We start from the raw sequence: 57,671 nt of genomic DNA, 5'->3' as shown, positions 1-57,671 counted from the left end.
GAAACGAATAATTTACGGAAGATCCCTCTTTACCAAGTTACATTGTGCGTAGAAGTGAATAGCTTTTTTCAGAGCATGATTGCGCAGAAGGGAACGGTTTCTAACGGTTTTCTACGTTCTTCAACATTTGCACCGGCTCGGGCGAAATAGTTTTTAAAGTGTAATTTCGGCTCGATAAGTCACTTATCTTATATACTGCACCAAGATTAGGCATATTGTCCTAGTATGGTGCAGTTTCTTTATGGTAACTTAGCACCGGAAAATGCTTTATTGTTGCCGATTTGTTAAGGAAATTTCTGATAATTTCTCGTCGATACCAAAAAATTTGAGCTGAAAAACGCAATAGTATTCAAATAAAGGAAAAGTTATGTTATTGGATTTAAGTGAAATTCGACAGCAGATTACCCAAATTGACCGCAGTTTATTAAAGTTACTTTCCGAGCGTCATCGTCTTGCGTTTGATGTGGCGCGTAGTAAAGAAATAACACAGAAGCCATTACGTGATGTGGTGCGTGAAGAACAGCTGTTACAAGAGTTAGTGCAATTTTCTGAAAATGAAAATTATCAACTTGAGCCACAATATATTACTGCAATTTTCCAAAAAATTATTGAAGATTCGGTGCTGACGCAACAAGTTTATTTACAGAAAAAGTTGAATTCACAACGCGAGGAGAACATTCACATTGCCTTTCTCGGCAAGCGAGGATCTTATTCTCATTTGGCGGCACGAAATTATGCCACTCGATACCAAGAAGAATTGGTGGAAATAAGTTGTGCTAGTTTTGATCAGGTTTTTGCTAAAGTGCAAAACGGTGAAGCAGATTATGGTGTTCTTCCATTGGAAAATACCACATCCGGCACGATTAACGAAGTTTATGATCTGTTGCAACACACTGATTTGTCTTTGATGGGGGAATTGGCTTATCCTATTCAGCACTGCGTTTTAGTCAATGGGCAGCATGAGTTAAGTCAAATTGATACCCTATATAGCCATCCTCAGGTGATTCAGCAATGTAGTCAATTTATCCATGGTTTAGATCGCGTACATATTGAATATTGTGAAAGCAGTTCTCATGCTATGCAATTGGTTGCCAGATTGAACAAACCCAATATTGCCGCCTTGGGCAGCGAAGAGGGAGGGAAGTTATACGGTTTGACTGTGCTGAAACGCAATATTGCCAACCAAGAAAACAATATCACTCGCTTTATTGTTATCGCGAAAGAATCGCATAATGTTTCGCCACAAATTCATACAAAAACACTCTTGTTAATGAGTACGGGGCAACAGGCCGGTGCTTTGGTGGAGGCGTTGTGGGTGTTTAAAAAACACAATATCAACATGACAAAATTAGCTTCCCGTCCGATTTATGGGAAACCATGGCAGGAAATGTTTTATTTGGAAATTGAGGCGAATATTCATCATCCTGACACGCAGGCTGCATTGGAAGAATTAAAACAAGTTAGCCACCAGTTGAAAATTTTAGGATGTTATCCAAGTGAAATTGTCACACCCACTAAAATTTTACCTGACTCCCAATAATGTGATAGGCATAACACAATCAAAAGTGCGGTCGAAATTTTAACTGTTTATATGGATTAAGCTGAATTGTTCAAAGCCAAGCGCATGAAGGCATTCTGATAAGTCGTCTTCAATGATAAATGGCTTTGTATAAAACACTTGAGAAATCATATGATTTTTTGACCGCACTTTGACTTCATTTAGTAAGAAGGCTATTCGTTTAGCGATTGCTTCCCCTGAATCAATGAAATGGCTCACTTGTGGTAAGCATTGCTGAATTTCCGATTTTATGAGCGGAAAATGTGTACAGCCCAGCACAATCGCATCTAAGTCAGGCATCATTATCCATTCGCTTAACTCCGTTCTTATGTCATTTAAATCAACAGGATAACCACGTAATTTACGTTCTGCCAGTTCGACAAGTTTGGTGCTGCCGATTTTTTCAACTCGACAAGATTGTGCATATTTTTCAATTAAATGATCGATATATTCTCGTTTAACAGTTCCTTTTGTGGCTAATAAACCAATATGCTTTGTCGAAGAGTATTCTGCCGCAGGCTTAATGGCGGGAACCGTGCCAACAATGGGAATAGAGAAATGTTGGCGTAATGAGGGTAATACAATGGTACTGGCCGTATTACAAGCAATAACAATGAGATCTAAGGCATATAAGCGATCAAGGTGCGTGCAAATTTTATTCACACGCTCAATAATGAGTGCTTCCGATTTTTCAGAATAGGGGAAAAATGCATTATCAAAACAATAGAGATAATGACAATCCGGGAGTTGTTTTTGGACTTCTTGGTAAACGCTTAACCCTCCGACGCCGGAATCAAAAAAGAGGATTCTAGGTTTGGATAACGCTGTCATAATTCACCTGTCAAATCAGCTTTTGTCTCTTAATATGTTGTTTCAAAATATGTCCATCATCTCAGCATTAAACATTACCGTAAATCTCTCGATTATTCAGCCAGCGGCGAATGAGAAATTCTGCCTGTTGCGGATATTTTTGGCTGAGCTGCTTAGCATAAAATTGGACGGTTGGGAGCATTTTACGATCACGCATAAGGTTTGCCACTTTGAATTCGGTTATGCCGGTTTGTTTCGTACCAAGCATTTCACCCGGGCCACGAATTTCTAAATCTTTTTCCGAAATCACAAAGCCATCTTGCGTATCACGCATGACCTGCAGGCGTTTCTGCGAAATTTTGCCTAATGGCGGTTTATACATTAATACACAAAAAGAAGCTGTGGTGCCACGCCCAACCCGACCGCGTAATTGGTGAAGTTGCGATAACCCTAGGCGTTCGGCATTTTCAATGATCATTAAACTGGCATTTGGCACATCCACGCCCACTTCAATCACTGTCGTCGCGACCAGTAAATCCAAATTAGCATCCTTAAACTCTTGCATAATTTCTTGTTTTTCAGCAGGTTTCATTCGCCCATGTACTAAGCCAATACGCAAGTGCGGTAAGATTTTATGAAGATCTTCTGCTACTGCCTCCGCAGCCTGAGCTTCCAGCACTTCCGATTCATCAATCAGGGTACAAACCCAATAAGCCTGCCGTTTTTCTTGCGTGCAGGCCACATTGACCCGCTCGATAATTTCTGCACGACGCTCTTCAGAAATGGCAATGGTTGTAATCGGTGTACGTCCCGGCGGCAGTTCGTCAATAATTGAGGTGTCCAAATCGGCATATACCGTCATGGCCAATGTGCGTGGAATCGGTGTGGCAGTCATAATAAGTTGGTGAGGATAAACGCCTGCTTGGTTGCCTTTTTCACGCAACATTAAACGTTGGTGTACGCCAAAACGATGTTGCTCATCCACAATCACCAAACTCAGATGATGAAATTCGACTTCATCTTGGAATAGGGCGTGTGTCCCGACCACCATTTGAACTTCACCGTTTTTTATTTTTTCCAGCTCAGCAAGACGTTGTTTCCCTTTGACTTTGCCGGCTAACCAACCGACATCTATGCCAAGCGGGTCAAACCAACGGCGGAAATTCGTGGCATGCTGTTCCGCCAGAATTTCTGTTGGTGCCATTAACGCCACTTGTTTTCCATTATCAATGGCCGTCAACGCTGCCAGTGCTGCCACCAAGGTTTTACCGGAGCCTACATCACCTTGTACCAAGCGCATCATGGGATAATTTTGTTGTAAATCCTGTTCAATCTCTTGGGTAACACGTAATTGCGCATGGGTCGGTGTGAAAGGTAATTGTGCTAAAAAGCGTTGTTTTAAATCCGATTGTGCACACAAGGGTTCCGCAAAATTCTCCTGAATTCCTGACCGCACTTTTTGCATCGCGAGATTGTATGCCAGCAATTCTTCAAAAATGAGGCGCTGTTGTGCAGGGTGTTTACCTTCTTCTAATATCGCCAAAGAAACATCCGGTGGCGGATTGTGCAAAAATTGAATCGCTGATTTTAAATCAAAGGGATGTGGATTAAATTCAGCAGGCAACAATTCAGCCAAAGGCGTTTTCTCTAAGACCAACAAAGCTTGCGCAATTAATTTACGCAATGATGTTTGTTTTAACCCTTCTGTAGCCGGATAAATGGGCGTTAGCGTTTCCGCCAAAACGAGGGGTTTATTGTCATGAATAATTTGATATTCCGGATGATGAATCTCCGCCATAAAACGCCCACGGCGTACTTCACCGAAGGCTTTCACTCGAGCGCCCGGCTGTAAGCTATTTTTCATGCCGGCATTAAAATTGAAAAAACGTAATGCGAGTTTGGATGTGCCATCGGAGAGGTAAACCATCAACATGGGGCGACGCCCAAATTGTACTTCTGCGCTTTGGACTACGCCTTCAATCGTGGCGTACTGGTCAGCCTGTAAATCGGCTATGGGAGTAATTCGGGTACGATCTTCGTAACGAAGAGGAAGATGAAATAGCAAGTCCTGCAAATTAAAAATACCCAATTTGCCTAACTTTTCCGCTACGGCAGCACCGACACCGGAAATTGCTGTTAGCGGAATCGCATCTAATAATTGGGTATTCATTTATTGATTAATATTACGTTCAATGCTGATTAATTCAGGTATTGATTTAATTTTACGAATAATTTGCTCGAGATGTTTTTTGTCTTTGACCGTCAAAAGCACAACAATTTGATACAAACGCCCCTCTTGCTCTTCTGTCCAAATGCTTTGAATATTGCTGTCCATGGAGGAGATCGTGGACATCAAATGCGGTAAAGTGCCTTGCTGATTGATCATCTCAATACGCAATTCTGTCTCAAATTCAATTTGAGTATCACTTTTCTCCCAATCCACAGGCATATAATGTTTAGGGTTGTCTTTACGATCTTTGAGATTTGAGCAAGCTTCATGATGAATCACTAAACCTTTACCCGGACTTGCATAAGCAATAATCGGATCACCCGGGACCGGATGGCAACACTGCGCAAAAGTAGTCAATAAACCACCATTGGCAGTAATTTCTAATGGCGTCGCATTATTATCCGGATTACCATCTGTATCAATTTCGATCGATTCTCCCAACAAACGATGGGCAATCACCGTGCTCATTTGATTGCCCAAACCGATTTCCATAAAGACATCGTTCAGGCTGGTGAGTTTGAGATCCGCTAATACCTGTTGAATAAATCCTGGATTAAGTTCTTCCAGTTTTAACGGACTTAAGGCGTGTGCCAATTGACGCTTGCCAGACTCAATTGCTTCATCACGGCGTAAATCTTTTAAGGCATGGCGGATACTGGAACGGGCTTTAGCGGTAACGACAAAATTTAACCAAGCTACATTTGGACGTGCATTTGGTGAGGTTAAAATATCAATGGTTTGTCCGGACTCTAAAGGTTGGGATAATGGATACGGCTTGCGATCCACGTTTGCAGCTACACAATTTTTACCTATATCTGTGTGTACTGCGTAGGCAAAATCGACCGGTGTTGCGCCTTTCGGCAATTCAACAATGCGTCCTTTCGGTGTAAAAACATAAATTTCTTTCGGGAAGAATTCGGATTTTACACTTTCAATAAATTCAAACGAGTTCCCCGCACTTTGTTGCAGCTCCACCAAACTTTGCAGCCAACGTTGTGCGCGAATTTGCGCTGGCGTACTGTCATTTCTTCCGCCTTGTTTATACGCCCAATGTGCTGCCACGCCCATTTCTGCCATTTGATCCATTTCTTCCGTGCGAATCTGCACTTCAACAGGCACACCATGTGGACCGATCATCGATGTATGCAAAGACTGATAGCCATTGGCTTTTGGCACGGCAATATAATCTTTAACCCGCCCCGGGCGCGGTTTATAAAGGCTGTGCATTTGTCCCAATACGCGATAGCAGGTATCCACGTTCTCTACAACGGTGCGGAATGCATAAATATCCATAATGGAATGAAACTGCTGATCTTTTAAGCGCATTTTTTGGTAGATGGCATAGAGATGTTTCTCACGTCCAAATACGCGCGCTTGAATGCCCACATCGTCTAATCGACCTTTAATTTCGGCAGAAATACGCTCAATCATATCTTTACGATTGCCGCGTGCGATTTGCACAACCTTTTGCAGCACGGCATAACGTTGCGGATGCATGGCTTCAAAGCCAAGATCTTCCAGTTCATTTTTAATATGTTCAATGCCTAAACGATGAGCAAGCGGGGCGTAAATTTCAAGGGTTTCTTTGGCGATACGACGACGTTTATCAGGACGTAATGCGCTAAGTGTGCGCATATTATGGGTACGGTCGGCAAGTTTAATAAGAACAACGCGAATGTCCTTGGTCATTGCCAAGATCATTTTACGGAAGTTCGCCACTTCCGCTTCTTGACGTGTTCTGAATTTGAGTTTGTCTAATTTAGAGACGCCTTCCACGATTTCCGCGACACTGGCGCCGAATTCCTCTTTCAACTGTTCTTCGGTATAAGGCGTATCTTCAATGACATCATGTAATAAAGCCGCCATAACCGCCTCATGATCCAAACGCATTTCGGCAATAATAGAGGCGACAGCAACAGGGTGGGTGATATAAGGTTCGCCGCTTGAGCGAGACTGTCCTTCGTGCGCATCGCGAGCAATCACAAATGCACGTTTAACTAATTCAATTTGTTCAGGCGGTAAGTATTCCTGAATAATATGATTTAACCCTTCGAATAGATACAAAACACACCCAACCGATGAAAAACGTTGTAAATATTAACCGCACTTTATTCAGATAACAAAGACACAGCGCTCACTTCAACACGTTCATGTGCCAAATGATCTTGGCGTTCCTGCGCGTCTAAAATTTCATTGTTAATGAGACCTTTTTCAATTTCACGCAAGGCGATAACTGTCGGCTTATCGTTATCTTCCGGCACCAAGGGTTCGCGGGTATGTAACTGCAATTGTCTTGCACGACGAGCCGCAGTTAAAATCAAATCAAAACGGTTACCAATTTTTTCTACTGCATCTTGCACGGTGACACGAGCCATAAATTACTCCAGTTTGCTAAATCTAATGAATCTAAAGGGGCAATATGATACTAAAACTGCCTTTAGTTTGCCAGTAATTGTTCAATTAAGCCTTTGTTTTCTTGTTGTTGATGACGTGTTGTTAAACGCTCTGCGCGCAAAATAGCTTGTAAATCAACAAGTGCTTGTTCGAAATCATCGTTTACAATGACATAGTCATATTCGTCATAATGAGAGATTTCGCTCATGGCTTTTTCCATGCGGCCGGCAATGACTTCGGCAGAGTCTTGGCCACGTCCGATTAAGCGTTTTTCGAGTTCGCTTAATGAGGGCGGCAAAATAAAAATGCTTTTTACGTGAGGAACTTTTTCACGGATTTGTTGTGCCCCTTGCCAATCAATATCGAGAAACACATCAATGCCTTTCGCTAAATTTTCTTCAATGGCAAACAAAGAGGTGCCGTAATAATTGCCCCCAAACACTTTGGCATATTCTAAGAATGCGTTTTGTTCGATTAAATTTTCGAACTCATTATGGGAAACAAAATAATAATGCACGCCTTCTTGCTCACCCGGGCGGGGGAGTCGAGTAGTATGTGATACGGAAACCATCATTTTATGGCTGTTGACACGTTTCAATAATGCACTAATTAATGAAGATTTGCCGGCACCACTCGGTGCAGAAATAATGTATAAATTGCCTTGTAACATATTATTCTCTCATCGATAATTTAGCTTATTATGCCTCTAACCCAATAAAAAATCAGCAAAAGTGCGGTCGTTTTTAACAAAATTTTAGAGACGGCAGTCTTGTGTGTTTTTGAGAGGCGCATTCTCAAATTCAAGAAAGTATGTTATAATCCCCCTCAAAATTGGTAGAGAGAAAACAAACCTCCATGCCTATTTAACCTTTTTGTTTAACTTAAAAATATAAGGTGAAAACTTATGGCTATTAAAATTGGTATCAATGGTTTCGGTCGTATCGGCCGCATCGTGTTCCGTGCAGCACAACATCGTGATGACATTGAAGTGGTGGGTATCAACGACTTAATCGACGTTGAATACATGGCTTACATGTTAAAATATGATTCAACTCACGGTCGCTTTGATGGCACTGTTGAAGTGAAAGACGGCAACCTTGTGGTCAACGGCAAAACTATCCGTGTGACATCTGAACGTGATCCTGCAAATCTTAACTGGGGCGCTATCGGTGTTGATGTTGCTGTTGAAGCTACCGGTTTATTCTTGACCGATGAGACTGCTCGTAAACACATCACTGCCGGTGCGAAAAAAGTGGTTTTAACCGGTCCATCTAAAGACAGCACACCAATGTTTGTACGTGGTGTAAACTTTGATGCGTATAAAGGTCAAGACATCGTTTCTAACGCGTCTTGTACAACGAACTGTTTAGCACCATTAGCCAAAGTGATCAACGATAAATTCGGTATCAAAGATGGTTTAATGACCACTGTTCACGCAACCACAGCAACACAAAAAACCGTTGATGGTCCATCTGCAAAAGACTGGCGCGGTGGTCGTGGTGCTTCCCAAAATATCATCCCATCTTCTACCGGTGCAGCAAAAGCCGTAGGTAAAGTTATCCCTGCATTAAACGGCAAATTAACAGGTATGGCGTTCCGTGTGCCTACACCAAACGTGTCTGTTGTTGACTTAACTGTTAACCTTGAAAAACCGGCAACTTACGCAGAAATCTGTGCAGAATTAAAACGTGCTTCAGAGAACGAAATGAAAGGCGTTTTAGGCTATACTGAAGATGCTGTAGTTTCCACTGACTTCAATGGTTGTTCACTCACTTCTGTGTTTGACGCTGCTGCAGGTATCGCATTAACCGACACCTTCGTGAAACTTGTTTCTTGGTATGACAACGAAACCGGTTATTCTCACAAAGTATTAGACTTAGTTGCGCACGTTCACAACTACAAAGGCTAATTCTTTATCCTCAACATAAAAATAGCTCCCAATGGGAGCTATTTTTTTATGAATCATGCTAAAAGTGCGGTCGTTTTTCTATGTGTTTTTTGCAAAACCAAATACGCGAGAGAAAACCACTCCAACGCTTAATGAACCGTCATCGTTAAGCGTGGTTGCAACAATGAATCTGAGAATCTGATTTACGACTGCGTTGCCGATAATCTTATTTGTAAACTCGCTTGCCAAAAATCGCCGTGCCGACGCGCACCATCGTAGAACCGCATTTAATCGCAGCTTGCATATCGTCGGTCATGCCCATGGATAAAGTATCAATTTGGGCATGAGGTAAAGCCTGCTGCAATCCTTCAAACAAGGTACGCATTTGACGAAACGTTTGTTCCTGTTGCGCCACATCATCAGTAGGTTCAGGAATCGCCATTAACCCACGCAGACGTAAGTGCGGTAGATTTTCTACGTGTTTTGCTAAAGGCAAAATATCATCGGGTTGTACGCCGGATTTACTGGCTTCATTGCTGATATTTACTTGAATTAACACATTTAATGGTGCCTTGTGCGGTGGGCGTTGTTCATTTAAACGGTCAGCGATTTTGGCACGCTCAAGGGTTTGCATCCAGTCAAAATATTCCGCCACTAAGCGGGTTTTGTTCGATTGTAACGGCCCGATAAAATGCCATTCCAATTCAATTTGATGTTGTTGGCAAAATTGAATTTTTTCAACGCCCTCTTGCACATAGTTTTCGCCGAATGCCATTTGACCCGCTTCGTATGCGGTTAAAATATCTTCAATCGGTTTGGTTTTAGAAACGGCAAGTAATTTGACCGCACTTTGAGTCTCAGAATGACATTCGCATTGTTTAATTTGTTCCCGAATATGAGCAAGATTTTGCGCAATCATAAGGCGTCCTTGTAATAAAAATGGTGATTTATTTTACACCAACTAAAAAAGTTAGAAAATAATGCAAAATTCTCCGATTTTCGTTTGACAAGGATATGAAATTTCGGTATTTCTATATCCAATTTTTCACCATGTAAAATAAATTATGCGTCAACTTAACCGCACTATTATTATGTCAACCACCATGATTACCATTACGATGATTAATGGGGCGGGCTAGTGCGTTAAGAATAAGATTCATAAACCCGCTTCCTCTATAAAGCGGGTTTTTTTATGCAAACATTTTTATATATCATACTCAGGAGAATATCATGCGCGTATTAAAATTTGGCGGCACATCACTCGCCAATCCGGAACGGTTTTTGCAGGCTGCCGAGCTTATTGAGAAAGCCCATTTAGAGGAGCAGGCGGCAGGCGTGCTATCGGCACCGGCCAAAATCACCAATCATCTTGTTGCCCTTTCCGAAAAAGCCAGCTTAAATCAACCTACCGATTCCCATTTCAACGAAGCATTAGATATTTTCTATACCATCATTAACGGCTTACATGCCAAAAACAATAAGTTTGACCTTGCCGGCACCAAACAACTGATCGATCAAGAATTCCAACAAATTGCCTCTTTATTAGAACAAATTCGTGAAGCCGGTAAAGTGGAAGATGCGGTAAAGGCGACCATTGATTGCCGCGGCGAAAAACTCTCTATTGCAATGATGAAAGCTTGGTTTGAAGCCAATGGATATAGCGTACACGTTGTTGACCCGGTTAAACAATTATTGGCTCAAGGCAGTTATTTGGAATCGTCAGTTGATATTGAAGAATCCACCAAACGTGTGAATGCCAAAGCCATTGAAAAAGATTGTGTAGTGTTAATGGCAGGCTTTACTGCCGGCAATGATAAAGGTGAGTTGGTCTTGTTAGGCCGTAATGGTTCCGACTATTCCGCTGCCTGTTTGGCGGCCTGTTTAGGTGCTAGCGTCTGTGAAATTTGGACCGATGTTGACGGCGTTTATACTTGCGACCCACGTTTAGTATTGGATGCGCGTTTGTTGCCAAGCCTGTCTTATCGCGAAGCCATGGAGCTTTCCTACTTTGGTGCAAAAGTGATTCATCCACGCACTATCGGTCCGTTGGTACGTCCGAATATTCCATGTTTAATTAAAAATACCGGCAATCCAAGCGCACCCGGTTCTGTTATCGCCGGTGATATTAAATCTGAAGGCTTGCAGGTCAAAGGTATTACGAACTTAGATAACGTTGCCATGTTCAACGTTTCCGGTCCGGGAATGCAAGGCATGGTCGGTATGGCATCACGCGTATTCTCTGCCATGTCTAACGCCAATGTATCGGTGATTTTAATCACTCAATCTTCTTCTGAATACAGCATCAGTTTCTGTGTGCCGGTAAAATCTTTGGAGGTTGCACTCAAAGCATTAGAAACGGAATTTGAGCAAGAATTAAAAGCCCATCAATTAGATCCTATCGAAACGATTAAAGACCTTTCTATCATTTCGGTGGTGGGTGATGGAATGCGCCAAGCCAAAGGCATTGCTGCACGTTTCTTCTCTGCCTTAGCCCAAGCCAATATCAGTATTAATGCCATTGCACAAGGATCTTCCGAGCGTTCTATTTCCGCTGTGGTTGCTCAAAATAAAGCGATTGAAGCGGTAAAAGCAACACATCAAGCCTTATTTAATAACAAAAAAATCGTGGAAGTTTTTCTCGTGGGCGTTGGCGGTGTCGGCGGTGAATTAATCGAGCAAATCAAACATCAGAAAGAGTATTTAGCCAAAAAAGACATTGAAATCCGTGTCTGCGCCTTAGCCAACTCCAATAAAATGCTATTAAACGAAAATGGCTTAAACTTAGACCATTGGCAAAAAGACTTGGAAAATGCCACCCAACCGTCTGATTTTGACGTGTTGTTGTCTTTCATTAAGTTACATCACGTTGTGAATCCGGTCTTTGTGGATTGTACATCGGCTGAATCCTTAGCGAGTTTGTATGAACGTGCCTTGGCGGAAGGTTTCCATGTGGTTACGCCAAACAAAAAAGCGAATACCCGCGCCTTGGATTATTATCACAAACTGCGCGATTTAGCCCATAAAAACCAACGTAAATTCTTATACGAAACCAACGTAGGGGCAGGCTTACCGGTCATTGAGAACTTACAAAACTTATTAGCCGCCGGCGATGAAGTAGAACGTTTTGACGGGATTTTATCCGGTTCACTTTCTTTTATTTTCGGTAAATTGGAAGAAGATTTAAGCCTTTCCCAAGCGACCGCACTTGCCCGCGAAAAAGGCTTCACCGAACCGGATCCGCGCGATGACTTATCCGGTCAGGACGTTGCTCGCAAATTGTTAATTCTTGCTCGTGAAAGCGGCTTAGAACTGGAATTGTCAGATGTCGAAGTCGAAGGCGTTCTTCCAAAAGGTTTTGCCGAGGGTAAATCGACTGAAGAATTTATGGCGATGTTGCCGCAATTAGATACCGAATTTGCTGCACGTGTCGAAAAAGCCGAAGCGGAAGAAAAAGTTTTACGTTATGTTGGACAAATTGAAAACGGTAAATGCAAAGTGTCTATCGTTGCCGTAGGCAAAGATGACCCGCTATACAAGGTGAAAAACGGTGAGAATGCGTTGGCATTTTACACTCGTTATTACCAACCGATTCCGCTATTATTACGCGGTTACGGTGCGGGCAATGCCGTCACTGCCGCCGGCATTTTTGCCGATATTTTAAGAACCTTAAAGCCCTAAACGGAGAATGTTATGCTAAGAGTCTATGCGCCGGCCTCCAGTGCCAATATCAGCGTCGGTTTCGATACCTTAGGTGCGGCAATTTCCCCGATTAACGGTTCATTATTAGGCGATGTGGTGCAAATCGAACCTATCGCCGCCGGCTTTGAGTTAGAAAGTGCGGGTTATTTTGTGCGTAAATTGCCAAAAGAGCCGCAAAAAAACATCGTTTATCAAGCCTATGTGTTATTCAGCGAACAGCTCAAACTACGTAACACAAAAGTCAAACCGCTGCGCTTAACCTTAGAGAAAAATATGCCTATCGGTTCAGGATTAGGATCCAGCGCCTGCTCTATCGTTGCCGCCTTGGTTGCGCTGAATAAATTCCATGACGAACCGTTTTCTAAAATGGAATTGTTAGAAATGATGGGCGAGTTGGAAGGACGCATTTCCGGCTCCATTCATTACGACAATGTAGCGCCTTGCTACTTGGGTGGCGTGCAGTTTATGGTGCAATCACTCGGCAACATTTGCCAAACCTTGCCGTTTTTTGACCATTGGTATTGGGTCTTGGCGTATCCGGGAATTGAGGTGTCTACCGCGGAAGCCCGAGCAATTTTACCGAAAAGCTATACGCGTCAAGATGTTATCGCACATGGTCGTCATCTGGGTGGTTTCGTGCATGCTTGCCACACGCAACAGGAAAATTTAGCCGCCATGATGATGAAAGATGTCATTGCCGAACCTTATCGCGAAGCCTTGTTGCCTAACTTTGCCGAAGTGAAACAAGCAACGCGTGATTTAGGGGCATTAGCCACCGGAATTTCAGGCTCCGGCCCGACGATCTTTTCCATCGCACCGGACTTGCATATTGCCGGCAAACTTGCCACTTACCTTGAAAATCATTATTTACAAAACAACGAAGGCTTTGTGCACATTTGCAAAGTCGATAATGCCGGCGCAAGAGAACTTGATTAAAACACCGGAAAAAATCACCGCACTTTTGTCTTAAAGGTGCCAAACAAAAGAACAGGTTTCACATGAATTTATACAATATCAAACACCCCGAAGAACAGGTCAATTTTGCCCAAGCGGTACGCCAAGGGTTAGGCAAAGATCAGGGCTTGTTTTTCCCTGAAAACATACCCCACTTAAGCAATATCGATGAGCTATTGGCATTGCCGCTAGTTGAGCGCAGTCAAAAAATCCTTGGTGCCTTAATCGGTGAGGAAATCCCTCAAGCGCAGCTTGAACAAATGGTGCGCAACGCCTTCACTTTCCCAGCACCGGTTGCCAACGTGGAAGACAATATTTATGCATTGGAATTGTTCCATGGTCCGACCCTTGCTTTTAAAGACTTCGGCGGACGCTTTATGGCACAAGCCCTTGCGACTGTACGCGGTGACGGCAAAATCACGATTTTAACGGCAACCTCCGGTGACACCGGTGCGGCGGTCGCCCATGCATTCTATGGTTTAGAAAATATCGATGTGGTGATTTTATACCCGAAAGGTAAAATCAGCCCGTTACAAGAAAAACTCTTCTGTACCCTCGGCGGCAATATTCGCACCATCGCAATCAATGCCGATTTCGATGCCTGCCAAGCTTTAGTCAAACAAGCCTTTGATGATGCGGAACTACGCCAAGCCATCGGCTTAAACTCGGCGAACTCCATCAATATCAGCCGTTTATTGGCGCAAGTGTGCTATTACTTTGAAGCGGCAGCACAATTACCAAAAGAACAACGTGAAAACTTGGTGGTTTCCGTGCCAAGCGGCAACTTCGGCAACCTCACAGCCGGATTAATCGCCAAAACCCTCGGCTTACCGATTAAACGTTTTATCGCTGCCACCAACGCCAACGACACCGTGCCGCGTTATTTACACAGCGGAAACTGGTCACCAAATGCGACTGTTGCTACGCTTTCTAATGCGATGGACGTTTCTCGTCCGAACAACTGGCCTCGCGTGGAAGAATTGTTCAAACGTAACGGTTGGGCATTGACTGAGTTACATTCTGCGGCGATTTCCGATGCACAAACAGAAGACACTTTACGCGCCATGCACCAACTGGGTTATTTGTGCGAACCACACGGTGCAGTGGCTTATGAAGTGTTAAAACAGGATTTACAACCAGGCGAAACCGGCTTATTCTTGTGCACTGCGCATCCGGCAAAATTTAAAGAATCCGTCGAACGTATTTTGGATTTGACGCTGCCGTTACCGGAAGCGTTGGATAAACACAACAAACTGCCGTTGTTATCCGATGAAATGGAAAACGATTTTGCGCAGTTAAGAGCTTATTTATTGAAATAAGGCGACAAAGTGCGGTGACAAAATTCAACGAATTTTAACCGCACTTTTCTTATCACGATGACAACGCTAATCGCTTGGGGAAATATTCACACGCCCTTCCCCTTTCATGACATTCCAGCCGACCTTGTTCCGGCAAATTTGCTGACGTTAAGCCACAACAACCCGCGTATGCAACAACGTTGGCAATGTCGTCGTTTAGCGCATTTCTTGCTGTGGCAATTACTCAAAACAGCAGAAAAACCGACCGCACTTTTAGCGCAAATTTCGCGTACAGAAACTGACCGACCGCAATTTCCCTTTTCTGATTTCGATTTCAATATCAGCCATTCCGGTGATTGGGTGGCAGTGATTTTGCATATCAGCCAATCAGGTGAAAAAAGTGCGGTTGGAATCGACATTGAATCGCCTAGCAAAGAACGCCCTTATTTAGCCCTATTGGAACATTTTGCAAGCACGGAAGAAATCGACTGGTTTCAGCAACAAACTAACCCCAAATCCGCCTTTTACCGCATTTGGTGCCTGCGCGAAGCCGTGTTGAAATCCCAAGGCGTAGGTATCGCCAAATTATCAGAAGTTACACATCAGCCGGAAACCTTACACATTTTCTCGGCCCATTGCCCCCGTGGACAGCTGTGTTTTACCGATGAACTGCCTTTTTATCTCGCCTTTTTTGTGAATCAAGAAAGCTCGATATTGCCTCAATATTTTGTTTGGTCTGAGCATGGGTTTGTTTCTCAGCAGATGCCAGATAGCGTTTGCTATAAGGTAAATTCATCAAACAAAATAGAAAAAATCCGATCGAGATCGCATATTTCAAAGGTATAACTAGCAACAGCCTTGCATTTCTTTAACGATGTCATTTTTTGTCACAGGATCAAAAAATGACAACACCTTCGGCATTATTATTACGTTTATTACAGATCCCAAAATTCGGCCCGTCGGCGGTGAATAAAATCATTAGTCAAATCGATATAACGGATTTACTGGATTACGATGAAGTCGCTTTCACACAAATTGGCTGGTCGCCCGCACAAATTCGCGCTTGGTTTCAACCGCAACAACGCTATATTGAACCTGCATTACAATGGGCGGAAGATGAGGGCAACAGACTGTTAACCTGCCTCGAGCCGGATTATCCTTATCTCCTAAAACAAATCGAAAGCGCGCCACCGATATTATTTGTCAAAGGAAATGTCGATAGCCTTGCCCAATCCCAAATTGCCATGGTCGGTAGTCGCCAATGTTCGCACTATGGCGAGTATTGGGCCAACTATTTTGCAACGGAATTAACCCTCAACGGTTTAACTATCACCAGTGGTTTAGCACTCGGGATTGACGGCATCTGCCATCAAGCGGCAGTAACCTTAAAACGCCCGACCGTTGCCGTATTAGGTAGCGGATTAGATAAAATTTACCCGACCCGACATCGAACACTGGCGCAACAAATTTTGGAATATCAGGGCGCATTAGTCTCCGAATTTCTACCATCACAACCGCCGATTGCGGAAAATTTTCCACGAAGAAACCGCATTATTAGCGGATTATCGATTGCCACATTAATTATTGAAGCCACGGAAAAAAGCGGTTCCTTAATTACCGCCCGTTATGCCTTGGAACAAAATAGAGAGATTTTTGCGCTCCCCGGCAATATTCAAAATGAATTTAGTCATGGTTGCCACAAGCTCATCAAACAAGGCGCCATGCTGGTAGAAAACATCCACGATATTTTAGATAATTTGTCTTTGCATTCCCCGACACCGTATCAGCAGGCGCCGCTATTCAGTCATGAAATAGACAAGCCAAAAGTGACGCTTGACACATACGCGCCTCCAGCTGAACCTCCTGCACACCCTGCGTTGTACCAAGCGATTGGACATACACCGATAAGCGTCGATGATCTCGCCACAAACTTAAAGATGCCGATAGAACAGGTGTTGATTCAGCTGATGGAACTGGAATTACAGGATTTAATTTCTCAAAACAACGGATTATATCAGCGTAATTAAAAGAGAAGATCACGGTTCGGATTAGGATATTCGTTAAAAATAGCATCATTTTCCACCGCACTTTTCTTTTTTATAGCTCTTGAAATTTTACCTTCCGCACTTATATCCATAATGTTTTTAATTAATTCAACATAGGTAGGAAGAATATGAGTACAAATCAAGAAACCCGTGGCTTCCAATCGGAAGTCAAACAACTTCTCCAATTAATGATTCATTCTTTATATTCTAATAAAGAAATTTTCTTGCGCGAGCTGATTTCAAATGCCTCCGATGCGGCGGATAAACTGCGTTTCAAAGCCCTGTCTAATCCGGCTTTATATGAAGGTGACGGCGAATTGCGTGTGCGCGTCAGTTTTGATGCGGATAAAGGTACACTCACCATCAGCGATAACGGGATTGGGATGACTCGTGAACAAGTGATCGATCATTTGGGCACGATTGCTAAGTCCGGAACAAAAGAATTTTTGACCGCACTTGGGCAAGATCAAGCGAAAGACAGTCAGCTTATCGGTCAATTCGGTGTGGGCTTTTATTCTGCTTTTATCGTTGCCGATAAAGTCACCGTGAAAACTCGTGCAGCAGGCGAGCCGGCTGATAAAGGCGTGCTTTGGGAATCTGCCGGGGAAGGCGAGTATTCCGTGGCGGATATTGAGAAAAAATCTCGTGGCACTGACGTGATTTTACATTTACGTGAGGACGAAAAAGAATTCTTAAACGATTGGCGTTTGCGTGAAATTATCGGTAAATATTCCGATCATATTGGTTTGCCGGTGGAAATGCTCACCAAAGAATATGATGACGAAGGCAAAGAAATCGGTGAAAAATGGGAAAAAATCAATAAATCTGATGCTCTTTGGACACGTTCTAAAAACGACATTTCCGATGAGGAATACAAAGAGTTTTATAAACATTTAAGCCATGATTTTGCGGATCCGTTATTGTGGGCGCACAACAAAGTGGAAGGCAACCAAGAGTATACCAGTTTGCTTTATGTGCCGTCGAAAGCGCCTTGGGACTTATTTAACCGTGAACATAAACACGGCTTGAAACTTTATGTACAACGCGTGTTTATCATGGATGATGCGGAGCAATTCATGCCGAATTATCTGCGGTTCATGCGTGGTTTAATCGACAGCAATGACTTGCCGTTAAATGTATCCCGTGAAATTTTGCAAGACAACAAAACCACGGCGGCGTTACGTAAGGCCTTAACCAAACGTTCGTTGCAAATGTTAGAAAAATTAGCGAAAGAGGATGCCGATAAATATCAGCAGTTCTGGAAAGAATTTGGCTTAGTGCTAAAAGAAGGCCCTGCGGAAGATTTTGGCAATAAAGAGACCATTGCGAAATTATTGCGTTTTGCCTCTACCCACAACGACAGCAGTGAACAAACCGTGTCATTAGAAGACTACGTTGCCCGCATGAAAGAAGGGCAAAAAGCCATCTATTACATTACGGCAGACAGCTATGTGGCGGCGAAAAATAGCCCTCACTTGGAGTTGTTCAACAAAAAAGGCATTGAAGTCTTATTGCTTTCCGATCGTATTGATGAATGGATGTTAAGCTACTTAACGGAATTTGATGGCAAACCGCTCCAAACCATCACAAAAGCGGATTTGGATTTAGGCGATTTGGCAGATAAAGAAGAAACCGAAGCGCAAAAAGAACAAGATAAAGCCTTTGATAGTTTTATTGAGCGTGTAAAAATCTTGCTGGGCGAACGCGTGAAAGAGGTCCGTTTAACTCATCGCTTAACGGATACACCGGCAGTGGTTTCTACCGGTAATGACCAAATGACCACGCAAATGGCAAAACTTTTTTCCGCCGCTGGCCAACCGGTGCCGGAAGTGAAATACACATTTGAACTCAATCCGGAACATCACTTGGTGAAAAAAGTGGCTGACATTGCCGATGAAGCGGAATTTGCCGATTGGGTGGAATTGTTGCTAGAGCAAGCCATGCTTGCGGAGCGCGGTTCATTAGAAAATCCGGCGGCGTTTATTAAGCGCGTTAATAAGTTGTTAGTTTAATAATGAAAAAATGCCTTAGCGTAATTGCTAAGGCATTTCCATAAGTGGGTTTACAATATTCTTAGTTAATTGTAAGTAAGAAAAATGTAAACGGTTCCTTTGTTTATCTTCCACCTGGACGGCGATCAGCGGCGCGATCTCCACAGGCAGAACCATCTTTGGCGTACTGCCAACTATGATCACATCTTCCTGCGTTAGCAAAAGAAGAAAATGTGCCTAAAGCAAAAGTTGCTAATAAAATCATTGCAATTTTTTTCATATATACTCCAAGAATTAATTAACCTAAATGTATGAATAATGCACGACATAAGTCAGTGTTTCGGTTAAAATCACTCTAGGCATTATTCGTAAAAAATTATAAGTAACTGAGTTTTATAGGAAAGATTGTGATTGTTGTAGCATTCTATACAATTTGTTACTTGACAAAATGATAGGAGAGAAATATGGGCGTTAATGAAAAAGTAAGATTATTTCGAGAATTAAATCAATGGTCTCAAGAGGAAATGGCTGAAAGAATGAATATGTCTGTAACAGGATATGCAAAGATTGAACGAGGAGAAACTAATTTAAGTTTACATAAATTGAAACAGATTGCCGCAGTTCTTCAAATTGATTTAATTGATTTGGTCTCTCCTAATGATAATGGAGTTATTTTGGTTGGTGGTGAGAATAACCAAAATCATTTTCGTAATAATTACTACGGTAGTCAGTCTGCTGAGTTTGAAATTGAAAAGTTAAAACTAGAATTGAAGCATAAAGATGATCTGTTAAAGCAAAAAGAAAATGAATTGGATAGCTTAAAAGAATTAATAACCTTGTTAAAACAAAATATTAAGTAGAGAAAAACATGATTACCGTTTACGGCATTAAAAACTGCGATACCGTGAAGAAAGCATTGAAATGGCTCGCGGATCACAACATCGAACACAAACTCCATGATTATCGAGTGGAGGGTTTAGATACGGCTTTTTTACAGCAAGCGGAAGCGCAATTCGGTTGGGAAAATTTGGTGAATAAACGTAGCACAACTTGGCGCAATCTTGACGAGGACGTGAAAAAAACGTTGTCAAAAGCCACCGCACTTTCCGTGCTTGCCGAGAATCCTACACTGATTAAACGCCCGATTATTTTGCAAGAGGGGAAGGCATTGATTGGTTTTAATGAAAAAGAATATCAAGCTGTTTTTGCCTAAAGTGCGGTGATTTTTTCAGGAGTTTTTATGAACGAAAAAGTGATTTCTCTTGCGCAGGCGTTAATCCGCCGTCCCTCTATCAGCCCGAATGACGAAGGTTGTCAGCAACTGATTGCCGAACGTTTAAAAAAATTAGGTTTCCACATTGAATGGATGCCTTTCAACGACACCTTAAATTTATGGGCAAAGCATGGTGCTGGTGAGCCAGTGATTGCCTTTGCCGGACATACGGATGTGGTGCCAAAAGGGGATGAAAGCCAATGGACGTATCCGCCGTTTTCTGCAGAAATTGTAGATGATATGCTTTACGGACGTGGTGCTGCTGATATGAAAGGCTCATTAGCCGCGATGATCGTGGCGGCGGAAGACTATGTGAAAGCCAATCCAAACCACGCGGGCACGATTGCCTTGTTGATTACCTCCGATGAGGAAGCCGCAGCGAAAGACGGCACGGTACGTGTGGTAGAAACCTTAATGGCGCGCGGTGAGAAAATCACGTATTGCATGGTGGGCGAGCCGTCCAGTTCGAAAACTTTGGGCGATGTGGTCAAAAATGGTCGTCGCGGTTCGATTACGGGCAACCTCTATGTTCAAGGCGTTCAAGGCCATGTGGCATATCCGCATTTGGCGGAAAATCCGATTCACAAAGCGGCGCCATTCCTACAAGAACTGACAACCTATCAGTGGGATAACGGCAATGAATTTTTCCCACCGACCAGTCTGCAAATCGCCAATATTCATGCCGGTACGGGCAGCAATAACGTGATCCCAGGCGAGCTTTATGTGCAATTTAATTTGCGTTATTGCACGGAAGTTACCGATGAAATCATCAAACAGAAAGTCGCTGAAATGCTGGAAAAACATGGATTGAAATACCGCATTGAGTGGAATCTTTCCGGCAAACCGTTTTTAACCAAACCGGGTAAATTATTAGATGCGTTAACCGCCGCTATCGAACAAACCACAGGCATTACGCCACAAGCGGAAACCGGTGGCGGTACCTCTGACGGCCGCTTTATTGCGTTGATGGGCGCGGAAGTGGTGGAATTTGGGCCGCTTAACGCGACCATTCATAAAGTCAATGAGTGTGTGAGCGTAGATGATCTCGCCAAGTGCGGTCAGATTTATCATCAAATGTTAGTCAATTTATTGGATAAATAAGATGAAATTAACCCCTGACATGTTGACCGGCAAATCGCGGGAACATTTGGTGAATTTGCCAACACCACATTCTCCTCATCATTTTTTGCAGGCGCAGGCAATGAACGCCTTTCAAGGGCTGCAACAAAGTGCGGTCAAACATGGCTTTAATTTACAACCTGCCAGCAGCTTTCGTGATTTTGCGCGCCAACAACTGATTTGGAACGGTAAATTTAACGGTGAACGCAAAGTGCACGATGATGCAGGCAATGCGTTGGATTTGACCCACTTGGACGATTGGCAAAAAGCGCGAGCTATTTTACGTTGGTCGGCACTACCAGGAGCGAGTCGTCACCATTGGGGCACAGAAATTGATATTTTCGCTCCCGATCTTTTGCCTCAAGGTCAATCCTTACAGCTTGAGCCTTGGGAATATGAAAAAGGCGGTTATTTCTTTGAACTGAGTGAATTTCTCACCGAAAATCTACCGCACTTTGATTTTAGTTTGCCTTTTATGCAAATGCCGGCAGAGAAAAAAATCGGGCGTGAGCCTTGGCATATGAGTTACATACCGTTAGCAGAGCAGGCGGCAAACGTGTTTACCCCTGAAGTGCTATTGAAGGCGTGGGAAAACGAAGAGATTGCGGGGAAAAATGCGTTAACAGCACATTTACCAGAGATTTTTGCACAATTTTTTATTTAGCAATAAAAGCCGGTATTCATTGTTTTGATACCTCATTAGGCTTGAGAGAATGAAAATAGTGTAGCTAAGTGGCAACAGTCCATTCTTCTCTTTTTGTTTTTCTTGAAAAAAAGTAGGCATGATGCCTACTTTTTATATTCAATTACAACGCTTCAATCGCCTTATACTGTTCACGAATTTTTTCTAATCCGGATTGGTATTCGGCTTGTTTTTCGCGTTCTTTGGCAATAACCGCTTCCGGAGCTTTGGCGACGAAGGCTTCATTGCTGAGTTTGCTTTCAATGCGTTTAACTTCGTTTTGATATTTTTCAATCTCTTTGGTTAAACGGGTAAGCTCGGCTTCTTTGTTGATGAAACCTGCCATCGGCACGAGGATTTCGGTATTGCCGACTAACTTCGCCACAGCCAACGGTGCTTGTTCGCCCTCTTTAAGCACGCTGACGTTGTCTAATTTCGCCATGGCTTGTAAAAGTGCGGTCTGTTTTTCCAGTATTTTTTGCTCATCGGCTGGAATATTACGGAATAACAGATCGAGGCCTTTGCTTGGTGCAATGTTGCTCTCTGCGCGAATGTTACGCACGGCAACAATCACGTCTTTGAGCCAATTGATCTCTGTTTCAGACTCGGCATCAAACGCGTTTTCTTCCACACGCGGGAAAGGTTGCAACATGATGCTATCGGCAGTAATCCCCATAAAACCTTTCACTTTTTGCCAAATTTCTTCGGTAATAAATGGCATGAGCGGGTGTGCTAAACGCAACAATTTTTCCAACACATGAACTAAGGTTTGGCTTGCTGCACGAATTTGCGCTGCGTTGCCGTTTGCAAATACCGGTTTGGTGAGTTCCAAATACCAGTCACAGAATTGGTTCCAAGTGAATTCATAAATCGCATTGGCACAAAGGTCGAAACGGTATTGGCTTAATGCGCTGCGGAAAGCTTCTACTGTGCGATTGAATTCGGATTGAATCCAGCGGTCTGCCACGGAGAATTCAATTTCCCCTTGGCTTAAATCTAATTTGTCATTGGTGAGCACGAAGCGGCTTGCATTCCACAATTTATTACAGAAGTTGCGGTAACCTTCTAAGCGTTTCATATCCCAGTTGATATCACGACCGTTTGAAGCCAATGCGGCTAGTGTGAATCGCAATGCGTCTGTACCGTGAGCAGCAATACCCTCAGCAAACTCTTTGCGGGTTGCTTTGGCAATTTTCTCTGCTAATTGCGGTTGCATCATGTTGCCGGTGCGTTTTTCAAGTAAATCTTCAAGGCTGATGCCGTCAATCATATCGATTGGATCAAGCACGTTACCCTTCGATTTCGACATTTTTTGGCCTTGTTCATCGCGGATTAAGCCGGTCACGTACACGGTTTTGAATGGTACTTGCGGTTTGCCGTTTTCATCTTTCACAAAGTGCATCGTAAACATAATCATACGCGCAACCCAGAAGAAGATGATATCGAAGCCTGTGATTAATACATCCGTTGGGTGGAACATTTTGAGTTCTTTGGTTTGCTCCGGCCAACCTAAAGTGGAGAACGTCCACAAGCCTGAGGAGAACCACGTGTCTAACACGTCTTCATCTTGTTTGAGCGCCACATTAGGATTTAACTGATATTTCGACCGCACTTCCGCCTCACTGCGCGCGACATAAATATTGCCTTTCGCGTCATACCACGCCGGAATGCGGTGTCCCCACCAAAGTTGGCGAGAAATACACCAATCTTGAATATCACGCATCCAAGAGAAGTAAAGGTTTTCATATTGTTTCGGCACGAATTGGATTTCGCCGTCTTCCACCGCTTTAATCGCCACATCAGCAAGCGGTTTCACGTTCACATACCATTGATCGGTTAACATCGGCTCAATCGGCACACCACCACGGTCGCCATAAGGCACTTTCAAATCGTGCGGTTTGATTTCGTCTAATAACCCCAGCGCTTCAAAATCTGCCACGATTTTCTTACGTGCAGCGAAACGCTCTAAGCCACGATAATCGGCTGGGATAACATATCCTTCAGAGGAACTGACAGCGTAAAAACTTGGTGAACTATATATTTTTTCACCATTCGAATAAGTTACATTTTCTTTTGGTTTTTCTTGATAAGTTAAAACTTCTGCCTCATTACGAATATGGGCATTTAGAGTAAAGATATTAACCATTGGCAATTTATGACGATCACCCACTTCGTAGTCGTTAAAGTCATGGGCAGGGGTGATTTTCACCACACCGGTACCGAATTCACGATCCACATAGTCATCGGCAATAATCGGAATTTCACGGTTTGCCAACGGTAGAACCACGGTTTTACCGATTAAAGATTGATAACGCTCATCTTCCGGATGCACCGCCACCGCCGTATCGCCCAACATGGTTTCCGGACGCGTGGTTGCTACGACTAAATACTCTTTACCATCGGCGGTTTTAGCGCCGTTGGCTAACGGATAACGGAAATGCCAAAGGGAACCTTTGCTCTCTTTGTTTTCTACTTCTAAATCAGAAATCGCAGTGTGAAGTTTTGGATCCCAGTTTACCAAGCGTTTGCCACGGTAAATCAAACCTTCTTCATGCAAGCGAACAAACACTTCTTTTACCGCGTTGGATAAACCCTCGTCCATGGTAAAACGCTCACGTTCCCAGTCGATAGAGTTGCCTAAACGGCGCATTTGTTGGCTGATTGTGCCGCCTGAATAGGCTTTCCAATCCCAGATTTTGTTGATGAACGCTTCACGACCATAATCGTGGCGAGTTTTGCCTTCTTCAGCGGCAATTTTACGTTCCACCACCATTTGGGTTGCAATACCCGCATGGTCTGTCCCCGCTTGCCATAACGTGTTATGCCCTTCCATACGGTTAAAACGGATTAAAGTATCCATTAAGGTTTGTTGGAAAGCGTGCCCCATGTGCAGGGAACCTGTGACGTTCGGTGGCGGAATCGCAATGCAATAGCTCGGTGCATTTTCATTTTCAGACGGTTTAAAATAACCGCTCTCTTCCCAATGTTGATAAAGGGCTTGTTCTACCGCAGACGGATTAAAACGGTCTGCCATTTCGAATTTTTGTGTCATTGTTTTCTCTATTTTGTTAATTTCGAACCTAAATTTCTTAAATTATCAGCTATCTCATCAGACTTAACGAAAGCTGAATCTAGATATCGTTCTTTCATGATCTTCATTAAATCATAAATACTAATTTCTTTGATTAAAATATCTGGAGACTGTTTATCTTCTATTAGTCTCGTTTCCCCTTTAGTTATAATCCAAATTTGTTTATCTGCATTATCATTGAATGAAATAGTTTGCTTTACTATTTTTCCACTATATGTAGAACCAAAATTATAGTTAATATTTGTAGAACTTCTTATTATTTGAGACTCATAATTATTAATTTGAGTCATTTTTTCTTGTTCCCACACAGATGTAGGTTTTAAAGTACAATCATAAATAACTTCTAATCTATGCCCATTTGTTGATACGCTTGATACTTTAAATATACCATCGGCTCTTCCCCCTGAATTATTCCTTGGGACAGCATAAATCTCTGGAATTCCTAGAGATTTTAATATAAAGAAGGTAAAATCCTCGAAATCAGATCCTCTATAAATTTTTTCTAAACTTGATTCTAAATTAGTAAAAAATATCTCAGTTAGTATTTTTGTGTCTAATTCTTCTTTTATAAAACTATCTTTAATCTCGTTTTTTTTAATCAATTTTAATTCGTTAGCAAAGCATTTATCATTAACAAATTTAGGAATAAAACTAACAGAATCTCCTTCTTTTAATCCATTAACATCATCTGCTGATAATGAATGTTTATACGAATTTTTCTTACAAAAGAAATCATTTTCTTGTTTCTCATTAACTTTATTAATTATAAAGTCACCATTGTCTAGTATCTTCTTTATTGTTGATTCTAAGTGTTTCTCAGCAAGTTCTATATTATTAGCAAAAGCGCCTTTTTCTTTAATATTAGGGATAAATCTAACTAATGAGCCTTCTGCTAAAGATTTTATTTCTTTCTCAAGTAGAGTTTCAGCATAAGAGGACTTTTTGCATAAAAAGTCTCTTGATTGATTCTTATCTATTTTGTTAATAATAAGATCACCATTATCAAGAACTTGTTTTATTGTTGATTCAATTTTATTCATAACATATCCTTTCATCATGCCAAATTAAATTTGATTACATAAAATAGACTCTCATTCGGATAAATTACTTTAATCACTTCTCGCAATTCCTCCAACCCCATATTTTCCTGCTTCGCATGCTGTTCCGTCAGTTCATCCAGAGTAATCGGTGAAACACTTAGCACTTTAATCGTGCAGAAATATTGATTATCTTCAAAGCGACCAACACGTAAAATATCACCCGCTTTAAAATGGCTTTCCGATTTATCTCGAATGGTGATGGTTTTACGCCCGGCGAGGATGTCGGCTTCAAAGCGTTGGTAAAAAGTGATGTCGTTTGGTTGCATTTTATTTCTGAAAGTGCGGTCGGATTTTTAGGTATTTTTGCAACAAAACCCCATCTTTTAAGATGAGGTTTGTGCTATAGATTAATGCCGGCAATCTTTTATTTTGCCAATTCGCGTTTTACGCGTTGCATTTCTCGAATCAGACGTTCTTCTTCTTGGCGGCAATAGGAATCCATTTTAATCTTTCCGCTGTCATCTTTAATATCATTCACACAGCGAACTTGCGTGTATTGTTTTTCTAACATGCTTAATACGCGCGCTAATTCTTGTTTGTGTGCGGCTTGTTTATTTGTGGCTTTAACACTTGCCGGTGCGGCAGTCGCATTTTTAGGTTGTGCCGCTTGGGTAGCTTGTGCTGCCGCATTCGCTGACGCAGGCTCTTCTGTTGTCGCAGGGGCTGTTGCTGTTGCATTTTCTTGTGGTGCAGGTTCAGCCATATTTGTATTAGGCTGTGCCGGCATTTCTGTGGCAGCGGCAGGTGCGGTTTCTGTTGCGGTAGGAGATGTTGCTTCAGGGCTTTGTGCCGGCATTTCTTTTGTTGGTTCGGCAGGTTCTGAGGCTTTGGCTTCTTCCTGTACGACCTGTGGCTTAGGATCATCACAAGCGGTGAATAAGAACGTTGAGCAGGCAATAAATAAAGCGAGAATTGATTTTTTCATGTTTTAGGCTCCATATAAAATAATGAGTCAAGATTAGGCAGCGTTTTCTGTCGAAAGCTGCCAACCTTGGGTTCGCAAGAATTTATAACGCTCCCGAGCAAGTTTTTTGGCTTGTTCTTCTGCGGGCACAAAATCAATAATTTGATTAAAGGTGCCAAAAAATTCAGGCAGTACTTGTTGCAAATTAATCAGTAAATCTCTTCGTTGAGCGTTACGCTTTGATGACCAGCTAATTTCAATGGGTGTTGCGTAGGTTGTTATTTCACCAAAGAGATTATGCGGGACAAATTCATCAGGATCTCGCTGCCATAAGGCTTCATCTAATAGCAATGCCTGTTCCTGTGTTTCACAGCTAATGAGCACCCGTTTCCCCAAACGCCATGCCGCCGCGGCAAGATTGCACGCCAACTGTTCTTGAGCAGACAACCCACTTTGGGACGCCATGTCATGGAGTAAATAAAATTGTGCTGATTGCGCCATAAAAACATACCTCAACAGAGATGCAAGCTGAGATTTTAGCGGAAATCAGCTTAAATAGAAAATGTTAATTTTCAAAACGTTTTACAAACTCACCGCACTTTATGATCTAGGTCACAAAACCGATTTTCTGTTTGTAATTTCAGTTCATTGAAGAGATTGTCAATGTTAGAATCCTCTTGTTCCTGTTAATAATCATTATGAGGTAATCAAAATGGAATTTCGTATTGAAAAAGATACCATGGGCGAAGTTCAAGTTCCGGCAGACAAATACTGGGCGGCTCAAACCGAACGTTCCCGCAATAATTTCAAAATCGGTCCTGCGGCATCTATGCCACATGAAGTCATCGAAGCCTTTGGTTATTTGAAAAAAGCGGCAGCATTCGCTAACCATGATTTAGGCGTGTTGCCTGTGGAAAAACGGGATTTAATTGCGCAAGCTTGTGATGAAATTTTAGCAGGCAAATTAGACGATCAATTCCCGTTGGTGATTTGGCAAACCGGTTCCGGTACGCAATCCAACATGAACGTGAATGAAGTGGTGGCAAACCGTGCGCACGTTTTACACGGTGGCAAATTGGGCGAAAAATCCATTATTCACCCGAATGATGATGTGAACAAATCCCAATCTTCCAACGATACCTTCCCAACCGCAATGCACATTGCCGCATACAAAAAAGTTGTCGAAACCACTATTCCTGCCGTAGAACGTTTACAAAAAACCTTTGCAGCAAAATCTGAAGCCTTTAAAGATGTGGTGAAAATCGGCCGTACGCACTTAATGGATGCAACCCCATTAACATTAGGTCAAGAATTCTCTGCTTATGCGGCGCAATTACACTTTGGTTTACTTGCATTGAAAAATACCCTACCGCACTTACGCCAATTAGCCCTTGGTGGCACAGCTGTAGGTACAGGTTTGAACACACCGAAAGGCTATGATGTGAAAGTGGCAGAATACATTGCTAAATTCACCGGTCTTCCGTTCATTACCGCAGAAAACAAATTTGAAGCATTAGCAGCGCATGATGCTATCGTGGAAACTCACGGTGCGTTACGTCAACTTGCTATGAGCTTGTTCAAAATTGCTAATGATATCCGTTTATTGGCATCCGGCCCACGTTCCGGTATCGGTGAAATCTTAATTCCGGAAAATGAACCGGGTTCTTCCATCATGCCGGGTAAAGTTAACCCAACCCAATGCGAAGCCATGACCATGGTTTGCGCACAAGTGTTTGGTAACGACACCACCATCGCGTTCGTCGGTTCTCAAGGTCACTTCCAATTGAACGTGTTCAATCCGGTAATGATTGCCAACTTCTTACAATCCGCCCAATTATTGGCAGATGCCTGTGTTTCTTTCGATGAACACTGCGCAACCGGTATCGAACCGAACTACCCACGCATTAAACAACAACTTGAAAATTCATTGATGTTGGTCACCGCACTTAATACCCATATCGGTTATGAAAATGCGGCGAAAATTGCGAAAACAGCACACAAAAACGGTACTACCTTACGCGAAGAAGCCATTAATCTTGGCTTGGTTTCTGCGGAAGATTTCGACAAATGGGTGCGTCCGGAAGATATGGTGGGCAGCTTAAAATAACGTGATGCGTTAAATTAAGCTATGAGTAAAGAAGACGGGATCAATTTCCCGTCTTTTTTGCTATAATCGTCCACATAAATTTTTATGACGGATTGTTTATGAAATTAAAATCGCTGCTGTTTATTTTAGGTTTAATACCGACCGCACTTTCTGCCCATTGGGTCAATGTGGGCACTGCCGACTATAACTGGGGGCCGTTCTTGGTTTATTCCATTGATTTGGCGACCGAAGACGGTGCATATCAGGAAAACCAATTACCTATCATGCTTTCTTTCAAATATGAAAAGCCCGTTGAAGGAAAAAATTTTGCGATTAGCTTAATTAAAGAAATGGAATTTCTAAAAGCGGATAAAGCCAAAACGGATTTGTGGCTAAAAGACATGCAGGCTATTTTCCCGGACTTCTCTCCAAATGCGATATTGCGTTATATTGCGCTACCCGATAAAGGGTATTTTATTTTGAATGATTCCGTTTTAGATCATGAGTTTGAACCGGAATTCAGCCAAATGCTGATCAATATTTGGTTGTCACCACAGAGTAACTTCGTCAAATTACAGCCCCAATTATTGGGTAAGGAAAAAGGAAATGTTTCACCGGAAGCGTTTAAAACGCAACCGGAAATTGATCCCATGGGGGAGGATGAGGCCAGTCCGCAATTGCCACCGAATTTTCCGCTGAATGCGATAGAGTCGGAATAACACATAAGCCAACCGACTTTATTCATTTTTCTTAATATAAAAGCCTTTCTAATGAAAGGCTTTTATTGCACAAATGATTAACATTAACCTCGATGTGTAATTCGTGATTTCGTTCGTAGCGTGCATCTTGATGCACGACCAAATTACGCACGGAACGTTATTTAACCCTTTTGGGCATTCATGATTTCGTGCAACAAGTTGCACGCTACGATTCACTAAAATAGTGATATGAAAATAAACACGGTGACCGGTTTTCACAAGCCCCTTGAGGGGCTTGTGAAGTATAGTCCCTTATAGGGGAGTCTAAAAACCGCACGTTTTATGTGCGGATTGTTATTTTCTCGTTAAAACAAGATCCGCGTGCGAATTGTGCCCTCAATATGACGCAATTTATCGATCAATGGTGCGGAATTGTCGGTTTCCACATCGATCACCACATAGCCGATTTTCGGATCGGTCTGTAAATATTGCGCCGCGATATTGACATTGGCTTCAACGAAAATTTGGTTGATTTTTGTCAAAATACCCGGACGGTTTTCATGAATGTGCAACAAGCGTTTGGAGCCTTCGTGTTCCGGTAGAGAGACTTCAGGGAAGTTGACGGAAGACAAGGTTGAGCCGTTGTCGGAATATTTCACAAATTTACCGGCGACTTCGAATCCGATATTTTCTTGTGCTTCAGCCGTAGAACCCCCGATGTGCGGCGTTAAGATCACATTATCGAATTTGCGCAATGGTGAAACAAATTCTTCGTTAATGGAGGCCGGTTCTTTCGGGAATACGTCGATTGCCGCACCACGCAATTTGCCTTCTTCTAGCGCCTTGGCTAATGCATCAATGTCCACGACGGTGCCGCGTGCTGCGTTAATCAAAATGGCATCTTGTTTTAATTGGGCAATACGTTCTGCGCTGATTAAGTTACGAGTAGATGGTAAATCAGGAACATGCAGGGAAATGACATCGCAAGAACCGAGCAATTCTTCCAAACTACGCACTTGTTTGGCGTTGCCAAGAGGAAGTTTGTTTTCAATGTCGTAGAAATGCACATCCATGCCCAAGGATTCAGCAATAATACTCAGTTGTGAACCGATATGACCGTAACCCACGATCCCTAATTTTTTGCCACGTACTTCGTGTGAACCCACAGCTGACTTATTCCATAAACCACGGTGCACTTCTGCATTGGCTTGGGGAATGTTACGCATTAATAATAGGATTTCACCTAACACTAATTCTGCTACAGAACGGGTGTTGGAGAACGGTGCGTTAAAGACAGGAATACCGCGGGCTTTTGCTGCATTTAAATCCACTTGGTTGGTGCCGATACAGAAACAGCCGATAGCGATCAATTTCGGTGCGGCCGCAATCATTTCTTCGGTTAAATGCGTACGGGAGCGTAGGCCGATAAAGTGGGCATCTTTGATGGCTTCTTTGAGTTCATCGCCGTCCAATGCTTTTTTGTAGTAATCAATGTTGGTGTAACCCGCGTCGTGTAACGTATCTAAGGCGCTTTGGTGAACGCCCTCCAACAACACAAATTTGATTTTATTTTTATCTAATGAAACTTTTGATGTCATATTTCTCTCCAATGATGTTTAAATGATTTTTGCACCGTCCGGTGTGCCGACAATGACAGTATCTGCCGGGCGTAAAGCGAACACGCCGTTAGTCACGACACCTGCAATGTTATTTAATTCTTTTTCCATTTCCACCGGATTCATAATGGCAAAATTATGTACGTCTAAAATGATGTTGCCGTTATCGGTCACAACGCCTTCACGATATTCTGGCGCACCGCCGAGTGCCACCAATTTACGCGCTACTTGTGAACGTGCCATTGGGATGACTTCAATCGGCAATGGGAATGTAGAGCCTAACACATCAACCTGTTTACTACTATCCACGATGCAGATGAAATTTTTTGCAAGTGCAGCCACAATTTTTTCACGGGTCAATGCCGCACCGCCGCCTTTGATCATCATTTTTTGCGGATTGATTTCATCGGCGCCATCCACGTAAATATCTAAACCGGAGACATCATTTGTGCTGAAAACTTCAATACCTTGCTGGCGGAGTAATGCTTCTGAATTTTTCGATGCTGCTACCGCGCCTTTAATTTGATCTTTTAATGTTCCCAAGGCTTCGATAAAGCAATTCACGGTCGAACCGCTCCCCACGCCTACGATCATATCCGGCTTTACAAATTGCAAAGCCGCTTGCGCGGCAATTTTTTTCATTTCAAGTTGATTCATTTTTTCTCCTTAACATCAGAACATGAGGCTAAAACATTGCGTAAACGATTGCGTTTACTTTAATCAGTTTCCCGGGCATAAACAAGTAGAGATGCGTTATTCGGGCAAAAAGCCTTCTAATAATTCGTTTAAAAACAGTTTACCGTGCTCGGTGACCTGCCAAGTGCGGTCGGTTTCCGTGATGAATTTTTGATCCAGCGCCCAAGCCATCGTCTTATCTACCGCACTTAATGACAAGCCGGTGAATTGTTCAAATTCACTTTTCGGCACGGCTTCCAACAAGCGAAAACGATTCATAAAGAATTCAAAAGGGCGATCTTCAGTGCTGACGTCCCGTTCTTCATACAAATATTCGCCACGCATGTAGCCTTTGGGGTGTTTGGTTTTGCTGTAACGCAAAATTTTTCCGCTTGGAAAACTGAGTTTGCCGTGCGCACCGCAACCAATGGCAAGATAATCACCGAAGCGCCAATAATTTAAGTTGTGTTGACACTGAAAGCCCGGTTTGGCGTAGGCTGAAGTTTCATATTGTTGATAGCCCGCAGCCGTTAATAACTGATGGCCTTGCTCAAAAATATCCCACAATTCATCGTCATCAGGCAATTTTGGTGGTCTGTAGGCAAACATCGTATTCGGTTCGATGGTGAGCTGATACCAAGACAAATGTGGCGGTGCCAGTTCTATGGCTTGGCGTAAATCATCTAAGGCTTCGTTTAAGGTTTGATTGGGTAAACCATGCATTAAATCCAAATTAAAACTACGCAGAGGAGAAACACGGGCGAAACCTACCGCACTTTTTGCCTCGGCGGCATTATGAATACGCCCTAACTTTTGCAATTTTTCATCAGAAAAACTTTGAATGCCCATAGAAATTCGATTTACACCCGCTTGGGCATAGCCTAAAAAACGCTCGGCTTCAGCCGTACCGGGATTCGCTTCGAGGGTAATTTCAATATGAGGTGCAAAAGGAATACGTTGCTCGATTTGATGTAATAAAAACGCGATATTTTCTGCGCTAAACAGGCTCGGTGTGCCGCCACCGATAAAAATTGAATGCAGCGGACGCTGTTGGACGCTTTCCTGATAACGTGATAAATCCGCCGTTAAATCGGTAAGTAAATGGCGCACATATTCCTGTTCGGGAATGGCACCCTTTTGTGCATGCGAGTTAAAATCGCAGTACGGGCATTTCTGCACACACCACGGAATATGGATGTATAAACTCAGCGGTGGTAACAGCAACGGATTTAACGGTGGTGTTATCATTAGCGAACGACCACCGCGGTGCCGCTTGCCACAATCATAAACATGCTTTTGGCATCAGAGGTGATGGTGGTGTAATTGACTTCTACGCCCACAACGGCATTGGCGCCTAATGCTTGAGCGTTTTTCTGCATTTCATCTAACGCTTCTTTGCGCGATTTGGTAATGCGCGATTCATACATGCCGGAGCGTCCGCCGATAATGTCGGTAATGCCGGCAAAAAAGTCGCGGATAAAATTCGAACCGGCAACGACTTCGCCGAACACCAGTTGTTTATATTCGACAATTTGTTTGCCTTCGATGTGAGGCGTGGTGGTAATAATCATCTTTTACTTTCCTTAAAATTTGTTGTGAAAACTGACCGCACTTTAGGCGCCTAATTTGGCTTTAAGTACGGCTAATGCACGGGCACGGTGGGAGATTTTCTTTTTCTCGGCGGTTTCCAGTTCGGCAAAGGTACAACCTGTCTCCGGGCTGAAAAAGAGTGAGTCATAACCAAAGCCGTTGTCGCCTTTTTCTTCAAAAGTAATGACACCGTGACATGCGCCTTGCGCAATAATCGGAGACGGATCGGTTGGGTGTTGTAACAAGACGATGGTGCTAACAAATTGTGCACTGCGGTGTTCGGTTGGCACATTTGCCAATTCCGCTAATAATTTTTCACGATTTTTCGCATCAGCCTGTTCACCATCTACGCCGGCATAACGTGCGGAATATAAGCCGGGTGCGCCGTTTAGCGCGTCAACCACTAAGCCGGAATCGTCTGCAATCGCCGGTAAACCGGATTTTTCCGCCGCATAACGGGCTTTTAAAATGGCGTTTTCTACGAAGGTCAGACCGGTTTCTTCCGGGCTGTCGATACCTAAGTCGGTTTGGGCGATAACCTCAAAACCGAAATCGGCTAACACATCTGCCATTTCTCTGACTTTACCCTGATTGCCGGTGGCTAAAACAATTTTTTGTTTCATGCTTGCTCTCTTACTTGTTTTGTGAAGTGCGGTTGAAAAATGCCTCGTATTATAACGCACCCAATAAAAAAGACGAGGCGCATTGCCTCGTCTTACATAAAAACAATGTTAGAGGAGAGAGATTAAAGTACGATGCGATCGCGATTTTTTTCGAGCGTAGCTTTGCCGATACCTTGCACTTCCAATAATTGCTCGATAGCGCTAAACGCGCCGTGTTTTTCACGGTATTGCACGACGGCTTCCGCTTTTTTCGCCCCGATACCCACAAGCGCTTTTTGAATTTCTGCGGCGGAGGCTGTATTGATGTTGACTTGCTGGGTAACAGCGGCCGTTGCGGCGGGTTGCTCTGTTTGCGTTGCAGGTTCTGCCGCCTTTTCTGCTGCCATGGCAGTGCCGGTAAACACCGTTCCTAACACGAACAGAGAAGCCAAAAGATGTTTCATTACTTTCATAGTGATTCCTTTTCAGACTAAAGTTAAATACACGTTGAATTAATCAACGAAAGTATTTTGCTGAAAAGGAAAAAGCACACGAGAAAATGACCGCACTTTTGGGATCTTAGTCGCAAAATCAAGGAAAAACGAGCCATGTTTTAAAGCATTTCGATAGGGGGCGGAAAATAGGGGAGGGCGGAAATAATGAACAGGGATGTCAGGCAAATCAGCGGATTGGTGATTTGCCTGATGGGTGGGAAGATCAAAATACTTTTTTAAACGGCTTAATGATGACATCACCATACACGCCGGCTTCTACATAAGGATCTTGAGCTGCCCAGTCTTTGGCGGCTTGCAAGCTCTCAAACTGGGCAATGACGGTCGAACCGGTGAAACCGGCCTCACCCGGATTTTCATCATCAATAGCTGGGTTTGGGCCTGCGGTTAATAAACGATCTTCCGCTTGGAGTTGTTTCAAACGGGCAAGGTGTTGTTCACGTACTGCCAAGCGTTGAGCCAACGTGTTCGGTTTGTCTTGAGCAAAAATAACGTAGTACATTTTGAGTCCTCTTGTTAGTTTATGGCGTTTTCATGTGTGCCAAAGCGGCATCTAATTCGTGATTATTTTCGCGTGGAATAGCACGAGGTTTACCTTCCTGATCGACAGCAACAAACGTAAATTGTGCTTCTGTCACGCAATAGCGTTCACCAATAGGTTCGCTTGCCACTTTTTTAACCCACACTTCCACTTTAATTTTAATTGAGCTACGTCCAACGTGTAAACATTGTCCATAGCAACAAACGACATCTCCAACAGAAACCGGCTGAATGAAATTCATGCTTTCAACGGCAACAGTCACAACGCGTCCGTGAGCGATTTCTTTTGCTAAGATTGCGCCGCCAATGTCCATTTGAGACATAATCCAACCACCGAAAATATCGCCGTTGGCGTTTGTGTTTGAGGGCATCGCTAAGGTTCTGAGCAGAAGCGTGCCGTGAGATTGTTGTCCGGTTTTGCTATCAATTAATTGAGGTGACATTGATTATTCCTTGTTTTTTTCTTGTTGTGTTTGAGGTAAATAGCGATAAATATAAAGACCTGTAATGATCGTGGCGACAAACGTCATGCCGATAATGCCGAAGGACTTGAAATCGACCCAAATGTCGTCCGATAAATATCGGCTGATATAAATGTTAAGCAACATACATAAAATAAAAAAGCCGCTCCAACCTAAGTTGAGGTTCTTCCACACTGGCTCAGGTAAGGTAATTTCTTTACCAAGAAGTTGTTTAATCAACAGTTTTTTAAAACCAAATTGAGCGACAAGTAAAACCAATGCAAAGAGCGCATAAATAATCGTCACTTTCCATTTCAAAAACTCAAGATCGTTAAAATAAGCGGTGAGAGTACCGAAAAAAATAACCGCACCTGCCATGAATTTTTGTTGCGTTTCAATTTTGCCGTATTTCACTTTTAAAATAATGAATTGCACGATAGTCGCGATCACCAAGGTGATTGCCGCTTCACGAATTCCAACTAATTTATAGACGGCAAAAAAGAGAATTAAGGGAATAAATTCAAGTAATTGTTTCATATTGATGTTATGCCTTTGATATAAATAACGTATAAAAACGGTATGTGACAACCAATGCAAATACATTGATTAGCGCAACCAGGATACCGCTAATGAGAGCCATGATGGCATTGCTTGAGAAGGCAGTGAGAAAATTTTCCACGAATGGGATTAGCACATAAATCAGCAAGCAGAAGATAAATAATACAGAAACACGCCCCATCGCAGCACGCCACGTAATTTTAGCGGAATGGCTTATGCTGTCGTTTGTTAGCAAATAATGTACCGGCGCTAAGCAAAGGCGAATATAGAGCCCAATGCCGATAACCATTGCAAATAATGAAATAATGGAAGGCTGTACTTTTTGTTGAATGGCAATCATGGCTTCTGTTAGCCCAATAAGGATCGGGATAAAAATCAGGAAACTCAGCAAAATAGCGCCCAAAATCCGTTTTAATGTTGAGGAGAAACTCTGCCAAATCGTGTTGAATTGGCGCAGGCTAATTTGATGAATGGTGACTAAACACCATGCACTGATAAAAATATAAATAAACTGTTTAAGAAAAAAGAAAGTCACCAAATCGATGCCTTGTTCTTCTGACATCGTGGAGGCAATTTGATTGTTTGACAAAGACATAACAATTTCATTGGGCAACATGACAAACTGTAGCCATACCATGATAATGTCGACAAAAAAGTAGAGCATAGATAAGAGAAGGATATTTCGCTTTTCATTTTGCATGAAATGAAAGCTGTCTTTAATAATTTGGGTAAAGTTTATTGGCATTTCATTGACTTCATTAAGCGTGAAAGAAAAAGAGCCTAATTATACTGACCTTTCCGGATAAAAACAGATCCTATTTTAATACTCCGACGTGTAAATCCGCGATTTCTGTGCATGGATTCGTGCATCAAGATGCACGCTGCACGAGGAATGAGCTAACTAGAGGAGAGCGGAGAGCAGGGGAATCACGCAATTTTTACATTGATTTATCGATAGCCGATTTCATTAAGCTGCGATTCCCCATTAAAATTGGGTGTCAATTAGGTTATGTTTGATTTTCTATCGCCGAATGACAAGAAACTAGCGGCAAATTAACCGCACTTTTTGCGCAAACTGCGCGCCAAGGGTGTCATCTTCGTTGCGTTGAGACTGATCTAACGAGGAGGCGTAAGCTTTAAGTTTTTCATTGATATTAGGCTCCAACACTTCGCCATGGCAATTTTCCGGCAATCGTGAAAAATCGACAGCCGAATGAAAAGGCTGATCATAATACATAGAAACATAATAAGTCGGATCATAAGTACTTAATGTAAATTCGTTATCCTGCAAAAGCTGCGGTTTTGACAACATAAAATCAAAATAATACAACACCTGCGCCCCACTGGTCTTCATGCCGTAATTTTGAGGTTTTGCGCTGTATTTTACTTTATTTCCTTGTTTATCAAATAAATAGCTAAAGTAATGCTCATTGACCACATTGCCGATAACCTCATCAATTAATTTTTGCAATGCTTTCTTGTCACCTTTTGCTTGTTTTACATCATATAACACAGCAGCCGAACTGGGTTCATCCAAAATCCATTGCATTGAAAAACCGACTAATTGTTGTTTGTCAACCAACACCTTCGTTTTCATGTCAATAAACGCATGTGGGTGGGCAAGTGCGTGTTGTCCTAGCAAACAGCCTAATAAATATAAAAAAAGTTTTTTCATAGTATATTCACTCATGAAATAGCTTGACGTTTATTTTGATACCTGAGTTTATAATCCAGGTACACAGAACAAGCGAGGATTAAGTATGAGTATTTTACATGACTAGGGGGAGGAAACCATAGTACTTCTGTTTTACAGTGAAAATAGTTAGTTGAAATAGCTGATATTAGCTTGAAGTTTGGTAGCTACTTTTTAGAACAACAAGGAATGTCTAGTACTTTACATGTTATTAAATCAATGAGGTTTTATTTTAAACTGTAACAGGAATGAATAAAAACAGCATATTAGTTAATCGAGATGTCTCTTTGAAGTGACAAGGCGTAGGGTTATACCAAAACCGTGCTTGATTGATAAAATAAATTTACAACTTCAGACAACCGACTTTATTTGGTGAAAAGTGATTTATGTATAGAAGTTACTTTAGGTAATTATTACCCTTGAATGAAATGACCTATTAAGGAAATAGGTTAAGTCTATTTGAATAATGTATAGAAATTAGTAATTTTTATACCATTTAGCAATTACTTATGGTATAAAGTCAGGCTGAAGGGGATAGCTAAAGAATTGGCACTTTTCTCTTTTTACATAAAGAAAAGCCCCCTTTCTCTCTCTAGGTTTTTACATAAAGAAAAGCCCCCTTTCTCTCTCTAGGTTTTTACATAAAGGATTAATCGATGAATACCCAATTATTAAAACGTACAGCAGTTGCTTTGTTTATTACCGGTGTTATATCCAGTAGTGCATTTGCAACAGATCCCCTTATTGCAGCTCTTGCAAAGACAAGCCAGCAATTAAAGGATGATGTTTCAGACCTTAAACAATCACACAATGACTTAGCCAATCATGTTACCTCAGAAATTAATCGTGTGACTGAGTATGTCAATAGCATGTCTGATGATATTGATACCAATACTGCTGAAATTGAAAAATTAAAGAATACATCAAGTTTCTTAGATGCTGCTAAAGTTGAAAAAAATACTCAAGACATCCGTGCTCAAAACAGCATGATTGAAACTAAAGCAAACAAAACTTATGTTGATAGTAAATTAGCAGATAAAGCTGATAAGGCAGAGTTAGCAAACAAAGCTGACAAGACTGAGCTAGTAAGCAAAGCTGATAAGGCAGAGTTAGCAAGCAAAGCTGACAAGACTGAGCTAGTAAGCAAAGCTGATAAGGCAGAGTTAGCAAGCAAAGCTGACAAGACTGAGCTAGTAAGCAAAGCCGATAAGGCAGAGCTAGCAAGTAAGGCTGATAAGGCAGAGTTAGCAAGTAAAGCTGATAAAACTTCTGTGATAAAAAATGAGACTATGATTAAAGCTAATACAGCTGATATCGCTCAGTTAAAATCTATGCAACAAAAGAATATCTCTGCCTTAAAAACTAAGGTTGACCGTAACAGCGCACGTATTGATCAACTTGATAGTCGTGTAAATGATTTAGATAAAGAAGTAAAAAATGGCTTAGCATCTCAAGCCGCATTAAGCGGGTTATTCCAACCGTACAATGTAGGCAAAGTAAATATGAGTGCGGCTGTGGGTGGCTATAAATCTAAAACAGCACTAGCAGTAGGTACTGGTTATCGTTTTAATGAAAATATTGCAGCTAAGGCTGGAGTGTCATTTAGTGCGAACGGTGGCGGTGCAAGCTATAATGCTGGTATAAATTTTGAATGGTAGTCTCATTTAAAGTTTTGTTAAATATTTTTGTTATAAACTAGGTAAAGCTAAACCACTTTCAATACTTGAAAGTGGTTTTTTGTAGTCGGTATGTATGAACTAGTCTAACAGTTAGAAATTCATATCCTAAGAATGCTGTAGTTTTAAATGGATAAACCAGTAGAAAATTGGAAAAGGGAGATAATTTATCTAAAAGGGTTCTAACTCTCTTAATTAGATAGAAATTTTTATATTCCCCCTAGGCTAATCTAGAAAACTGGATATCTTATTTATAGATTAGTTACCGGCTAAAACTGGTGAGAAAAATGATCAATTGATCATTTTATTGATTTATATCAAGAAATAATCTTTTCTGATTTTAATGATGACTCAATTTAATGTACTATCTTAAAAATCAAGTGATTGCTTGATATTCATAAAGTTCCTAAATAAAATAATCATAATAGCTAAACAACTTTCCTACCTCTCTTCGGAGAGGTTTTTTTTGTGCCAAAAACACGATTAAAATATGAATGGAAATTGGCACAACAGCAAACATCAAGTAGAATGAGCCACCTGAATTATGGCAATAATCTTTGTGATTTATTGTTTCTTTAGGGTCATTCCGTATGTCAAAACATCGATAAAAATGACCGCACTTTTCCCTTAACCAGAGAAAAATTATGTCAACACAATTCGTTTACACGATGCACCGAGTAGGCAAAGTGGTTCCGCCGAAACGTCATATTCTAAAAGATATTTCCCTAAGCTTTTTCCCGGGAGCCAAAATTGGTGTGCTCGGCTTAAACGGCGCAGGTAAATCCACGTTGCTTCGCATTATGGCGGGCATTGATAAAGACATCGAAGGGGAAGCGCGTCCGCAACCCAGCATTAAAATCGGTTATCTTCCGCAAGAACCAAAACTTGAACCGCAACAAACTGTGCGTGAAGCCATTGAAGAAGCCGTGGGTGACGTTAAACGTGCGTTAACGCGTTTAGATGAAGTTTATGCCTTATATGCCGATCCTGATGCAGATTTCGACAAACTTGCCGCGGAGCAAGCGGAGTTGGAAGCCATCATTCAAGCGCACGACGGGCATAATTTAGATAACCAATTAGAACGCGCTGCTGATGCATTACGTTTGCCGGACTGGGATGCCAAAATCGAACATTTATCCGGGGGTGAACGCCGTCGTGTTGCACTTTGCCGTTTATTACTCGAAAAACCAGATATGTTATTGTTAGACGAACCGACCAACCACTTGGATGCGGAATCCGTGGCATGGTTAGAACGTTTCTTGCATGACTACGAGGGCACCGTTGTGGCAATTACTCACGACCGTTACTTCTTAGATAACGTTGCCGGTTGGATCTTGGAGCTTGACCGTGGTGAAGGCATTCCTTGGGAAGGCAACTACTCTTCTTGGTTGGAACAAAAAGAAAAACGTTTGGCGCAAGAACAAGCGCAAGAATCAGCCCGCCAAAAATCCATTGAGAAAGAATTGGAATGGGTACGCCAAAATCCAAAAGGTCGTCAAGCAAAAAGCAAAGCGCGTATGGCGCGTTTTGAGGAACTTAATTCCGGCGAATATCAAAAACGTAACGAAACCAACGAACTCTTTATTCCACCTGGTCCACGCTTAGGCGATAAAGTCATTGAAGTGCAACATTTAAGTAAATCTTACGGCGATCGCACTTTAATCGATGATTTGTCTTTCAGCATTCCGAAAGGCGCTATCGTTGGGATTATCGGGGCGAACGGCGCGGGTAAATCGACTTTATTCCGTATGCTTTCCGGCAAAGAACAACCGGATTCCGGTTCTATTACTTTAGGTGAAACTGTCGTGTTGGCCTCCGTCGATCAATTCCGCGATGCCATGGATGACAAGAAAACCGTGTGGGAAGAAGTGTCCAACGGACAAGATATTTTAACAATCGGTAACTTTGAAATTCCAAGCCGTGCTTATGTAGGACGCTTCAACTTCAAAGGCGTGGATCAGCAAAAACGCGTAGGCGAACTTTCCGGTGGTGAACGCGGCCGTTTGCATCTAGCAAAATTGTTACAAGCCGGCGGTAACGTATTGTTACTGGACGAACCGACCAACGACCTTGATGTGGAAACCTTACGTGCATTGGAAAATGCTATCTTAGAATTCCCAGGCTGTGCTATGGTCATTTCCCATGACCGCTGGTTCTTAGACCGTATCGCGACCCATATTTTAGACTACGGCGATGAAGGCAAGGTAACCTTCTATGAAGGCAACTTCTCCGATTATGAAGAATGGAAGAAGAAAACCTTCGGTGCTGAAGCCCTTCAACCACATCGCATGAAATATAAACGCATTGCGAAGTAAGCCTTTATGGTTAAATATAACCTCATGCTTGGTTAAGTGTGAGGTTGTGTTTTTGTCTCTTATTGACCTGTGCTGACATATTTTTACGATATTGATTGCTATTAGTGCGCATTAAATAACAATCCGCACGTAAAACGTGCGGTTTTTAGGCTCCCCTATAAGGGCCTATACTTCACAAGCCCCTCAAGGGGCTTGTGAAAACTGACAGCCGTGTCTAATGACTTCCTTGACTTACCCCTTAAAGGGGGCAATATGTTCTTTCGTTGATAAATTATCTTGAACCATGTCTTCTTGTTCTTGATTCTTTATATAGTTCTCCACAACTTTTGTATTTAAGCCCACGATGCTGACAAAAAATCCTTTCACTCGGAAATGTCTATTTTCATATCTCTATTTTAGTGAATTGTAGCGTGCAACTTGTTGCACAAAATCGTGAATGCCAGAAAGAGTTAAATAACGTTCCGTACGTGATTCGGTCGTGCATCAAGATGCACGCTACGAGGGGTAAATAATCCTCCTATATGTTGAATTTTGGTTGTCAGCCTTATTCATTATATAGCGAGGATTTTTTATGTTCATCGCTTAAGCTATTTGGCTCCATACGCATAGCGTATGGTTTTTATAGCCAGACTTTGGCTGGCTATAATGAAAAAGGACGCTCGAGAGCGTCCTAATTTTTATCTAAACTTTAACGAATTAAAGTGCAGATTTTGCTTTTTCAACTAATGCAGCAAATGCCACTTTGTCGAATACGGCGATATCAGCAAGGATCTTACGGTCGATTTCAACAGACGCTTTTTTCAAGCCGTTGATGAATTTGCTGTAAGATAAACCATTTTGACGAGCCGCTGCGTTGATACGTGCAATCCATAATTGACGGAATTGACGTTTACGTTGACGGCGGTCACGATATGCGTATTGACCAGCTTTGATCACTGCTTGGAAAGCAACGCGATACACGCGTGAACGTGCACCATAATAACCTTTAGCAGCCTTAAGAACTTTCTTATGGCGTGCTCTTGCAATAACACCACGTTTTACACGAGCCATTATTTAATCTCCTATGTAATATTTTTAACTAAAATGAACTGACGTACGTTTGTGCTTATGCGTATGGCAAGCACGCTACGACTAATACTAAGTCGGACTTAGCAACCATGGATTTATGGCGTAGGTGACGTTTACGTTTTGTTGTTTTCTTAGTCAAAATATGACGTAAGTGAGATTGTTTACGCTTGAAACCACCGGAAGCAGTTTTTTTGAAACGCTTAGCAGCACCGCGTACTGTTTTAATTTTAGGCATTGTTAAATAACTCCGCATTTTTAAGTTAAACAACATAATCAGGCGAATCGTTTTAAGGCGATTACTTGTAGGCTCTGATTATTTCCAATCAAGGCAATTTAAAATTGCCCTTCTCAACGTCATTAGGCTGCGTAGTGTGCCCAATATGCCGTTGTATCTTCACCGAAGTGAAAATTCCATTATTCAGATAAAATCTGAATTAAAAATTATTTTTTCTTAGGTGCCAATACCATCACGGCTTGGCGACCTTCTAATTTTCCCGGTGCAGATTCAACCACAGAAATATCGGCTAAATCATTTTTTACACGCTCCAATACATCAAAACCAATGTCTTGGTGAGCCATTTCACGACCGCGGAAACGTACAGTAATCTTGGCTTTATCGCCATCTTCCAAAAAGCGGATTAGGCTACGTAACTTAACTTGGTAGTCACCTTCATCTGTGCCCGGACGGAATTTAATTTCCTTCACTTGCACCACTTTTTGTTTTTTCTTCTGTTCTTTCGCTGTTTTGCTCTTTTCGTAGAGGAATTTACCGTAGTTCATAATGCGACACACAGGTGGTTCCGCATTTGGACTGATTTCTACAAGATCTAAAGCTGCGGCTTCCGCCATTTCTAATGCTTGTTGAATCGCAACAACCCCAACTTGCTCGCCGTCCTGATCAATCAAGCGAACTTCTTTTACTCTAATTTCGTCATTAATGCGATTAGGGCGATTTACTGCAGGTGCTTTTTTTACGGTTTTGATAATGATATTCCTCTATTAGTTAAACTATGAAAATGCTGCTTGGCGAACCAAACAGTTCTACATTGAATCCGGTTAATTAAGCGCGCATTTTACAAAACTTTATTCTCTATAGCAAAATATTTTCTCAGAAACCTTTTGTTTGCTAAATTCCGTTATATTAGATAGAAAAAAAGAGTTGAACACATCAACTCTTTTCTTTTCTGATACAAGCATTAGCTTATCACAATAAAACGCATTGATCGTTAGCGTTTAATTTTGCGTAAGCCATTTGCTTCAAGCAACTCATTTACTCTGACAAAGAGGGTATGTTTTTCCTTCTCTGTTAATAAATGCACATGTTTATTCTTTAATGCCGCAGCAAAACGCCAAAGCATGTCAATGTTAATAGGGATGCCAAGTTTTTTTAACCTAACATAACTATTGGTTGCACCTAACGATCTAAATTCATCCACCGTGTAGATATTAATCTTAGCCAGTAATCTTTCGTGTTTGATAGAGAGATTAGCAAGCTCTTTGATCCTTGACTTTTTAGCAAGCGCTTCAGTCAACTTTTTCGTTTGAATTTGCTTCAAAGAAAGGCTAATTAGGTGACCTAATCGTGCTTTATCTTTTTGAACAGCCAGAGGTAATTGATAATAATGATATAAGACTAAAACATCCGAGCAGTCTGGATTTCTTGAATATGCCGCAGCCCCCAAAGATTCAAGGTACTGCGCTAATTCATCCTCCGCTCTAAGATATAAACTACCATTTTGGTAGATAGCAAACATCATTTCTGAATAAAAAATTCCATATCCTGCAAAGAGATTCTTAATCTTTACGTCACCAATAATTGGTACTAGCTCATCCTTAAGCTGTTTAGACACAGCCGATATCATAGTAATTTCCAACGTGAGTGATATACGATTGCTGTTTAAATGAACATACCTGTAGTTTGGCTTATTACGCAAATGCAATTTTTATTGCATCAGTAATTATTTATGCCTTCCAGATAGGTTATTTACAGCGCCCTAATATTAAACTGACAGCACTACAATGCCTTTTCATAAAAGGTTGAAAGAAGTGATATCAATTTAATAAAGCTTGGCGGTGACCTACTCTCACATGGGAAACTCCCACGCTACCATCGGCATTACGGCATTTCACATCTGAGTTCGGTATGGAATCAGGTAGATCCGCTATATTATTGCCGCCAAAAATCGATTGATGATGCTTATATTTTTTAGCATCATCCTTTAAACGTTAATTCATGAGCAGTTGTATTATAGGAGTTTATCGAGACCTTGCAATCCCTTTTTATTCTTTGTGTTGATAGATCATCTATGTCTATCCTTAATGGGGGAAATCCCCCCACAGGATAGCAGGATAAGGAAAAGGAGGACGTGATTAGGCTAACTTACGCCGCGACCATCACCATTGCCGGGCGAATTACGCGACCGTTAAGCAAGTAACCTTTTTGCAAGACCGTGGTGATTTGGTTGGTTTCAAAGCCTTCCATCGGTTGCATAGAAATGGCTTGGTGGAGATCCGGATTAAAAACCTCTCCGACAACGCCTACAGGTTCAACGCCGAAACGGGCAACCGTCGCCAATAATTCTTTTAATGTTAGCTCTACACCGTCAAACAAAGCTTTAACGGTTTCATCTTCCGTATTTGCCGGGGTGGCTAAAGCACGTTCTAAGTTATCAATGGTGTTTAAAATGTCTTTGGCAAATTTTTCTAACGCAAATTTATGCGCTTTTTCAACATCTTGTTCTGTACGACGACGAATATTGTCGATTTCAGCACGGGTACGCAACAATAAATCTTGCTCTTTTTTTGCGGTTTCCGCTAATTGTGCTTCTAATTCTTGTACGCGTGCGATAGCTTCTTCCAAAGGATCTTCCGTGTTTTTTTGTTCTTCAACATCCACTTCTTGCGATTGAAGATCTTGTTCTAATTCTTCGTTTTTTTCTTGTTTTTGTTCGTCTGCCATAGTCATTCTCCAATTAATAAAAGTTAGGCGATTATAACAAAAAATGCCGCATTTACCACTTGAGTAAAAGGCTTTCTGTTGTAATATAGTGCCCAATTCATTGAATTCAAGTTAGTGTAAAAACAATATGGACACGTTAAATTCGGCAAAACCGCAAACATTGCATACCTCATTTCAAACCATTGCATTAGTCGGTAAACCGAGAAATGATATCAACCTACAAATGCATAAAAACCTATTTTTTTGGTTAATTGAACGCGGTTATCACGTGTTGGTTGAGCAAGATATCGGTAAAAAAATTGAGCTTCCCCCAAAACATTTAGCCAGCTTAGAAGAAATCGGCCAATCCGCCCAGCTTGCAATTGTTATTGGCGGAGATGGCAATATGTTGGGGCGTGCCCGTATTTTAGCCGAATATCATATTCCGCTTATCGGTATCAACCGTGGCAATTTAGGTTTTTTAACGGACATTGACCCGAAAAACGCCTATTCCCAATTACAAGCCTGCTTGGAAAACGGCGAGTTTTTTGTAGAAGAACGCTTCCTATTAAAAGCCTGCGTGGAACGCGACAATGAAATCATTGCCAGCAGTATTGCCGTTAACGAGGCGGTGATTCACCCCGCCAAAATTGCGCATATGATTGATTTTCATGTGCATATCAATGATCAGTTTGCGTTTTCACAACGTTCCGATGGTTTAATTATTTCAACGCCCACCGGTTCAACCGCCTATTCTCTTTCCGCCGGTGGCCCGATTTTAACCCCACAATTAAACGCCATCGCACTGGTGCCGATGTTTCCGCACACCTTGTCTTCACGCCCACTCGTAGTGGATGGCAACAGCAAAATTTCTATTCGCTTTGCAGAATACAACACCTCTCAATTAGAGTTAGGTTGCGACAGTCAAGTTGCGCTCCAATTCGGACCTGATGATATTATCCACATTCAAAAATGTGACTATCCTCTCCGTTTACTGCACCTTAAAAGCTACAATTATTACAAAGTATTAAGTTCCAAATTAGGTTGGTTACGTAACTTTTCTTAAAGATTAACAAACCCTCTTTACTGTATATTAAAACAGTAATATACTGACAAACATACAGTAAAGAGGATTTGCTTATGTTGACCCAACTCACCATTAATAATTTTGCTATCGTTCGTCAGTTAAATATTGAATTATTACAAGGAATGTCCGTCATCACCGGGGAAACCGGCGCGGGAAAATCTATTGCTATTGATGCCCTAGGTGTCTGCCTCGGGCAACGGACAGACGCCTCAATGTTACGAGAAGGTCAAGAGCGCGCGGATATTTGCGCGACATTTCATCTAAACAGTAACAATCCGGCTTTCCAATTTTTACAAGAAAACGAATTGCAGGATCCTGACAATCCTGAAGACTGCATTTTACGCCGCATTATTAATCATGACGGACGCTCCAAAGCCTTCATTAATGGCATTCCGGTGTCGGCCGCCCAATTAAAAGAGATCGGGCAACATCTTATTCAAATTAATGGACAACACGCGTCACAACGTTTACTGAAAAACGACTACCAACTGCAATTAGTCGATAATTTCTGTCAACATACCGAACTTTTACAACAAATGAGCCTTGATTATCAAACATGGCGCAATTTACAACATCAAGTCAAAACCTTCCAACAAAAATGTGCGGAAAACGAAGCGAGAAAACAGCTTTTACAGTATCAAGTAAGTGAACTGGATGAGTTTAATTTAAAAGAAAATGAATACGAGGAATTAGAAGCGGATCATCTTCGTCTCTCCAATAGTGAAGAATTAACGCAGCTTTCCCAATCAGTTTTGCAATTATTAAGTGAAAATGAAACGGTGAGCGCAGATTCGTTGCTTTATCGCGCTGTGCAACATTTAAGTGAACTCTGCGAGTTAGATAATCGTTATACCGACGTACAAAATCTATTAAATGAAGCATTGATTCAAGTGCAAGAAGCCACCAATGAAATTCAATCGTTAAGCAGCAATATTGAGCAAGATCCGGCGTTATTGGCTGACATTGAACAACGCCTAGGACAAACCGTGCAATTAGCGCGCAAACACAATGTAAAACCACAAGATTTAGTGGCATTACACCGTCGCCTCAAAGCAGAATTGAATGAATTAGAAGATTTTTCCGGTAGTGAAGAAATGCTCATTCAACAAGAACAAGCGGCTCACGAAAAAATGCTTGCTACAGCGACCGCACTTCATCAAAGTCGTCAATTAGGCGCACAAAAGCTGGCACAGCAAGTGACCAAATCCATCAAACAATTAGCGATGGAACACGCAGAATTCTTTATTGAGTTGCATAGTGACTATGACAAGATAAGTGCAAATGGTGCAGATAATGCGATTTTCACCCTACAAAGTAACTTAGGTCAAAGCGCTCAACCGCTCGCCAAAATTGCTTCCGGCGGTGAACTTTCTCGCATTGCCTTAGCCATTCAGGTACAAGCCTCTAACCAAACCGCCATCCCAACATTAATTTTTGATGAAATTGATGTCGGTATCAGTGGTGCCACAGCAAATGTGGTCGGCAAATTATTAAGAAAACTCAGCGAAAAATGCCAAGTCATTTGTGTTACCCACTTGCCGCAAGTCGCTTGCCATGGAATACATCATTTCTCCGTTGAAAAATCGACCATCGATCAAAAAACGGAAACAAAAATGACCGCACTTTCCCCTCAGCAACGCGTCAAGGCATTAGCCAAATTGTTAGGCGGAAGCAAAATTACGGATGCCGTATTGGCGAATGCACAAGAAATGTTAGAGGGCGTTTGAGGTTTTGCGCCATAACGTGCGTGGTATTTTATGCCTGAGTTTGGCTTTCGGAGCGGGGTATTTTTTGGAAGCCGGGCATTTGGGCGAAACAGATCAAAGTGCGGTCAGTTTTTAGCATATTTTAAAAGCCGACCGCACTTTAGGATATGACGAAAAACTAGGATGTATGGCGTTTGGCGATTGAAGTAAAGGCAATTTTGTCGGGACGATAACTAATGCTGCCATACTGAAACGGGCGACCATCGGATAAATAGGTGGTGCTGGCGACGTTAACCACCATATTATATTCATTGAGATCCATTGTATTTTTTTCTTCTTCATTCGCATAGCGAAAAACGATTTCTCGCTGGGAATGGCTGATTTTGAGACCTAATTCCTTTTCTAAATAGTGATAAATAGATTGTTCTGCGATCTCTCGGTTAATAAAAGAAACGATACGGCGATCAAAGTAGGAAACCTCGTATTCCACGGCCTCGCCGTCAATTTCGCGAACACGGCCGATACGGTAAAAATCCATTTGATCATCGACGTTGAAGATCCGCATCAATGTCTCTTCGCCTTGCACGATATATAGACTTGTCAATGTCGTTTTGACTTGATGGGTTAAAGGGCGGTTAAGTTCACCAACGGTTTTAATTTCAGACAGGATTTGAGGGGTGGAGAGATTGTGTTCAAGCACAATGGAGTTGCGTCCTTGTTGCTTCTGAATGTAGCCATCCATTTCTAGTAATGAAAGGGCTTTGCGAATCGTATCTTTCGAAAAACCATAGTGTTGCATGAGTTCACTTTCACTCGGTAATTCTTGCTTTGGTGCTAAAACACCATGATTAATTTGGTTTTTTATATCATTGTAAACTTTTCGGTATTTACTCATTGTTTCTTTAATTCCCTTTTCTGATACGGAATAGCATAACACAAATTAGCTTACTTATACGGATAAATTTGGTAATTATCACAATATTTCGGAAACGTTGTAACTCTTACGTAAATGTTGTTGCATAAATATGAGTTTCGTTTAGAATCGGCAGACACTTTGCTTCTGAAGGGAGAGACTATGTTTACACGTTCAAGTGGTGTTTTAATGCACATTACTTCGCTTCCAAACGCATTTGGTATTGGGAGCTTTGGTCAATCTGCGTATGATTTCGTGGATTTTTTGGTGGAAACCAAACAAACTTATTGGCAAATCCTTCCGCTGACCACAACGAGTTATGGCGATTCTCCGTATCAATCATTCTCAGCGATTGCCGGTAATACACACTTTATTGATTTTGATTTATTGTCCCAAGCGGGATTATTAAATACATCGGACTATGCTTCCGTGAATTTTGGAGAGGATCCGACTCAAGTGGATTATGAACGCATTTTTCATGCACGCCGTCCTATTCTTGAAATTGCCGTCAAAAATTTCTTGATAAAAGATGCTTTCCACTCAGACTTTCAAAACTTTGAAAAAAATAACCGCACTTGGTTAGATGATTATGCCGAGTTTATGGCATTTAAAGAACATTTCGGTAATAAAGCGCTACAAAAATGGGAAGATAAACAGCTCATTGCTCGCCAACCAAAAGCACTTGAGAAATACCGAGCCATACTGAAAGAAAAAATTCAGTATTTTAAGGTTACGCAATATTTCTTCTTTCAACAATGGAAGGCATTAAAAGCCTATGCCAATAGGAAAGGGATTCAGATTATTGGTGATATGCCGATTTATGTCGCTGCAGATAGTGTTGAAGTCTGGACCAAACCGGAATTATTCCAATTAGATGCAGAGCGGAATCCTCGTTTTGTTGCCGGCGTGCCGGCAGATCAATTTAGTGCAACGGGGCAACTGTGGGGCAATCCGCTTTATGATTGGGAGGCGCACAAAAAACAACATTATGCTTGGTGGATTCATCGTATTGAAGAAAGCTTTAAGATTTATGATGTTCTTCGTATTGACCATTTCAAGGGCTTCTCCGATTATTGGCAAGTAGATGGCAAAGCGGACATTGCCAAATATGGTTGCTGGCAACCCGGTCCGGGATATGATTTATTTAAGGCAATTAAAGCGCAGTTAGGTGATTTGCCAATTATTGCTGAAGATTTGGGGAATATTGATGATAAAGCCCGGAAATTACTGACAGATTGCAATTATCCCGGCATGAAGATTTTACAGTTTGGCTTTGAGGATGTGAGCGGTGAAAGTTTAGATAGTCCGCATTATTGTATTCCTCACAGCATTGTTTATACCGGGACACATGATAATGATGTGACGCAAGGATGGTATGACGGTTTAACGCCAGAGCAACAGCAATATATCAATAGTTATACACATCGCCGTCATGATGAATCAATTTGCCAAGCAATGATTCGCCAGCTTTTTGCCACGGTTAGTCATATTGCCATCGCCACAATGCAGGATATTTTAGCCTTACCGGCTAGCTCAAGAATGAATACGCCTTCAACAATTGGTGGAAATTGGGAATGGCGTATGCAACCAAGCGATTTAACGCAAGCGAAAAAAGACTTTTTAAGACAGGTGACAACATTATATCACCGTGCAAATAAGGGAGAAGACATGATGAAATTGAGTACCTATGTGAAAAATGAGACAAATAAATCATTAGAACAGCTCAGCGATAAAGAAATTTATATTCAGTTGCTAAACTACATTAAACATCTTGCCGCAGATAAACCTAAAAATAATGGAAAACGGAAAGTTTATTACATTTCTGCAGAGTTTTTGATTGGTAAATTACTTTCCAATAACTTAATTAATCTTGGAATTTATCAAGAAATTAAAGATGAGCTGGCACAGGCAGGAAAATCATTAAGTCATATTGAGGATATTGAACCGGAACCCTCTTTGGGGAATGGGGGGCTAGGTCGCTTAGCGTCTTGCTTTGTTGATTCAATGGCGACACTTGGCCTAAATGCAGAAGGGGTAGGGTTAAACTATCACTGTGGTTTATTTAAGCAGGTCTTCAAGAAAAATGAACAATATGCGGAACCTAACTATTGGATTGAAGAGAATTCTTGGTTAATTCCCACCGATATTCATTATGAAGTGCCGTTTAAAAAATTTACGTTAACCTCAAAATTAGATCGCATTGATATTTTAGGTTACAAGAAAGAAAGTAAAAATTATCTTAATTTATTTGATATTCAATCAGTGAATTATCATTTGATTAAAAAAGGCATCGAATTTGATAAAACCGATATTCAAGAGAACTTGACTTTATTTCTTTATCCGGATGATTCAGATAAAAATGGAGAATTATTACGTATTTATCAGCAATATTTTATGGTATCCAATGCGGCACAATTACTTATTGATGAAGCCATTGCGCGTGGCAGTAATTTGCATGATTTGGTTGACTATGCTTACGTGCAAATCAATGATACCCACCCATCCATGGTCATTCCGGAATTAATTCGCTTACTAACAGAAAAACATCAGATCAAATTTGATGAAGCGGTAGAGATTGTACGTAATATGGTGAGCTATACGAATCATACGATTCTTGCTGAAGCATTAGAAAAATGGCCTTTAGCCTATTTAGAAGAAGTTGTTCCACATTTGGTTAAAATTATCAAAAAATTAGATAAATTAGTCAAAAAAGCATATAACGATAGCGCAGTACACATTATTGATGAGCAAAAACGTGTGCATATGGCGCATATGGATATTCATTTCTCAAATTCCGTTAATGGTGTTGCCGAATTGCATACAGAAATTTTGAAAAATTCTGAACTGAAAGCCTTCTATGCGTTATATCCTGAAAAATTCAATAATAAGACAAATGGCATTACTTTCCGCCGTTGGTTAGAGTTTTCTAACCAACCATTAGCGGCGTATATTAAAGAGTTAATTGGCGATGATTATTTACATGATGCAACGAAGTTAGAAAAATTGCTTGCGTTTAAGGATGATAAAAAAGTACATCAAAAATTAGCTGAAATTAAATTTCAGAATAAATTAGCGCTAAAAACCTATTTGAAAGAAAATAAAGGGATTGAATTGGATGAAAATTCGATTATCGATACGCAAATTAAGCGTTTCCATGAATATAAACGCCAACAAATGAATGCCCTTTATGTAATTCATAAATACCTTGAAATCAAAGCAGGTAAACTGCCAAAACGGAAAATTACCGTGATTTTTGGTGGGAAAGCCGCACCGGCTTATGTGATTGCACAAGATATTATTCATTTAATTCTTTGCTTGTCTGAGTTAATCAATAACGATCCGGATGTGAATCAGTATTTAAACGTGTATTTGGTGGAAAACTATAATGTCAGCGTGGCGGAAAAATTGATTCCGGCAACAGATATTTCAGAACAAATATCCCTTGCTTCAAAAGAAGCATCCGGTACCGGCAATATGAAGTTTATGCTGAATGGTGCATTAACTTTAGGCACCATGGATGGTGCAAATGTCGAAATCGCAGAATTAGCTGGCGCAGAAAATATTTATACCTTTGGTAAGGATGCTGAAAGCATTATCAAGCTGTATGAAACTGCCGGTTATGTGTCGAAAGATTACTATGAAAAGGATAAATATATTAAAAGAGCGGTCGATTTTATCCTTGATTCTACGCTAGTGAAACTGGGTAATAAAACGCGTTTAAAACGTTTGCATGATGAATTGCTCAATAAAGACTGGTTTATGACCTTGATTGATTTTGATGCGTATGTGAAAGCAAAAGAACACATTTTAGCGGATTATGAAGATCAAGATAGCTGGAATAGAAAAGTGATTCATAATATTGCGAAAGCAGGCTTTTTCTCATCTGACCGCACCATTGCACAATATAACACTGATATTTGGCATTGTGAGGATTAAAGGGGAGAATCGATGAAACTGCTCACCCTAAATACACACGCTTGGTTAGAAGATAACCAAGCGGAAAAAATGGATGTTATTGCCGAGACTATTGTTGAAAAGGAGTATGACATTATCGCTTTGCAAGAAGTGAATCAATTAATGTCATCCCCAGCGATTTCTCAAGCATTAAAGCAAGATAATTACGGTGTGGTGTTGTTAAATAAAATTAATCCGCGAGTGAGACAAAAATATTCGCTATTTTGGAGCAATTCGCATATTGGCTATGATAAATATGATGAGGGTATCGCACTCTTAACCAAATTGCCGGTTTATGAGGTAGATGCCTTTTATTGCAGCCAACATCAACGTGTCGACTCTATTCTTTCCCGTAAAATTCTGGGGTTAACAGTAGAGTATCAAGGGCGGCTTGTGGATTGTTATTCCTGCCATATCAACTTACCGAATTGCGAAGGGGAAGACCAACTGGACAATATTCGTGCCATCGTGGAACGCAATCAAAGTCAAAATCTTAAAATTCTGATGGGGGATTTTAATACAGATGCTATCAGCGATCCTGTTGCGTATCAGAATATTAAATGTTTAGGCTTGCTTGATACATTTGATATAGCAGAACAGAAAGACAGCGGAATTACTGTTGAAAAAGCCATTGATGGTTGGAATGGCCACAGCGAAGAAAAGCGCCTAGATTACATTTTTTTAAATCAACCGAAACAGGTTTTATCAAGTCAGGTGATTTTTAATGGCAAAAATAAACCGGTCGTTTCCGATCATTTCGGTTTAGACGTTGAGCTCATTTTGTAGGAGAACACATATGAAAAAATTGCTCAGTTTTGAATTTTGGCAAAAATTCGGCAAATGTCTGATGGTCGTGATTGCCGTAATGCCTGCTGCAGGTTTAATGGTGAGTATCGGTAACTCATTACCATTAATTAGTGATGCTGAATGGCTGGCTCGCATCGGTCATATCATTGCACAAATTGGTTGGGGGATTATTGGTAACTTACATCTCTTATTTGCTTTGGCGATTGGTGGTAGCTGGGCAAATGAACGTGCGGGTGGTGCATTTGCCGCAGGTCTTGCCTTTATTCTCATTAACTTAATTACGGGAAATTTTTTCGGCGTAAAAGTTGAAATGTTAACCGATCCAACGGCGCATGTGAGCACGCTATTTGCAGGTGATATTCCGGTAGCACATTATTTTGTGAATATTCTTGGACAACCTGCATTAAACATGGGCGTTTTTGTGGGAATCATTGCGGGCTTTGTAGGCGCAACAACCTTTAACAGTTACTACAACTTCCGTAAATTACCAGAGGTGTTGACCTTTTTTAATGGTAAACGCTTTGTTCCTTTTGTTGTCATTTATCGTTCCGTATTCGTTGCGATTATTTTGGCGTTATTCTGGCCTTTAGTACAAACCGGTATAAACCATTTTGGAGAGTGGATTGCGAATTCACAAAGTTCTGCGCCGATCTTAGCCCCATTTGTTTACGGCACATTAGAACGTCTTTTGTTACCATTTGGGCTACATCATATGCTTACCATTCCTATGAACTACACGTCATTGGGCGGTACCTATGAATTTTTAACCGGAGTACAACAAGGTAAGCAAGTCTTTGGACAAGATCCTTTATGGCTTGCTTGGATCAGTGATTTAATCAACCTGAAAGATTCCGGTGATTTAGCACAATATAATGAACTGCTCACTCATGTTACCCCAGCACGTTTTAAAGTGGGTCAAATGATTGGTTCAAGTGGTATTCTCATGGGGATTACGTTAGCGATGTATCTCAATGTTGATCCAGATAAGAAAACCATCTATAAAGGGATTTTCCTTTCTTCTGCCCTTGCGGTGTTTTTAACCGGTGTCACTGAGCCTATCGAATATATGTTTATGTTCGTTGCATTGCCGCTTTACCTTGTTTATGCCGTTGTGCAAGGTTGTGCCTTTGCCATGGCAGACATTGTGAATTTACGGGTTCATGCGTTTGGGAATATTGAATTTTTAACCCGTACGCCAATGGCGATTAAAGCGGGTATTGGAATGGATCTGGTTAATTTCATTTGGGTTTCCGGTCTTTTTGCTGTGTTGTCATTTATCATCGCAAATTTCATGATTAAGAAATTCAATCTAGCCACAGCAGGTCGTAACGGCAACTACGATGCGAAAGGCACTGACGAATCGCCTGCTGCTGAGGAGAAAAAAGTCGCAAATGCCAGTGCGCAAGTGGTGCAAATCATCAATCTTCTCGGTGGACGCAACAATATTGCTGAGGTGGATGCCTGTATGACCCGTTTACGTATCACCGTGCATAATCCTGATTTAGTCGGAGATGAGGCGAGTTGGAAACAAGCCGGTGCAATGGGTTTTATTGTAAAAGGTTCAGGTATTCAAGCCATTTACGGGCCTAAAGCCGATGTCTTAAAATCAGATATTCAAGATTTACTGGCTTCAGGTGTTGATATACCTAAATCGTAATGAGGCCTTTTATGATCAAAAGTGCGGTGAATTTTAGGGGCAAATTAGCTAATGTATTAGAACGTTGTAGATAAGCCTCAGAACACCTCTGCTGATTAAGGTCTCTTTATTAGAAATATTAGAAAGCACAAAACATTAGCATTTTGTGCTTTCTATTTTTAAATATGGAGATATTTTTTAAAGAATAGGTGTTTAACCGCCGGCTAATTTTACCTTATAACCCTTTTGTTCCAGTAACTGTTTCAGTAAATCACGTTTTTCCCCTTGAATTTCAATGGTGTGATTTTTTACAGCACCTCCGCAACCACAACGTTTTTTTAACTCTGCCGCAAGCAATTTTAATTCGGTTTCAACAAGCCCCAATCCGGTGATGATACTGACACCATTGCCTTTGCGTCCGCTTTTTTGCAACTGGATACGTACAATGCCATCCCCTTGGGGAATTTGCGCTTGTGGTTTATCAGCTTTAATCCGTCCGCTCTCGGTAGAATAAACTAAATGATTCGTCATAATAATTTACGCAATGGAAGCGTTAATCGCATTTAAAACGTCAACCGGATTTTCAGCTTGTGTAATTGGGCGACCAATCACTAAATAATCTGCACCGGAGCGAATTGCTGCTGCCGGTGTCATGACACGACGTTGATCGCCAAAATCTGTGCCGATAGGGCGAATTCCCGGGGTGACTAATTTAAAATCCGGTCCACAGGTACTACGTAAAATTTCAACTTCTTGTGGGGAGCATACCACACCATCTAATCCGGCACGTTGTGTTAAATGAGCCAAACGGATAACGTGTTCCATTGGCGAGGAATTAATGCCGATTTGTAATAAATCCAAGTCTTCCATGCTGGTTAACACGGTTACCCCAATCAGTAAAGGTGCCTCTTTACCATAAGGTTCAAGGATTTTTTTCGCTTCATCCATCATGCGCAAACCACCACTGGCGTGTAAGTCCACCATCCAAACACCTAAATCAGCGGCAGAACGAACTGCTCTTGCCACTGTATTTGGAATGTCATGGAATTTTAAATCCAGAAAAACGTCAAAGTGGCGACTATGTAGTTGTTTTACAAATCCGGTACCAAGGGTTGTAAACATTTCTTTTCCGACTTTTAAGCGGCAGGTTTGTGGGTCAAGCTGATCAACCAATGCCAATGCGTCGGCTTCTTTTTCGTAATCTAATGCAATGATGACTTTATTCGTCATAGTTTTCTCCTTATAAACACGCAGGTTAGCATTTAATTATGCTCAATTGAGCTAACCGGTTTAATCGTTTCCCATTGGCGGCAAGAAGGACAACACCAAATTAATTTGTGTGTTTGATAACCGCAATTACTGCAACGATAACCAAACGTTTGTTTAATTCGTTCTCCTACCATTTTATGTAACAAGATCAAGCTGTCTTTTCCTCGGCCTTTTTCTGCATCATCAATTTGATATTGAATAAACCGGTGAAAAATAGGGGTTGCTGGATTTTGCT

The 57,671-nt window shown here is 41.5% G+C and carries 54 protein-coding genes, 1 rRNA gene and 1 pseudogene (2 of these 56 cut by a window edge); 22 read left to right on the top strand and 34 right to left on the bottom strand.

Translation table 11 applies throughout. From position 1 onward, the window contains the following. Together tadF and pheA are read left to right on the top strand one after the other, a co-directional pair. Positions 1–150, top strand: the 3' end of a protein-coding gene (tadF, locus tag J5X96_RS08400; RefSeq protein WP_209363037.1) for a tight adherence pilus pseudopilin TadF. Its footprint begins 471 nt before the window's first position; 150 of the gene's 621 nt are visible here — the last part of the coding sequence; the start codon falls outside the window, past its left edge; its stop codon occupies positions 148–150. Positions 151–367: 217 nt separating this feature from the next. Continuing rightward, positions 368–1,540: a prephenate dehydratase gene (gene pheA / locus J5X96_RS08395; RefSeq protein ID WP_209363035.1), complete on the top strand. Its 1,173-nt coding sequence runs from the start codon at positions 368–370 to the stop codon at positions 1,538–1,540. 39 nt (positions 1,541–1,579) lie between these two features. On the opposite strand, the gene murI is transcribed toward pheA, so the two are convergent. The 5 genes from murI to gmk all read right to left on the bottom strand — a co-directional run bounded on the left by murI (position 1,580) and on the right by gmk (position 7,662). Beyond that, positions 1,580–2,389 (bottom strand): glutamate racemase, encoded by an 810-nt coding sequence (gene murI, locus J5X96_RS08390; protein ID WP_209363033.1) that lies wholly within the window; start codon positions 2,387–2,389, stop codon positions 1,580–1,582. Positions 2,390–2,456: 67 nt separating this feature from the next. After that, the gene (gene recG, locus J5X96_RS08385) at positions 2,457–4,538 is read right to left on the bottom strand and encodes an ATP-dependent DNA helicase RecG (RefSeq protein WP_209363032.1); all 2,082 of its coding nucleotides are present in this window, start codon (positions 4,536–4,538) and stop codon (positions 2,457–2,459) included. Continuing rightward, the gene (gene spoT / locus J5X96_RS08380) at positions 4,539–6,662 is read right to left on the bottom strand and encodes a bifunctional GTP diphosphokinase/guanosine-3',5'-bis pyrophosphate 3'-pyrophosphohydrolase (RefSeq protein ID WP_209363030.1); all 2,124 of its coding nucleotides are present in this window, start codon (positions 6,660–6,662) and stop codon (positions 4,539–4,541) included. It lies immediately after the preceding gene. Between the two features lie 44 nt (positions 6,663–6,706). Continuing rightward, on the bottom strand, positions 6,707–6,973 hold the full coding sequence (rpoZ, locus tag J5X96_RS08375) for a DNA-directed RNA polymerase subunit omega (protein WP_021615632.1): 267 nt from the start codon (positions 6,971–6,973) through the stop codon (positions 6,707–6,709). A gap of 62 nt (positions 6,974–7,035) precedes the next feature. Beyond that, positions 7,036–7,662, bottom strand: a complete 627-nt coding sequence (gmk, locus tag J5X96_RS08370; RefSeq protein WP_209363028.1) for a guanylate kinase — start codon at positions 7,660–7,662, stop codon at positions 7,036–7,038. A gap of 234 nt (positions 7,663–7,896) precedes the next feature. Between gmk and gap the strand changes: the two genes are divergently transcribed. Then, positions 7,897–8,901: a type I glyceraldehyde-3-phosphate dehydrogenase gene (gap, locus tag J5X96_RS08365; protein WP_021615630.1), complete on the top strand. Its 1,005-nt coding sequence runs from the start codon at positions 7,897–7,899 to the stop codon at positions 8,899–8,901. Between the two features lie 205 nt (positions 8,902–9,106). On the opposite strand, the gene J5X96_RS08360 is transcribed toward gap, so the two are convergent. Then, positions 9,107–9,799 (bottom strand): YggS family pyridoxal phosphate-dependent enzyme, encoded by a 693-nt coding sequence (locus J5X96_RS08360; RefSeq protein WP_209363026.1) that lies wholly within the window; start codon positions 9,797–9,799, stop codon positions 9,107–9,109. A gap of 311 nt (positions 9,800–10,110) precedes the next feature. Here J5X96_RS08360 and thrA point away from each other — a divergent pair, with 311 nt between their 5' ends. From thrA to htpG, 6 genes are all read left to right on the top strand, one after another. Then, positions 10,111–12,558, top strand: coding sequence for a bifunctional aspartate kinase/homoserine dehydrogenase I (thrA, locus tag J5X96_RS08355; RefSeq protein WP_209363024.1), 2,448 nt, complete (start codon positions 10,111–10,113; stop codon positions 12,556–12,558). A 12-nt stretch (positions 12,559–12,570) separates the two neighbouring features. Beyond that, positions 12,571–13,515 (top strand): homoserine kinase, encoded by a 945-nt coding sequence (gene thrB / locus J5X96_RS08350; protein ID WP_006717206.1) that lies wholly within the window; start codon positions 12,571–12,573, stop codon positions 13,513–13,515. Positions 13,516–13,577: 62 nt separating this feature from the next. Continuing rightward, entirely contained in the window at positions 13,578–14,852 is a 1,275-nt protein-coding gene (gene thrC, locus J5X96_RS08345) for a threonine synthase (RefSeq protein WP_209363023.1), read from the top strand. A gap of 57 nt (positions 14,853–14,909) precedes the next feature. Further along, positions 14,910–15,677 (top strand): 4'-phosphopantetheinyl transferase superfamily protein, encoded by a 768-nt coding sequence (locus J5X96_RS08340; RefSeq protein WP_209363021.1) that lies wholly within the window; start codon positions 14,910–14,912, stop codon positions 15,675–15,677. 56 nt (positions 15,678–15,733) lie between these two features. After that, on the top strand, positions 15,734–16,858 hold the full coding sequence (gene dprA, locus J5X96_RS08335; RefSeq protein WP_209363019.1) for a DNA-processing protein DprA: 1,125 nt from the start codon (positions 15,734–15,736) through the stop codon (positions 16,856–16,858). A gap of 146 nt (positions 16,859–17,004) precedes the next feature. Then, positions 17,005–18,888 (top strand): molecular chaperone HtpG, encoded by a 1,884-nt coding sequence (htpG, locus tag J5X96_RS08330; RefSeq protein WP_209363017.1) that lies wholly within the window; start codon positions 17,005–17,007, stop codon positions 18,886–18,888. A 103-nt stretch (positions 18,889–18,991) separates the two neighbouring features. Here the strand turns inward: htpG and J5X96_RS08325 are convergent, their stop codons facing one another. Then, positions 18,992–19,147 (bottom strand): hypothetical protein, encoded by a 156-nt coding sequence (locus J5X96_RS08325; RefSeq protein WP_209363009.1) that lies wholly within the window; start codon positions 19,145–19,147, stop codon positions 18,992–18,994. A 184-nt stretch (positions 19,148–19,331) separates the two neighbouring features. Here J5X96_RS08325 and J5X96_RS08320 point away from each other — a divergent pair, with 184 nt between their 5' ends. The 4 genes from J5X96_RS08320 to J5X96_RS08305 are packed head-to-tail and all read left to right on the top strand — an operon-like array spanning position 19,332 to position 21,923. Continuing rightward, positions 19,332–19,727 (top strand): helix-turn-helix domain-containing protein, encoded by a 396-nt coding sequence (locus J5X96_RS08320; protein WP_209363007.1) that lies wholly within the window; start codon positions 19,332–19,334, stop codon positions 19,725–19,727. 8 nt (positions 19,728–19,735) lie between these two features. After that, positions 19,736–20,080, top strand: coding sequence for an ArsC family reductase (locus tag J5X96_RS08315; protein ID WP_209363005.1), 345 nt, complete (start codon positions 19,736–19,738; stop codon positions 20,078–20,080). A 27-nt stretch (positions 20,081–20,107) separates the two neighbouring features. Then, positions 20,108–21,241, top strand: a complete 1,134-nt coding sequence (dapE, locus tag J5X96_RS08310) for a succinyl-diaminopimelate desuccinylase (RefSeq protein WP_209363003.1) — start codon at positions 20,108–20,110, stop codon at positions 21,239–21,241. A 1-nt stretch (position 21,242) separates the two neighbouring features. Continuing rightward, positions 21,243–21,923: a M15 family metallopeptidase gene (locus tag J5X96_RS08305; protein ID WP_209363001.1), complete on the top strand. Its 681-nt coding sequence runs from the start codon at positions 21,243–21,245 to the stop codon at positions 21,921–21,923. Positions 21,924–22,065: 142 nt separating this feature from the next. On the opposite strand, the gene J5X96_RS08300 is transcribed toward J5X96_RS08305, so the two are convergent. From J5X96_RS08300 to J5X96_RS08280, 5 genes are all read right to left on the bottom strand, one after another. Next, positions 22,066–24,993 (bottom strand): valine--tRNA ligase, encoded by a 2,928-nt coding sequence (locus J5X96_RS08300; RefSeq protein WP_209362999.1) that lies wholly within the window; start codon positions 24,991–24,993, stop codon positions 22,066–22,068. Positions 24,994–25,001: 8 nt separating this feature from the next. Next, on the bottom strand, positions 25,002–26,072 hold the full coding sequence (locus J5X96_RS08295; RefSeq protein WP_209362992.1) for a hypothetical protein: 1,071 nt from the start codon (positions 26,070–26,072) through the stop codon (positions 25,002–25,004). Between the two features lie 14 nt (positions 26,073–26,086). Continuing rightward, complete coding sequence (yqfB, locus tag J5X96_RS08290; protein WP_209362990.1) at positions 26,087–26,398, bottom strand: N(4)-acetylcytidine aminohydrolase; 312 nt, start codon at positions 26,396–26,398, stop codon at positions 26,087–26,089. A gap of 98 nt (positions 26,399–26,496) precedes the next feature. Continuing rightward, on the bottom strand, positions 26,497–27,057 hold the full coding sequence (locus J5X96_RS08285) for a hypothetical protein (RefSeq protein WP_209362988.1): 561 nt from the start codon (positions 27,055–27,057) through the stop codon (positions 26,497–26,499). Between the two features lie 33 nt (positions 27,058–27,090). Then, positions 27,091–27,537, bottom strand: coding sequence for a DNA polymerase III subunit chi (locus J5X96_RS08280; RefSeq protein ID WP_209362986.1), 447 nt, complete (start codon positions 27,535–27,537; stop codon positions 27,091–27,093). A 211-nt stretch (positions 27,538–27,748) separates the two neighbouring features. Here J5X96_RS08280 and fumC point away from each other — a divergent pair, with 211 nt between their 5' ends. Together fumC and J5X96_RS08270 are read left to right on the top strand one after the other, a co-directional pair. Next, positions 27,749–29,143, top strand: coding sequence for a class II fumarate hydratase (gene fumC / locus J5X96_RS08275; protein WP_209362984.1), 1,395 nt, complete (start codon positions 27,749–27,751; stop codon positions 29,141–29,143). Positions 29,144–29,241: 98 nt separating this feature from the next. Beyond that, entirely contained in the window at positions 29,242–29,841 is a 600-nt protein-coding gene (locus J5X96_RS08270) for a hypothetical protein (RefSeq protein ID WP_209362982.1), read from the top strand. Between the two features lie 344 nt (positions 29,842–30,185). Here the strand turns inward: J5X96_RS08270 and serA are convergent, their stop codons facing one another. The 11 genes from serA to zevA all read right to left on the bottom strand — a co-directional run bounded on the left by serA (position 30,186) and on the right by zevA (position 38,049). Then, complete coding sequence (gene serA, locus J5X96_RS08265) at positions 30,186–31,418, bottom strand: phosphoglycerate dehydrogenase (RefSeq protein WP_209362980.1); 1,233 nt, start codon at positions 31,416–31,418, stop codon at positions 30,186–30,188. A gap of 18 nt (positions 31,419–31,436) precedes the next feature. Continuing rightward, positions 31,437–32,093 carry a ribose-5-phosphate isomerase RpiA gene (rpiA, locus tag J5X96_RS08260; protein WP_209362978.1) on the bottom strand — a complete coding sequence of 219 codons (657 nt, stop codon included), beginning with the start codon at positions 32,091–32,093 and terminating at the stop codon, positions 31,437–31,439. Positions 32,094–32,189: 96 nt separating this feature from the next. Continuing rightward, the gene (gene hemW / locus J5X96_RS08255) at positions 32,190–33,359 is read right to left on the bottom strand and encodes a radical SAM family heme chaperone HemW (protein WP_209362976.1); all 1,170 of its coding nucleotides are present in this window, start codon (positions 33,357–33,359) and stop codon (positions 32,190–32,192) included. Beyond that, positions 33,359–33,682, bottom strand: coding sequence for a YbjQ family protein (locus J5X96_RS08250; RefSeq protein ID WP_006719266.1), 324 nt, complete (start codon positions 33,680–33,682; stop codon positions 33,359–33,361). The genes hemW and J5X96_RS08250 overlap by 1 nt, the downstream gene beginning before the upstream one ends. Before the next feature lie 42 nt (positions 33,683–33,724). Then, positions 33,725–34,324, bottom strand: coding sequence for an RdgB/HAM1 family non-canonical purine NTP pyrophosphatase (gene rdgB, locus J5X96_RS08245; RefSeq protein ID WP_048749301.1), 600 nt, complete (start codon positions 34,322–34,324; stop codon positions 33,725–33,727). 122 nt (positions 34,325–34,446) lie between these two features. Further along, the gene (locus J5X96_RS08240; protein WP_209362974.1) at positions 34,447–34,776 is read right to left on the bottom strand and encodes a helix-hairpin-helix domain-containing protein; all 330 of its coding nucleotides are present in this window, start codon (positions 34,774–34,776) and stop codon (positions 34,447–34,449) included. 244 nt (positions 34,777–35,020) lie between these two features. Continuing rightward, positions 35,021–35,317 (bottom strand): YciI family protein, encoded by a 297-nt coding sequence (locus J5X96_RS08235; RefSeq protein ID WP_209362972.1) that lies wholly within the window; start codon positions 35,315–35,317, stop codon positions 35,021–35,023. Between the two features lie 19 nt (positions 35,318–35,336). Further along, entirely contained in the window at positions 35,337–35,798 is a 462-nt protein-coding gene (gene yciA, locus J5X96_RS08230) for an acyl-CoA thioester hydrolase YciA (RefSeq protein WP_021616162.1), read from the bottom strand. 3 nt (positions 35,799–35,801) lie between these two features. Beyond that, entirely contained in the window at positions 35,802–36,353 is a 552-nt protein-coding gene (locus J5X96_RS08225) for a septation protein A (protein ID WP_209362970.1), read from the bottom strand. Positions 36,354–36,360: 7 nt separating this feature from the next. Next, positions 36,361–37,119: a beta-methylgalactoside transporter gene (locus J5X96_RS08220; protein WP_209362969.1), complete on the bottom strand. Its 759-nt coding sequence runs from the start codon at positions 37,117–37,119 to the stop codon at positions 36,361–36,363. 297 nt (positions 37,120–37,416) lie between these two features. Continuing rightward, complete coding sequence (zevA, locus tag J5X96_RS08215; protein WP_209362967.1) at positions 37,417–38,049, bottom strand: zinc transporter binding subunit ZevA; 633 nt, start codon at positions 38,047–38,049, stop codon at positions 37,417–37,419. 674 nt (positions 38,050–38,723) lie between these two features. On the opposite strand from zevA, the gene J5X96_RS08210 reads away from it, so the two are divergent. Beyond that, positions 38,724–39,725 carry a YadA C-terminal domain-containing protein gene (locus tag J5X96_RS08210; RefSeq protein WP_245193461.1) on the top strand — a complete coding sequence of 334 codons (1,002 nt, stop codon included), beginning with the start codon at positions 38,724–38,726 and terminating at the stop codon, positions 39,723–39,725. Between the two features lie 662 nt (positions 39,726–40,387). Beyond that, the gene (gene ettA / locus J5X96_RS08205; protein ID WP_209362965.1) at positions 40,388–42,058 is read left to right on the top strand and encodes an energy-dependent translational throttle protein EttA; all 1,671 of its coding nucleotides are present in this window, start codon (positions 40,388–40,390) and stop codon (positions 42,056–42,058) included. A 231-nt stretch (positions 42,059–42,289) separates the two neighbouring features. Here ettA and J5X96_RS09795 read toward each other — a convergent pair. The 7 genes and pseudogenes from J5X96_RS09795 to grpE form a co-directional block, all read right to left on the bottom strand. Continuing rightward, positions 42,290–42,448 (bottom strand): annotated as a pseudogene (locus J5X96_RS09795) (IS200/IS605 family transposase); the annotation flags it as partial. Positions 42,449–42,754: 306 nt separating this feature from the next. Further along, entirely contained in the window at positions 42,755–43,108 is a 354-nt protein-coding gene (gene rplT / locus J5X96_RS08200; protein WP_005596075.1) for a 50S ribosomal protein L20, read from the bottom strand. Between the two features lie 55 nt (positions 43,109–43,163). Further along, entirely contained in the window at positions 43,164–43,361 is a 198-nt protein-coding gene (rpmI, locus tag J5X96_RS08195; protein ID WP_005542274.1) for a 50S ribosomal protein L35, read from the bottom strand. Between the two features lie 206 nt (positions 43,362–43,567). Beyond that, positions 43,568–44,110 carry a translation initiation factor IF-3 gene (gene infC, locus J5X96_RS08190; protein WP_081456132.1) on the bottom strand — a complete coding sequence of 181 codons (543 nt, stop codon included), beginning with the start codon at positions 44,108–44,110 and terminating at the stop codon, positions 43,568–43,570. A 242-nt stretch (positions 44,111–44,352) separates the two neighbouring features. Continuing rightward, a complete protein-coding gene (locus tag J5X96_RS08185) occupies positions 44,353–44,985 on the bottom strand; it encodes a TfoX/Sxy family DNA transformation protein (RefSeq protein ID WP_209364800.1) in 633 nt (210 codons plus the stop codon). Positions 44,986–45,191: 206 nt separating this feature from the next. After that, positions 45,192–45,307 (bottom strand): 5S ribosomal RNA (gene rrf, locus J5X96_RS08180). A gap of 199 nt (positions 45,308–45,506) precedes the next feature. Beyond that, positions 45,507–46,085: a nucleotide exchange factor GrpE gene (gene grpE, locus J5X96_RS08175; protein ID WP_033002811.1), complete on the bottom strand. Its 579-nt coding sequence runs from the start codon at positions 46,083–46,085 to the stop codon at positions 45,507–45,509. Positions 46,086–46,212: 127 nt separating this feature from the next. Here grpE and J5X96_RS08170 point away from each other — a divergent pair, with 127 nt between their 5' ends. Further along, positions 46,213–47,130, top strand: coding sequence for an NAD(+) kinase (locus J5X96_RS08170; RefSeq protein WP_021617115.1), 918 nt, complete (start codon positions 46,213–46,215; stop codon positions 47,128–47,130). A gap of 74 nt (positions 47,131–47,204) precedes the next feature. After that, positions 47,205–48,878 carry a DNA repair protein RecN gene (gene recN, locus J5X96_RS08165; protein WP_209362964.1) on the top strand — a complete coding sequence of 558 codons (1,674 nt, stop codon included), beginning with the start codon at positions 47,205–47,207 and terminating at the stop codon, positions 48,876–48,878. A gap of 157 nt (positions 48,879–49,035) precedes the next feature. On the opposite strand, the gene J5X96_RS08160 is transcribed toward recN, so the two are convergent. Then, positions 49,036–49,752 carry a UTRA domain-containing protein gene (locus tag J5X96_RS08160; RefSeq protein WP_209362962.1) on the bottom strand — a complete coding sequence of 239 codons (717 nt, stop codon included), beginning with the start codon at positions 49,750–49,752 and terminating at the stop codon, positions 49,036–49,038. A 180-nt stretch (positions 49,753–49,932) separates the two neighbouring features. Between J5X96_RS08160 and malQ the strand changes: the two genes are divergently transcribed. From malQ to J5X96_RS08145, 3 genes are read left to right on the top strand one after another with little or no spacing between them, the layout of a single operon-like run. Further along, positions 49,933–53,706, top strand: coding sequence for a 4-alpha-glucanotransferase (gene malQ, locus J5X96_RS08155; RefSeq protein ID WP_209362961.1), 3,774 nt, complete (start codon positions 49,933–49,935; stop codon positions 53,704–53,706). 12 nt (positions 53,707–53,718) lie between these two features. Continuing rightward, on the top strand, positions 53,719–54,510 hold the full coding sequence (locus J5X96_RS08150; RefSeq protein ID WP_209362959.1) for an endonuclease/exonuclease/phosphatase family protein: 792 nt from the start codon (positions 53,719–53,721) through the stop codon (positions 54,508–54,510). Positions 54,511–54,520: 10 nt separating this feature from the next. Beyond that, on the top strand, positions 54,521–56,188 hold the full coding sequence (locus tag J5X96_RS08145) for a PTS transporter subunit IIBC (RefSeq protein ID WP_209362957.1): 1,668 nt from the start codon (positions 54,521–54,523) through the stop codon (positions 56,186–56,188). A 192-nt stretch (positions 56,189–56,380) separates the two neighbouring features. Here J5X96_RS08145 and yciH read toward each other — a convergent pair whose 3' ends face one another. The 3 genes in view from yciH to lapB are tightly spaced (at most 32 nt apart) and all read right to left on the bottom strand, a layout consistent with a single transcriptional unit that may run on beyond the window. Beyond that, the gene (gene yciH / locus J5X96_RS08140; RefSeq protein WP_209362955.1) at positions 56,381–56,698 is read right to left on the bottom strand and encodes a stress response translation initiation inhibitor YciH; all 318 of its coding nucleotides are present in this window, start codon (positions 56,696–56,698) and stop codon (positions 56,381–56,383) included. 6 nt (positions 56,699–56,704) lie between these two features. Then, positions 56,705–57,397, bottom strand: a complete 693-nt coding sequence (pyrF, locus tag J5X96_RS08135) for an orotidine-5'-phosphate decarboxylase (RefSeq protein WP_209362953.1) — start codon at positions 57,395–57,397, stop codon at positions 56,705–56,707. A 32-nt stretch (positions 57,398–57,429) separates the two neighbouring features. Next, positions 57,430–57,671, bottom strand: the 3' portion of a protein-coding gene (gene lapB, locus J5X96_RS08130; protein WP_209362951.1) for a lipopolysaccharide assembly protein LapB. Its footprint extends 949 nt past the window's final position; the window shows 242 of its 1,191 coding nt (coding positions 950–1,191); the start codon falls outside the window, past its right edge; its stop codon occupies positions 57,430–57,432.

Origin of the sequence: Aggregatibacter sp. 2125159857, assembly GCF_017798005.1 — a bacterium.
Classification (GTDB): Bacteria; Pseudomonadota; Gammaproteobacteria; order Enterobacterales; family Pasteurellaceae; genus Aggregatibacter.
The sequence above is the reverse complement of the archived record's forward strand: the minus strand, read 5'-3'. Positions and strand labels throughout refer to the sequence as shown.

What these genes read in the sequence shown, in the direction of transcription:
- pheA (WP_209363035.1), top strand. Translation starts at nt 368, where the DNA reads ATGTTATTGGATTTAAGTGAAATTCGACAGCAGATTACCCAAATTGAC.
- murI (WP_209363033.1), bottom strand. Translation starts at nt 2,389, where the DNA reads ATGACAGCGTTATCCAAACCTAGAATCCTCTTTTTTGATTCCGGCGTC.
- recG (WP_209363032.1), bottom strand. Translation starts at nt 4,538, where the DNA reads ATGAATACCCAATTATTAGATGCGATTCCGCTAACAGCAATTTCCGGT.
- rpoZ (WP_021615632.1), bottom strand. Translation starts at nt 6,973, where the DNA reads ATGGCTCGTGTCACCGTGCAAGATGCAGTAGAAAAAATTGGTAACCGT.
- gmk (WP_209363028.1), bottom strand. Translation starts at nt 7,662, where the DNA reads ATGTTACAAGGCAATTTATACATTATTTCTGCACCGAGTGGTGCCGGC.
- gap (WP_021615630.1), top strand. Translation starts at nt 7,897, where the DNA reads ATGGCTATTAAAATTGGTATCAATGGTTTCGGTCGTATCGGCCGCATC.
- J5X96_RS08360 (WP_209363026.1), bottom strand. Translation starts at nt 9,799, where the DNA reads ATGATTGCGCAAAATCTTGCTCATATTCGGGAACAAATTAAACAATGC.
- thrA (WP_209363024.1), top strand. Translation starts at nt 10,111, where the DNA reads ATGCGCGTATTAAAATTTGGCGGCACATCACTCGCCAATCCGGAACGG.
- thrB (WP_006717206.1), top strand. Translation starts at nt 12,571, where the DNA reads ATGCTAAGAGTCTATGCGCCGGCCTCCAGTGCCAATATCAGCGTCGGT.
- thrC (WP_209363023.1), top strand. Translation starts at nt 13,578, where the DNA reads ATGAATTTATACAATATCAAACACCCCGAAGAACAGGTCAATTTTGCC.
- J5X96_RS08340 (WP_209363021.1), top strand. Translation starts at nt 14,910, where the DNA reads ATGACAACGCTAATCGCTTGGGGAAATATTCACACGCCCTTCCCCTTT.
- dprA (WP_209363019.1), top strand. Translation starts at nt 15,734, where the DNA reads ATGACAACACCTTCGGCATTATTATTACGTTTATTACAGATCCCAAAA.
- htpG (WP_209363017.1), top strand. Translation starts at nt 17,005, where the DNA reads ATGAGTACAAATCAAGAAACCCGTGGCTTCCAATCGGAAGTCAAACAA.
- J5X96_RS08325 (WP_209363009.1), bottom strand. Translation starts at nt 19,147, where the DNA reads ATGAAAAAAATTGCAATGATTTTATTAGCAACTTTTGCTTTAGGCACA.
- J5X96_RS08320 (WP_209363007.1), top strand. Translation starts at nt 19,332, where the DNA reads ATGGGCGTTAATGAAAAAGTAAGATTATTTCGAGAATTAAATCAATGG.
- J5X96_RS08315 (WP_209363005.1), top strand. Translation starts at nt 19,736, where the DNA reads ATGATTACCGTTTACGGCATTAAAAACTGCGATACCGTGAAGAAAGCA.
- dapE (WP_209363003.1), top strand. Translation starts at nt 20,108, where the DNA reads ATGAACGAAAAAGTGATTTCTCTTGCGCAGGCGTTAATCCGCCGTCCC.
- J5X96_RS08305 (WP_209363001.1), top strand. Translation starts at nt 21,243, where the DNA reads ATGAAATTAACCCCTGACATGTTGACCGGCAAATCGCGGGAACATTTG.
- J5X96_RS08300 (WP_209362999.1), bottom strand. Translation starts at nt 24,993, where the DNA reads ATGACACAAAAATTCGAAATGGCAGACCGTTTTAATCCGTCTGCGGTA.
- J5X96_RS08295 (WP_209362992.1), bottom strand. Translation starts at nt 26,072, where the DNA reads ATGAATAAAATTGAATCAACAATAAAACAAGTTCTTGATAATGGTGAT.
- yqfB (WP_209362990.1), bottom strand. Translation starts at nt 26,398, where the DNA reads ATGCAACCAAACGACATCACTTTTTACCAACGCTTTGAAGCCGACATC.
- J5X96_RS08285 (WP_209362988.1), bottom strand. Translation starts at nt 27,057, where the DNA reads ATGAAAAAATCAATTCTCGCTTTATTTATTGCCTGCTCAACGTTCTTA.
- J5X96_RS08280 (WP_209362986.1), bottom strand. Translation starts at nt 27,537, where the DNA reads ATGGCGCAATCAGCACAATTTTATTTACTCCATGACATGGCGTCCCAA.
- fumC (WP_209362984.1), top strand. Translation starts at nt 27,749, where the DNA reads ATGGAATTTCGTATTGAAAAAGATACCATGGGCGAAGTTCAAGTTCCG.
- J5X96_RS08270 (WP_209362982.1), top strand. Translation starts at nt 29,242, where the DNA reads ATGAAATTAAAATCGCTGCTGTTTATTTTAGGTTTAATACCGACCGCA.
- serA (WP_209362980.1), bottom strand. Translation starts at nt 31,418, where the DNA reads ATGACATCAAAAGTTTCATTAGATAAAAATAAAATCAAATTTGTGTTG.
- rpiA (WP_209362978.1), bottom strand. Translation starts at nt 32,093, where the DNA reads ATGAATCAACTTGAAATGAAAAAAATTGCCGCGCAAGCGGCTTTGCAA.
- hemW (WP_209362976.1), bottom strand. Translation starts at nt 33,359, where the DNA reads ATGATAACACCACCGTTAAATCCGTTGCTGTTACCACCGCTGAGTTTA.
- J5X96_RS08250 (WP_006719266.1), bottom strand. Translation starts at nt 33,682, where the DNA reads ATGATTATTACCACCACGCCTCACATCGAAGGCAAACAAATTGTCGAA.
- rdgB (WP_048749301.1), bottom strand. Translation starts at nt 34,324, where the DNA reads ATGAAACAAAAAATTGTTTTAGCCACCGGCAATCAGGGTAAAGTCAGA.
- J5X96_RS08240 (WP_209362974.1), bottom strand. Translation starts at nt 34,776, where the DNA reads ATGAAAGTAATGAAACATCTTTTGGCTTCTCTGTTCGTGTTAGGAACG.
- J5X96_RS08235 (WP_209362972.1), bottom strand. Translation starts at nt 35,317, where the DNA reads ATGTACTACGTTATTTTTGCTCAAGACAAACCGAACACGTTGGCTCAA.
- yciA (WP_021616162.1), bottom strand. Translation starts at nt 35,798, where the DNA reads ATGTCACCTCAATTAATTGATAGCAAAACCGGACAACAATCTCACGGC.
- J5X96_RS08225 (WP_209362970.1), bottom strand. Translation starts at nt 36,353, where the DNA reads ATGAAACAATTACTTGAATTTATTCCCTTAATTCTCTTTTTTGCCGTC.
- J5X96_RS08220 (WP_209362969.1), bottom strand. Translation starts at nt 37,119, where the DNA reads ATGCCAATAAACTTTACCCAAATTATTAAAGACAGCTTTCATTTCATG.
- zevA (WP_209362967.1), bottom strand. Translation starts at nt 38,049, where the DNA reads ATGAAAAAACTTTTTTTATATTTATTAGGCTGTTTGCTAGGACAACAC.
- J5X96_RS08210 (WP_245193461.1), top strand. Translation starts at nt 38,724, where the DNA reads ATGAATACCCAATTATTAAAACGTACAGCAGTTGCTTTGTTTATTACC.
- ettA (WP_209362965.1), top strand. Translation starts at nt 40,388, where the DNA reads ATGTCAACACAATTCGTTTACACGATGCACCGAGTAGGCAAAGTGGTT.
- rplT (WP_005596075.1), bottom strand. Translation starts at nt 43,108, where the DNA reads ATGGCTCGTGTAAAACGTGGTGTTATTGCAAGAGCACGCCATAAGAAA.
- rpmI (WP_005542274.1), bottom strand. Translation starts at nt 43,361, where the DNA reads ATGCCTAAAATTAAAACAGTACGCGGTGCTGCTAAGCGTTTCAAAAAA.
- grpE (WP_033002811.1), bottom strand. Translation starts at nt 46,085, where the DNA reads ATGGCAGACGAACAAAAACAAGAAAAAAACGAAGAATTAGAACAAGAT.
- J5X96_RS08170 (WP_021617115.1), top strand. Translation starts at nt 46,213, where the DNA reads ATGGACACGTTAAATTCGGCAAAACCGCAAACATTGCATACCTCATTT.
- recN (WP_209362964.1), top strand. Translation starts at nt 47,205, where the DNA reads ATGTTGACCCAACTCACCATTAATAATTTTGCTATCGTTCGTCAGTTA.
- J5X96_RS08160 (WP_209362962.1), bottom strand. Translation starts at nt 49,752, where the DNA reads ATGAGTAAATACCGAAAAGTTTACAATGATATAAAAAACCAAATTAAT.
- malQ (WP_209362961.1), top strand. Translation starts at nt 49,933, where the DNA reads ATGTTTACACGTTCAAGTGGTGTTTTAATGCACATTACTTCGCTTCCA.
- J5X96_RS08150 (WP_209362959.1), top strand. Translation starts at nt 53,719, where the DNA reads ATGAAACTGCTCACCCTAAATACACACGCTTGGTTAGAAGATAACCAA.
- J5X96_RS08145 (WP_209362957.1), top strand. Translation starts at nt 54,521, where the DNA reads ATGAAAAAATTGCTCAGTTTTGAATTTTGGCAAAAATTCGGCAAATGT.
- yciH (WP_209362955.1), bottom strand. Translation starts at nt 56,698, where the DNA reads ATGACGAATCATTTAGTTTATTCTACCGAGAGCGGACGGATTAAAGCT.
- pyrF (WP_209362953.1), bottom strand. Translation starts at nt 57,397, where the DNA reads ATGACGAATAAAGTCATCATTGCATTAGATTACGAAAAAGAAGCCGAC.